Genomic DNA, 57,039 nt, shown 5'->3' on the forward strand with positions numbered 1-57,039 from the left:
AGCCGACCTCGGCGGGCATCGCCTGATCCGTTCCTGGACGGGTTGTTCGCCGGACACGCAAAGTGCCCGGCGAATGATTTATCAGGCTGCGATGCATGCCTCAAAACTTCCGTCATCTGGCAGTTTTGCTCAAGAATTAACCAAATCAACAGCGTGTATTAGCGCGGATGAACCCGGCGAACTAGCCGGCGTTCACCCTGTGTTAATATCGCGCCCCTGTTCATTTTGTATGTGGGTTGCACCATGAAGTTGTCCATGCCGCGATTCGATCAGGCCCCTGTCTTGGTGGTCGGCGATGTCATGCTCGACCGTTACTGGCATGGTGGTACCTCACGGATTTCTCCTGAGGCACCCGTGCCGGTGGTCAAGGTCGATCAAATCGAAGACCGCCCGGGCGGTGCCGCCAACGTTGCCTTGAACATTGCAGCGCTCGGTGCGCCAGCCTCGCTGGTCGGTGTGACTGGTGATGACGAGGCCGCCGACAGCCTGGCCAACAGTCTCAAGGGGGCTGGCGTTCGTGCCCTGTTCCAGCGCATCGCGCACCAGCCGACCATCGTCAAGCTGCGGGTCATGAGTCGTCACCAGCAATTGCTGCGTATCGATTTCGAACAGCCCTTCGCCACCGACGCCCTCGCCCTTGCTGCTGAAGTCGACAGCCTGCTCGAAGGCATCAAGGTGCTGGTGCTGTCCGATTACGGCAAGGGTGCACTGAAGAACCATCAGGCGCTGATCGAGGCCGCCCGTACCAAGGGTATTCCGGTATTGGCGGACCCCAAGGGCAAGGACTTCTCGATCTACCGTGGTGCCAGTCTGATTACCCCGAATCTCAGCGAGTTCGAAGCCATCGTCGGCGGTTGTGTCGATGAGCACGACCTGGTGAGCAAGGGCGCGAAGCTGATGCACGATCTGGAGCTCGGCGCCCTGCTGGTGACCCGTGGCGAGCACGGCATGACCCTGCTGCGCCCGGAGCATCCGCCGCTGCACTTACCGGCACGGGCTCGTGAAGTGTTCGACGTGACCGGTGCCGGCGATACGGTGATTTCGACCCTGGCCGCAGCCATTGCTGCCGGCGAGGAACTGCCGCATGCGGTGGCCCTGGCCAACCTGGCGGCGAGCATTGTGGTGGGCAAGTTGGGTACCGCGTCCATCAGCGCTCCGGAACTGCGTCGTGCGATCCAGCGCGAAGAGGGCTCCGAACGCGGCGTGTTGGGGATTGAGCAGTTGCTGCAGGCGGTCGAGGATGCGCGTGCGCACAACGAATCGATTGTGTTCACCAACGGCTGCTTCGACATCCTCCACGCCGGTCACGTGACCTACCTGGAGCAAGCGCGCGCCCAAGGCGACCGCTTGATCGTCGCGATCAACGATGATGCCTCGGTAAGTCGTTTGAAAGGGCCGGGTCGGCCGATCAATAGCGTCGATCGCCGCATGGCCGTGCTGGCGGGCCTGGGCGCTGTGGATTGGGTGATCAGCTTCCCGGAAGGAACGCCGGAAAACCTGCTGTCCCAGGTCAAGCCGGACGTGTTGGTCAAGGGTGGCGACTACGGGATCGATCAGGTCGTGGGTGCCGACATCGTCAAGGCCTACGGCGGGACGGTGAAGGTGCTGGGACTGGTAGAAAACAGCTCGACCACCGCGATCGTCGAGAAGATCCGCAAGACCGAGTAACGCCATCCATTGCCGCACTGCAGGCTTGCCTGCAGTGCGCTTGAGCCTTCAGCGATTGGCTTTTTTCGGCACCATCTTGCGCAGTATCTGCCGCGCCTTGCCGGTCAATTGGCGCAGTTTCGAATCCTTGCTCGGGGCGACCAGCCCCTGCTGCTTGAGCCAGTCCTTCCAGCGAATCCGTTCATCCCTGACCAGCCAACCCTCCTGTTGGGCGAAGCTTTCCGCCAGATACAGGCCGCGGGTGCTCGCCGGATGCAACTGGTCTTTTTTCAGGGTGTAGAGCTCGGGTAGCGGTTGCCCGTCCTTGAGCGGCATCAGGTACAGGTCCGGGCGCTTGCGGTCGAGACGAGCGACCAGTTGATCACCTTCCAGGCGTTCATCGACGTGGAACAGGCTCAAGGACTTGGCTTCCTTGGGCACGTCGAGGCGCAAATCGTAAATCAACTGCAATGAGGCGGTGGGCAGGTGCACATAGGCCCGTGGCCGCTCGATCAACTGCAGGTTGGCGCAACGCACCGGGCGCGCGGCGCCGGACTCCGGGCTCAGGCGAAACGGCATGGCTTCGCGGTAATGCAGCGCAGAGGCGTAGGGTGCTGGCAGCCAGGTGTCATTGAAGCGCCCGCCGAGCCAGCCCTCCGGGGTTTCCAGCAGGCACTCTTCGGCGATCTCCTGAATGGCGGTGTGCAGCGGCAGGTTCAGTTCGTGGGCCGGAACGTAACCTGAAATCAACTTGAGCACCACGTCACCGCGATCCTGGCGGCGTTGGCGAACCAGTACCCAATAGTCGCGATGTTGCCAGCGCAGGGTCAGGCGCACCGAGACGCCCAGGTTGGCCAGCTCCAGAGCAAAACGCTCGGCATCGGCCACATTCACCGGCCGCCGGCGTTGCAGGGTTTGCGCGAAGTTCAGCGGCATCCCGACGCTTTGATAGCTCAAACCTTCGGGAGTCGCTTCGACGTACAGGGGCAGGGTCTTGAAGTTGCTGGGGTTCTTGCGGATCAGCGTTCGCGGCATGTCGGCTCCTTCTTGCGTCGGGGGCGGCCGCCTCGACGGCGGTTCAACGACTGGCTAGGACTTGAGCAACGGTCGCCACATTGTGGGCGAGGTGCAGCGGATTAATGGTGCCGACAATAGCACTGGCAACCCCGGGTTGGGCGAACAACAACTCGAAACTGGCGCGCACCGGATCGACCCCCGGACTCAGGCATACGTGACCACTGGCCAAGGCCTTTTTCACCAGGATCGCCTTGCCGTGGGCAGCAGCGTAGTCGATCACGGGGCGCTCGGCCTGCTCATTGAGATTGTAAGTGACCATGGCGCAGTCGCCTTGCTCCAGGGCCTTGAGGCCGCCTTCGAGGGTCTTCCCGGAAAAACCGAAGCCGCGAATCTTGCCTTCGGCCTTGAGTGCGGCAAGGGTCTGGTAGACCTCGCTGTCGTTGAGAATCGCCAAGTCGTTGCCGTCCGAGTGCACCAGCACCAGGTCGATAAAATCCGTTTCCAGACGTTGCAGGCTGCGCTCGATGGAGAACCGCGTGTGTGCCGCCGTGAAATCGTGGCGGGACAGGCCATCGGCAAATTCCTCGCCGACCTTGCTGACAATCACCCAGTCCTGACGCTGGCCGCGAAGCAGCGGCCCGAGGCGTTCTTCGCTGCGCCCATAGGCCGGTGCGGTGTCGATCAGGTTGATGCCCAGGTCCCGGGTCAGCTTGAGCAGCATGCGCGCTTCATCATCGTCGGGAATCTGAAAGCCGTTGGGGTACTTGACCCCTTGGTCGCGGCCGAGCTTGACCGTGCCCAGGCCCAGGGGCGAAACCCGCAGGCCGGTGCTGCCCAGCGGGCGATGCAGATCGTGCAGGGTTGCCTGGCTCATGGCAGCAGTTGCTCCCAGGCCGGTACGGCCAACGGCGGTTTTGGCAGGGCCGGCAGGGCGCTCGCAGGGCCGGGCTGGATACCGTCGCGTTGCAGTGCGGCGATCACCCGGTCGGCGAAGTCGGGGGCCAGCGCCAGCTTGGTCGGCCAGCCCACCAGCAGGCGGTCTTGCTCGGCGAGGAAGGCGTTGTCGGGACGGATCAGGCCCGATTGCTGGGGTTCTGCACGGTCAACTCGCAAGGTGGCCCACTGGGCCTGGCTGAGATCAATCCATGGCAGCAGCTGCGCCAGTTCTTTTTGCGCGGTGGCAATCTGCTCGGCTGGCTCGCGAGCCACACCTTCGGCTTCAGCGATGTCGCCGCCGACATACCAAACCCAGTCCCCGTTGGCCGCTGGATGTGTAGTGACAGTTATCCGTGGTTTCGGGCCGCCACCCAGGCAGTGGGCGTACAACGGCTTGAGGCTCGGCCCTTTGACCAGGACCATGTGCAGCGGACGCAACTGCATCGCCGGCTGGCTCAAGCCCAACGCGGCGAGCAGTTCGGCAGTGCCGGCACCGGCACTGAGGACGATGCGTTGTGCGCGGATTTCTCGCTCGTCGACCCGCAGGCCCACCAGGTTACCGTTTTCCATCAAGGGCTGGATCTGCTGCGCGGCCAGCAGGCCGTCTCCGGCCAGTTGCGCCAGACGCTCGATCAGACTGGGTATGTCGACCACCAACTCGGCCAGGCGATAGACCTTGCCCTTGAAGCGTTTGTCTTGCAGGGCGGGTGGCAATTGCTCGCCCTTGACCTGATCGACGCGTCCGCGCACCGCCTTACTGGCAAAGAAGCTGGTGAGGTTGCCGGCCAGGGTGCCGGGTGACCACAAGTAATGGGCGTCGGAGAGCAGGCGCACACCGGACAGGTCCAGTTCGCCATCGCCCGCCAGTGCTTCACGCCAGCGCCGCGGCATGTCGGCAATCGCCTCCGAGGCGCCCGTCAGCGCGCCATGCAATGCGTACTTGGCGCCACCATGGATGATGCCCTGGGATTTGACACTCTGCCCGCCACCGAGGCTGGCACTTTCCACCAGTACCGTCGAAAAACCCTGGCGACGCAGGCGTGCATTGAGCCAGAGCCCGGCAACTCCGGCGCCGACAATCAGGACGTCGGTGGAAATATCGGTGGGCATGGGGCGACCTCAGTGTTCAAGACTAGGGGCGCAGTATACAGGCTCAATGTGCAGTGCAAGCGCTGAGCGCACATCCTCTCGGGCGTTGGATTAATGCCCTGCGGTTTTCGAGAACAACTGAATCACCACCACGCCAAGCACAATCAGCGCCATGCCGAGCATCGCCGGTACGTCGAGTTTCTGCCCATAGATGAACAGCGCCGCGACGCTGACCATGACAATCCCCATGCCGGCCCACACTGCATAGGCCACACCCACCGGCACGCTGCGTACCACCAGGGTCAGCATCCAGAAGGCAATGCCGTAGCCGCAGATCACCAGCAGCAACGGCAGGGGGGTGCTGAAACCCTTGACGGCTTTCATCGAGACAGTGGCGATCACTTCGGCACAGATGGCGATGGCCAGGTAGTAGTAAGCGCTCATTGATCAATCCTCGTATGAAATAGTGGCGGGCTCCCCCTTTCTGAAGGAGCAAGCTTGCTCGCGAAAACTTAAGGACACCGCGTTCATTCAAGATATTCGCGTCATCGTTAACGTTCTTCGCGAGCAACCTCGCTCCTGCATAGGGCGGCATTTTAGAGATTCAACAGATGCGGTAAAGTCATTACCTATCTGAATCAAAGATAGGTTGAGCCATGAGCATCCAATGGAATCTCGAACAGATGCAGCTGTTCGTCAGCGTCGCCGAACAGCGTTCCTTTTCCGCCGTCGCGCGCGACCAGCGCAAGGCGCAATCGGCGATCAGCACCGCGATTGCGCTGTTGGAGGAAGACTTGGGCGTCTGCCTGTTCGAGCGTAGCAGCGGTCGCCAGCCGCGACTGACCGAAGCCGGCAGTGCGTTGCTGGAGGAGGCGCGGGAAGTGTTGCGTCAGTGCGAGCGCCTCAATGGTCGTGCGCAGGCGTTGATGCGAGGGCAAGAGGCGCGTATTCGTCTGGCTCAGGACGAGGCGATGCCCTATCAGCCGGTGATTGAAAGTCTCGAAGCGCTCGCCGAGCAATTCCCCAGCCTGGAGGTGCAGTTGGCCAGCGCTGCGCAGGGCGATGTGGCGCGCAAATTGGTGCAGCGCCAGGCTGACCTTGGCCTGCTGTTCTACCACGAGCAGATCCCCGAGGCGCTTGAGCGCCGAGTGCTGGGCAGTATCGAGATGGTTACCGTGTGCGGGGTGGGACATCCGTTGGCGCTGACGGGCCAGGTCAACTGCCAGCAGATGGCCCAGCATCGGCAGTTGCTGATGGCCACTCATTCCAGCGTGTATCCGGGCAGCGAGCAGGCCAGCCCGCAGGTCTGGCGTGCCGACAGTTTCTACGTGCTGGCGGAATGGCTGATGCGCGGCCTGGGTTGGGGCTGGCTGCCGCGACACGTGGTGCAATATCCGGCCTATCACGGGCAGATCGTCGAGCTGGTCAGTGAATGGACGCCGCCGGCATTGGTAGTGGAGCTGGTCTGGCGCCGTGATGAAACCCTGGGCCCGGCGGCGCGCTGGCTGGCCGAGCGGTTTGCCGTGCAGTTGCGGGCGATCGGCTGAAAAAGCCGATAAACTCCGCCTCCATGAATAGAACCCTGTACACCGCACTGTTTTACCTGGGGCTGCCGCTGGTAGCGATTCGGTTGTGGCTGCGTTCGCGCAAGGCACCGGCCTACGCCAAGCGGATTGGCGAGCGATTCTCCATCGGTTTGCCGGCCATGCAGCCGGGCGGGATCTGGGTGCATGCGGTGTCGGTTGGCGAGAGCATCGCCGCCGCACCGATGATTCGTGCGCTGTTGCTGCGTTATCCACAACTGCCGATCACCATCACCTGCATGACCCCGACCGGCTCCGAGCGGATCCACGCGCTGTTCGCCAACGAGCCGCGGATCCAGCATTGCTACCTGCCATACGACTTGCCCTGCGCGGCGGCAAGGTTTCTCGACCGGGTCCGGCCAAAGCTGGCAGTGATCATGGAAACCGAGTTGTGGCCCAATCACATTCACCAGTGTGCCAAGCGCGGGATTCCGGTGGCGCTGGCGAATGCCCGGTTGTCCGAACGCTCGGCCAGAGGCTACGGACGCTTTCGCAAACTGACCCAGCCGATGCTCGCCGAGATGAGCCTGTTCGCCGTGCAGACCGCAGCCGAAGCCGAGCGTTTTCGCGCTTTGGGTGCCCGTCCGGAGACCGTCGAGGTGACGGGTTCGATCAAGTTTGATCTGAACATCGATCCACAGTTACTGACCCGTGCCACGGCCCTGCGTAAGCAATGGCAAGCCCAACAGCGGCCGGTGTGGATTGCCGCCAGTACTCATGAAGGCGAGGATGAGGTGGTGCTGGCAGCCCATCGACAACTGCTTGCCAGCCACCCGGACGCGCTGCTGATCCTGGTGCCGCGCCATCCGGAGCGCTTCAATTCGGTGTTTTCCCTCTGCCAGCAGCAAGGCTTCGCCACGGTACGCCGCTCAACCGGTGAGGCCGTCGGTGCCGGCACCTCGGTATTGCTCGGCGACACCATGGGCGAGCTGCTGTTTCTCTATGCCCTGGCGGACAGTGCGTTTGTCGGCGGCAGCTTGGTACCGAACGGCGGGCACAACCTGCTGGAGCCGGCGGCGCTGGGCAAACCGGTGCTCAGCGGTCCGCACTTGTTCAACTTCCTCGAGATCGCCGCGTTGATGCGCAATGCCAGCGCCCTGCAGGAAGTGGATGACGCCCATGGCCTGGCTGTGGCCGTGCAGCGATTGTTCGAGTTGCCCCGTGATGCGCAGCAAATGGCCGAGGCCGGATTGCGCGTGATGCGCGCCAATCAGGGCGCGCTGCAGCGTTTGCTGGACGGGTTGGGGCGGTTGATCGACAGAGCGTGAATGTGGCGAGGGAGCCCTCGCCACTGACCGTTTTCAAGGGCGGGCTTTGAGCTGCTCGGCCGCTGCCTTCGCCAGGTCTGGCGGCAGGAAGTCCTTGTCCGGGTTGTAGTTGGGATTGAGCCAGCGTGCCAGGTCCTGCAGATCCCCCGGGTTCAAGGTGCCGGCTTGTTGCTTGAGCTTCAGGTTGTCGATGATGTAGTCGTAGCGGGTGTTGTTGTAGTCGCGTACCGACGTGTACAGCGAGCGCTGGGCATCCAGCACGTCGACGATGTTGCGAGTACCCACCTGGTAACCGATTTCGGTCGCGTCCAGCGCACTCTGGTTGGAAATGATCGACTGCTTGCGCGCCTGGACCTGTTCGACGTCGGTGTTCACCGCGCGGTGCAGGTCGCGGGTGTTTTCGACGATCTGCCGGCGCAGGGATTCGCGTTGCTGCTCGGTCTGGTCCAGTTGGGCGTAGGACTGGCGGACTTGCGAGTTGATCAGGCCGCCGCTGTAGATCGGAATATTCAACTGCAGGCCGATGGTCGTCTGCTGGACGTCGCCGCCATAGGGTTGACCCGTGGCGTTCGGATTGCTGAAGCCCAGCGCATCGTTGTCGCCTTTCTCATAGCGGGCGATGGCGTCAACGGTCGGAGCGTGGCCGGCCTTGCGCTGCTTGAGTGTTTGTTCGGCGGCGCTGACCGCGTAGTTGCTGGCCAGCAGATTGAGGTTCTGCCGAGCCGCAGTTTCAACCCAGGCCTTGGCGTCATTCGGTGCCGGCGGCAGGATCGGCAGGTTGTGGCTGATGCCCTGGACCGAGTTGTAGCGCCGGTTGGTCAGGGTCACCAGGGCTTCGAAGGCATCGTCGACCTGACGCTGAGCGACGATCCGATTGGCCCGCGCCGTGTCATAGCTGGCTTGCGATTGCAGCACGTCGGTCTTGTCCGACAGGCCGACGTCAAAGCGTTCGTTGGACTGGTCGAGCTGGCGCTTGAAGGCCGCTTCTTCGGCTTTGGTCGACGCCAGGTTGTCCTGGGTGCGCAGCACATTGAAGTAGCTGTTGGCGGTTTGCAGGATCAGGTTCTGCTCGGTCGCCGAGAGTTGCAGGGCGGCCTGTTCGTTGACTTCCTTGGCAGCCTGGAACTGGAACCAGCGATCGGCGCGGAACAGTGGTTGTGCCAGAGTCGCCTGGTAAGAGTGGGCATTGCGGTTGAAGGTGGCCGACGGTTGATCGAGCGACGTGCGCACGTTGTTCACATCGGCACCGCCCGAGAGATTGGGCAGCAGGCCGGCGCGGGCCTGGGGCACTACTTCTTTCTGCGCGCCATACTGGGCGACGGCGGCGGCCAGGTCGGCGTTGTTATCCACGGCTTCCTGATACACGCTGACCAGATCCGTCTTGGTCGATGCGGGCGCTTCTGCTGCCCAGGCCATTCCATTGGACGCACAAGACACGGCGAGGGCCAGTGAGAGTTTGCGCAGCATAAGCGTTCCCTAAATTTGATATTACACGGGTAATTTGACGGCCAAGGCTAAGGCGCCGCGAATGCAGCGTCAATGCGTGACGTGGCGTAGCGAGTGTAGTTGTGCAATAGGGCGCCAACAATCCTTCTACTGCGCGCAAATACGCCATTCATCACGCTGTTTGATCCGGTGTTGGCGTTCTCTTGCAGTTGTGTCTAGACTGGCCGGGTTCTTGTCGGGGTGCCTTGCTATGAGGCTGAGATCGAATAATTTCGGATCCCGTTGAACCTGATCAGGTTAGCGCCTGCGTAGGGAACAAGATTTCTCGTCACCCGGCGAGTCCTCTTGTGCTTCGTCCGGGATTTTGTTCGACAATCGAACACCGACGACGCACAGCACCAGTCCTGGTGCGTCCGTGCCTTTCAGGTTCTGCTCCGACAATCCACTGCCTGGATGCTGTCTGGAGAGCCCGTGATGACCATAAAAGCTAAAAACGCGATCAATCTGAGTGAATCGGCCAAGGTCGATGAACAGTCGGTTCAACCCTTTACCCGTTCACAAAAAGTCTATGTGCAGGGCTCTCGCCCGGACATCCGCGTGCCGATGCGGGAAATTACTCTGGACGTGACCCCGACCGATTTCGGCGGCGAGATCAACGCACCAGTGACTGTCTATGACACCTCGGGCCCGTACACCGACCCCAACGTGGTGATCGATGTGCGCAAAGGCCTGGGCGATGTGCGTTCGGCGTGGATCGACGATCGCGGCGACACCGAGCGCCTCAGCGGCCTGAGCTCGAACTTCGGCCAGGAGCGTCTGGCCGACGCCGAGCTGACCAAGCTGCGTTTTGCCCACGTCAACAACCCGCGCCGCGCCAAGGCCGGGGCCAACGTCAGCCAGATGCACTACGCGCGCAAAGGCATCATCACTGCCGAGATGGAATACGTTGCCATCCGCGAAAACATGAAGCTGCAAGAGGCCCGCGCCGCCGGCCTGTTGAAGCAGCAACACGCCGGCCACAGTTTCGGCGCGAGCATCCCGAAGGAAATCACCCCTGAGTTCGTCCGCGAGGAAATCGCCCGTGGTCGCGCGATCATCCCGGCCAACATCAACCACACCGAACTGGAACCGATGATCATCGGCCGTAACTTCCTGGTGAAGATCAACGGCAACATCGGTAACAGCGCCCTGGGTTCGTCCATTGAAGAAGAAGTGGCGAAACTGACCTGGGGCATTCGTTGGGGTTCGGACACGGTGATGGACCTGTCCACCGGCAAGCACATTCACGAAACCCGCGAGTGGATCATCCGTAACTCGCCGGTGCCAATCGGCACCGTGCCGATCTACCAGGCTTTGGAGAAAGTCGGCGGTGTCGCCGAAGACCTGACCTGGGAGCTGTTCCGCGACACGCTGATCGAGCAGGCCGAGCAGGGCGTCGACTACTTCACCATCCACGCCGGCGTGCTGCTGCGCTACGTGCCGATGACCGCCAAGCGCGTGACCGGCATCGTTTCCCGTGGCGGCTCGATCATGGCCAAGTGGTGCCTGGCGCACCACCAGGAGAACTTCCTCTACACCCACTTCGAGGAAATCTGCGAAATCATGAAGGCCTACGACGTCAGCTTCTCGCTGGGCGATGGCCTGCGTCCGGGCTCGATTGCCGACGCCAACGATGAAGCGCAGTTCGGCGAGCTGGAAACCCTCGGCGAGCTGACCAAGATCGCCTGGAAACACGACGTGCAGTGCATGATCGAAGGTCCGGGCCATGTGCCGATGCAGTTGATCAAGGAGAACATGGACAAGCAGCTGGAGTGCTGCGACGAGGCGCCGTTCTACACCCTCGGCCCATTGACCACCGACATCGCCCCCGGCTACGACCACATCACTTCGGGCATCGGTGCTGCGATGATTGGCTGGTTCGGTTGCGCCATGCTCTGCTACGTGACGCCAAAGGAACACTTGGGCCTGCCGAACAAGGATGACGTGAAGACCGGGATCATCACCTACAAGATCGCCGCTCACGCCGCCGACCTGGCCAAGGGGCATCCTGGCGCACAGATCCGCGACAACGCCTTGAGCAAGGCGCGGTTCGAGTTCCGCTGGGAGGACCAGTTCAACCTCGGCCTGGATCCGGACACCGCGCGTTCATATCACGATGAGACGCTGCCGAAGGATTCGGCCAAGGTCGCGCACTTCTGCTCCATGTGCGGCCCGAAATTCTGCTCGATGAAAATCACCCAGGAAGTCCGCGAGTACGCGGCTAACCAGCGGATCGAAGCGGTCGATGTGGACGTCGCCCAAGGCATGGCCGAACAGGCCGAGCGCTTCAAGCAGGAAGGCAGTCAGCTGTACAAGAAGGTTTGATCTGACAAGTCGGCGGTGTTCGCACCGCCCTCTTCGCGAGCAGGCTCGCTCCCACACTGGATCTGTGGCACTTACAAAATCCCTGTAGGAGCTGGCTTGCCAGCGATAGCGATCAAGAAAACTACAAATGTCCCTCTGAGATAACACCCTTGAGCATTCAACCCAGCACCTACTCCCCCGATATCGCGGTCCCGTTGGACAAACGTGTGTTCGGCGGTCGCGACCTGTTTTCCCTGTGGTTCTCCCTCGGTATCGGCCTGATGGTTTTGCAGACCGGGGCCTTGTTGGCGCCTGGTCTGGGCTTGTCGGGTTCGTTGCTGGCGATTTTTCTCGGCACGCTGGTCGGCGTATTGCTGCTGGCCTGCGTCGGCGTGATTGGCAGTGACACCGGCTTGTCGTCGATGGCCGCGCTGAAACTCACCCTCGGCGCACGGGGCGCCAGCTTGCCAGCGTTGCTCAACCTGCTGCAGTTGGTGGGTTGGGGATCATTCGAAATCATCGTTATGCGCGATGCCGCCAGCCTGCTGGGTGCGCGAGCTTTTGACGAGGCCAGCCTGATGGCCAATCCATTGGTCTGGACCCTGTTCTTCGGTGCCCTGGCGACGCTGCTGGCCGTTAGCGGTCCGTTGACCTTCGTCCGGCAGATCCTGCGCAAGTGGGGCATCTGGCTGCTGCTGGCCGCGTGTATCTGGCTGACCTGGAATCTGTTTGCCAAGGCCGATCTGGCCGCATTGTGGGCGCAGGCGGGCGATGGTTCGCTGCCGTTCGCCGTCGGTTTCGACATTGCGATCGCCATGCCGTTGTCCTGGCTGCCGCTGATCGCCGACTACTCGCGTTTCGGCAAGCGTGCGAAAAATGTGTTTGGCGGCACTGCGCTGGGCTTCTTCATCGGTAATTTCTGGCTGATGAGCCTGGGCGTAGCCTACACCCTGGCGTTTGCCCCGAGCGGCGAGGTCAATGCCTTGCTGTTGGCACTGGCCGGTGCAGGCTTGGGCATCCCGTTGCTGCTGATCCTGCTCGACGAGTCGGAAAACGCCTTCGCCGATATCCACTCGGCGGCGGTGTCCAGTGCGACCCTGTCGCGCTTGAAAGTCGAGCATCTGGCGCTGGCCATCGGCGTGATCTGCACCCTGATTGCCTTGCTCGCACCCTTGGCGCAGTACCAGAACTTCCTGCTGCTGATTGGTTCGGTGTTCGCGCCGTTGTTCGGCGTGGTGCTGGTGGATCACTTCATTCTGCGCAAGCGCAGTGCCGTGGCGGGCTCAGCCGCGTTGCGCGGTTCGGCGCTGATCGCCTGGCTGGGTGGGGTGGTGACCTATCATGTGCTGGCCAATCTCTATCCCGAGTTGGGCGCAACCCTGCCGGCGCTGATTCTGGCAGGGCTGCTGCAACTGGTGCTGGGCCGGATCGTTACTTTTGGGCGGGAAACAGCTCAGGCTTGAGGATACCGCCCAGGCGCGAGTAAGGGATCTTCAACTCGACGTGGCCCAGCGCGTACGGCGCAATGGTGGTCACGTCGTACTTGAGCATCACCCCGGCCGTGGTCAGTGCCACGTTAGGGGTCTGCTTGAAGGGCCAGGCCTTGAGGAACTCCGGCTCCTGATCGAGCCGGGTGCTGATCAGCCAACTGTTGTGCGCCACCTGGGCGGCTTTCCAGAACGCCGTTTCTTCACCCGGTTTCAGCATGTCGGCCAGGGTCAGCACTTTGTGCTCCTGGCGCGAATAGTTGATGAAACCGCGGCCCGGCACGCCATGGGCAGTGCCGTTATCGAAGTAGCTCGACAATTCAATGATCACCAGTCCGTCATGCTGCTCGCGTACCTTGGCTTGCAGGTAGCTGCTGGTGCGTGGGCCGGCAGTGCGCAGGAACTCATCGCGATAGGCCGCGAGCGACGCGGGCAGCGGCGCGTCGGGTGAGGTGCGAGTCATTTGCAGCAGGCGTTTTTCGATGATGCCATCGAGTTGCGGCTCACCGGGGAAGCGCACGGTGTCGATGTTCACCAATGGACAATCGGCGGCGGTGCAGCCCGGCTTGATGGTTTCGGCGGTGTCGCGCAGGGTTTCCAGCGGCGCCTTGAAGCTGGGTTGAAACAGGCTTTGGCAGGCGCCCAGCGTCAGGGCGATACAGGCCACGGAGGCGATTTTCAAAAGTGACATGGGCGTCCTTCAAGGATCGAGGGGAGGCAAAAGTTACCGGCTTCGACTACCGGCGGGGCAGTCAGTTCGCCACTAAGCTAATTAGAGTGGTTTACAGCCCTGCCGTCTATCCCACTGGTGGCAAAGGGGCTGCATCCAACACCGCGAGCGCGTTAGGATGGCGCGATGTCGAGGTCGGAGCCTCGTACCGGTTTTGCAGCAGACGAGGATAACCATGACTGATTTCGCCAACGCCATCCCGACTCAAGTAGAGGTTGTGCGCACGGAAAACTGCCACAAGGGTTTCTACCAGCTCGATCGCGTGCACTTGCGCCACGAGCTGTTTGCCGGGGGCATGAGCCGGGAAATCAATCGTGAATTGTTTGTGCGCCATGATGCGGTCTGTGTCCTGCCCTACGATCCGGTGCGCGATACCGTGGTGTTGATCGAGCAGTTCCGGGTCGGCGCCTATGGCAAGGTTGAGAATCCGTGGCTGATCGAATTGGTCGCTGGTCTGATCGACAAGCAGGAACAGCCGGAAGAAGTTGCTCGCCGGGAAGCGCAGGAGGAAGCTGGACTGGAAATCACGGCATTGTGGCCGATGCTCAATTATTTCCCGTCGCCGGGCGGTAGCACCGAATACGTGCACCTGTACCTGGGACGTTGCGATAGCACGGGGGCTGGCGGCCTGCATGGGTTGCTGGAGGAAGCGGAAGATATTCGCGTGACGGTCTGGGATTATGAAGATGCCCTGCAGGCCGTACGTGACGGACGGATTTCCAACGCGGCGAGCATTATTGCCATGCAATGGCTGGCTTTGAACCGCGCTGAAGTGAGGGGGCTATGGTCGTAAACAAACAACGCGACCGCTATCGGGTCGATCTTGCGGGGCTGCAAAGCGCCTGCGAAGCCAACTATGCCCGGCTGCTGCGGCTGCTGCCGGACATGCGCGACACGCCAGCCGCCCGACGCATCGCCATGACCCAGGGCGATCAGATGCTTGGCGTCCTGACCCTGGAAGTGCTGCTGACCTGTCCCTACACCACCACCTTGCGCGTACGCCAGGAGCACAGCTTGCCCTGGCTGCCGGTGCCGCAACTGGAAGTGCAGGTCTACCATGACGCGCGCATGGCCGAAGTCATCAGTGCCGAGCATGCGCGGCGCTTTCGTGGCATCTACCCTTATCCCAATGCGTTCATGCACCAGCCTGACGAAAAGTCCCAGCTCAACGTGTTCCTCGGTGAATGGCTGAGCCATTGCCTGGCCTGCGGGCATGAATATGAAGTGGTGCGTTAAGCGCCAGATGTGAACTGAGTCCGTTTCCACACTTTGCTCTTTTTCCCTGCCCCAGCATAATTGCGCCATTCATCCGCCCGCGTGATCACGCCCTGGGAGAACGCCTTGCCGAGCGTAGCCACTCTTTCCGTCAACGACCCAGTCATGCTGGTGCAACTGTCCGACAGCCATCTGTTCGCCGACACGCACGGGACCTTGTTGGGCATGAATACCCGCGACAGCCTGCAAAAGGTCATCGACCTGGTGCTCGCCCAGCAACCGCAGATCGATCTGCTGGTTGCCAGCGGCGACCTGTCCCAGGACGGCAGCCTTGAGTCCTATCAGCAGTTTCGGCAGTTAAGCGCGCAATTGGCGGCGCCGGCGCGCTGGATCCCGGGCAATCACGATGAGCCGATGGTGATGGAGCAGGCGGCGACCCAGAGTTCGCTGCTCGAACCGGTGGTGGATATCGGCAACTGGCGCATCACCTTGCTCGACTCGGCCGTACCGGGTTCAGTGCCCGGCTTTCTGGCGGATGAGCAACTGCAATTGCTCGCCCGCGCCTTGAGCGAGGCGCCGCAGCGTCATCATCTGGTGTGCTTCCATCACCATCCGGTGTCCATCGGCTGCCCGTGGATGGAGCCGATCGGCTTGCGTAACCCTGAGGCGCTGTTTGCCGTGCTGGATCGTTTTCCACAGGTGCGTGCCGTGTTGTGGGGGCATGTCCACCAGGAAATCGACCGGATGCGTAATGACGTGCGCCTGCTCGCATCGCCTTCGACCTGCATTCAGTTCGCGCCGGGCAGCGAGGACTTCAAGGTCGACACTCTGGCGCCGGGCTATCGCTGGCTGCGTCTGCTACCGGACGGACAACTGGAAACCGGTGTGGAGCGGGTCAGCGGCTTTGTTTTCGAAGTCGATTACGGTTCCAGCGGCTACTGATTTCGAAATGGACCGTTTTGTGTCAGGGCAAGTCAAGCGCCCGGACTCCCTGTAAACTGCCGCTCTTTGTCTCAGGTGCAGGGAGCTTGCATGTCCGGTTCGATCCTCTATATCCACGGTTTCAACAGCGCGCCTTCGTCGAAGAAGGCCTGCCAGCTGGTCGGCGTGATGGAGCGTCTGGGCCTGGGCGAGCAACTGCGGGTGCCGGCCTTGCACCACCACCCACGCGAGGCCATCGGTCAGTTGCAGCAGGCGATTGCCGAGCTGGGACGGCCGCTGCTGGTCGGCAGCTCACTCGGCGGCTACTATGCCACTCACTTGGCCGAACAGCATGGCCTCAAGGCGTTGCTGATCAACCCGGCGGTCGCTCCGCACCGGATGTTCGACGGGTATCTGGGGACGCAGCAGAACCTGTATACCGAAGAGACATGGGAATTGACCCTCGACCACGTTGCGGCCCTCGCCGAACTGGAAGTGCCGGCGCCCCAGGATTCACAGCGTTATCAAGTGTGGCTGCAGACCGGCGACGAAACGCTGGACTATCGCCTCGCCCAACAGTATTACCGAGCCTGTGCCTTGCGCATTCAGGCGGGCGGCGACCATAGTTTCCAAGGGTTCGCCGAGCGCATGCCGGCGTTATTGAGTTTTGCCGGCATTGGCGCAGATGTTTACCAGGCAATCGATTTCACCGCAGTGTGAACACCTGGCTCCTATTTTCATGAATGACTGACGACGAGACCCCATGGCCACTCCCAGCGCTAGCTCTTATAACGCAGACGCCATCGAAGTCCTCTCGGGCCTCGACCCGGTGCGCAAGCGCCCTGGCATGTACACCGACACCAGTCGGCCGAACCACCTCGCCCAGGAAGTCATCGACAACAGTGTCGACGAAGCCCTGGCTGGCCACGCCAAATCGGTTCAGGTCATCCTCCACGCCGATCACTCGCTGGAAGTTTGCGATGACGGTCGCGGCATGCCGGTGGATATCCACCCGGAAGAGGGCGTCAGCGGCGTCGAGCTGATCCTCACCAAGCTTCACGCCGGCGGCAAGTTTTCCAACAAGAACTACCAGTTCTCCGGCGGTTTGCACGGGGTGGGTATTTCGGTGGTCAATGCCCTGTCGACCGAAGTGCGGGTGCGGGTCAAGCGTGACGGCAATGAATACCAGATGACCTTTGCCGACGGTTTCAAGAAAACCGAGCTGGAAGTCGTCGGGACTGTCGGTAAGCGCAACACCGGCACCAGCGTGTTCTTTGCCCCGGACCCGAAATACTTCGATTCGCCGAAATTCTCCATCAGCCGCCTCAAACACGTGCTCAAGGCCAAGGCCGTGCTGTGCCCGGGGCTGCTGGTCAGCTTTGAAGACAAGGCCAGCGGCGAGAAAGTCGAGTGGCATTACGAAGACGGCCTGCGCTCCTATCTGGTAGACGCCGTCAGCGAATTCGAACGCCTGCCCGACGAGCCGTTCTGCGGCAGCCTGGCGGGTAATAAAGAAGCGGTCGACTGGGCGCTGTTGTGGCTGCCCGAAGGTGGCGACAGTGTCCAGGAAAGCTACGTCAACCTGATCCCGACGGCGCAGGGCGGCACCCACGTCAACGGCCTGCGCCAGGGCTTGCTCGATGCCATGCGCGAGTTCTGCGAGTTCCGCAGCCTGTTGCCGCGCGGCGTCAAGCTGGCACCGGAAGACGTCTGGGAGCGAATTGCCTTCGTTCTGTCGATGAAGATGCAGGAGCCGCAGTTCTCCGGCCAGACCAAAGAGCGCCTGTCGTCCCGTGAAGCGGCGGCGTTCGTGTCCGGGGTGGTCAAGGATGCGTTCAGCCTGTGGCTTAATGCGAACCCGGAAACCGGGATGCTGCTGGCCGAGCTGGCGATCAACAACGCCGGGCGTCGCCTCAAGGCGAGCAAGAAGGTCGAGCGCAAGCGCATCACTCAAGGGCCGGCGCTGCCGGGCAAACTCGCTGACTGCGCCGGGCAGGACCCGATGCGTTCCGAGCTGTTCCTGGTCGAAGGTGATTCCGCCGGTGGTTCGGCCAAGCAGGCGCGAGACAAGGAATTCCAGGCGATCCTGCCGTTGCGCGGCAAGATCCTCAACACCTGGGAAGTCGATGGCAGCGAAGTCCTGGCCAGCCAGGAAGTGCACAACATTGCCGTGGCCATCGGCGTCGATCCGGGTGCCACGGACATCAGCCAGCTGCGCTACGGCAAGATCTGCATCCTTGCCGACGCCGACTCCGACGGCCTGCACATCGCTACCTTGCTGTGTGCCTTGTTCGTCCAGCATTTCCGTACCCTGGTGGATGCCGGTCACGTCTACGTGGCCATGCCACCGCTGTATCGCATCGATTTGGGCAAGGAGATTTTCTACGCCCTCGACGAAGCCGAGCGCGATGGCATCCTCGACCGCCTGGTGGCCGAGAAAAAACGCGGCAAGCCACAGGTCACCCGATTCAAGGGCCTGGGTGAAATGAACCCGCCGCAGTTGCGTGAAACCACCATGGATCCGAACACCCGGCGCCTGGTCCAACTGACCCTCGATGATTTCGAGGCGACGGCGGAAATCATGGACATGCTGCTGGCGAAGAAACGCGCGGGTGATCGCAAGTCCTGGCTGGAATCCAAAGGCAATCTGGCCGAGGTTCTGGCCTGATGCGGAGCGGTTTCGCCCTCGCAATGCTGTTGTTTGCCGGAACTGCCATCGCGCAGCCGGCAGAGCCATTGCGCCTGCTGTCCGAACATGCCGTAGAAGGCATGCGCGGAGGCAACCTGTCTGGGTTGGCGCAGTGCGGTGACGACCTGTTGACGATATCCGACCGTGACGATGACCGGCTGTATCGGCTCGATACTCGCGACAGCACTTGGCGGGCCGAGGCGATCCATATCGACGTGCCGCCAGTGCCTGACAGTGGCTTGCCCTGGGGCTTGACGTCGCGGACCTGGGCTGCGTCGGTGGTGCGAGGCGGGGAGCTGGATTACGAAGGCATCAGCTGCGACCAGGCCGGTAACCGTTTTGTCGTCAGTGAGGCGCACGCGGCTGTGCTGCAGGTGTCGCCGACAGGGTCCGCGCAGTGGCTGAAAATCTCGCCGAGCCTGGTTCGCGAAGCGCGCGCCAGTGGCATGTTGCTGCACTTCAATGCGCTGTTCGAAGGCTTGGCGGTCAACCCTGAAGGCAATCGACTGTGGCTCGCGGCCGAGCGCGAGGGGCGTGGCTTGCTGCGCATCAAGCGCCAGCAAAGCGCTTGGGATTGTGACGGTGGTTGCGTGTTGCTCAGCGAGGGCGGCACGCAGATGCAGCCGGCACAGTTCCCCGGCGCTAGAGCGGTTTCCCGGGACTTTGCCGACCTGGCATGGTTTGCCGGCAAACTCTTTACGCTCGAGCGCAGTGCCTACGAGATCTGCCGTCGCGATGCCGAGAGTGCCAAGGTCGAGCGTTGCTGGTCATTCGCCGCTGAGGCCTTGCAGGCGTCGCGGCGTTATCCACAGCCTTACGGTCTCGCCGAAGCCCTGGTGATCGACGCCGAAGGTGCCTGGGTCGGTATCGATAACAACAACGGTGCGCGTGCCGATGGCGAAGTCAGGCCGGTGGTCTGGCGTTTCGCCGCGCCGCTGGCAGGCTGGAGTGACAAATCGTGAGTCAGCCGGTGCCGGGCAAGCGCGCCGGGCGCATCCTATTGGTGCTTGCCTGGTGTGCTGGGCTGTTCCTGGCCACGCGTTTTTTCGGCGAGTGGGAACAGCGTCGAGAAAACCCCAATACCCAAGTCAGCTCGCAGCAGGTCGACGGCTACATCGAGGTCAAACTGGTGGGCAATGGTCAGGGGCATTTTGTGGCCGATGGTCAGATCAATGGCCAGCCAGTGAACTTCATGCTCGATACCGGGGCCACCGATGTGTCGATCCCGGCGGGCCTGGCCGAGCGGCTGAGTCTGGAGAAGGGTGCGCCCGTCACCCTGAGTACCGCGAACGGACGCAGCCAGGGCTATCGCACCCGGCTGGAACAATTGAAACTGGGCGACATTGTCTTGCACGACGTGCGCGCCCTGGTGGCGCCAGGCTTGAGCGGCAACCAAGTGCTGCTGGGCATGAGCGCCCTGAAACAACTCGAATTTACCCAGCGCGGCGGCACCTTGCTGCTGCGCCAGTCAACAAATTGATGAGGCCCGCATGAGCGATATCCTTGCAGACAGCTTAGATGGCGTAGAACGCCGGTCGCTGGCTGACTTCACCGAAAACGCCTACCTCAACTACTCCATGTACGTGATCATGGACCGTGCCTTGCCGCACATCGGCGACGGTCTGAAGCCCGTGCAACGGCGTATCGTCTACGCGATGAGCGAGTTGGGGCTGGACGCCGACTCCAAGCACAAGAAATCCGCGCGTACCGTCGGTGACGTGCTCGGCAAATTCCACCCCCACGGTGACTCGGCCTGCTACGAAGCCATGGTGCTGATGGCGCAGCCGTTCAGCTACCGCTACACGCTGGTGGACGGGCAGGGTAACTGGGGTGCGCCGGATGACCCGAAATCCTTCGCGGCGATGCGTTACACCGAGGCGCGCCTGTCGCGCTATTCCGAAGTGCTGCTCAGCGAGTTGGGCCAGGGCACGGCGGACTGGGGGCCGAACTTCGACGGTACACTCGACGAACCGCTGGTATTGCCCGCGCGTTTGCCGAACATCCTGCTCAACGGCACCACCGGTATCGCCGTCGGCATGGCCACCGATGTGCCGCCGCACAACCTGCGTGAAGTCGCTACCGCCTGCGTGCGTCTGCTCGATGAGCCCAAGGCGACGGTCGAGCAACTCTGTGAGCACATTCAGGGCCCGGACTACCCCACCGAAGCGGAAATCATCACACCGCGCGCTGACCTGCTGAAAATCTACGAAACCGGTCGTGGTTCGGTGCGAATGCGTGCCGTGTACAACGTCGAGGACGGCGACATCATCGTCACCGCGCTGCCCCACCAGGTTTCCGGCGCCAAGGTGCTGGAGCAAATCGCCGCGATGATGCAGGCCAAGCCGTCCAAGGCGCCGCAAATCGCTGACCTGCGTGATGAGTCCGACCATGAGAACCCGTGCCGGATCGTGATTATTCCGGTCAACAGCCGGGTCGACCATGAAGCCCTGATGCAGCACCTGTTCGCCAGCACCGAGCTGGAATCCACCTACCGGGTCAACATCAACATCATCGGCCTCGACGGCAAGCCGCAACTGAAGAACCTGCGGGCGCTGCTGGTGGAATGGCTGGAATTCCGGGTGCGCACGGTGCGTCGCCGCTTGCAGTTCCGCCTGGACAAGGTCGAGCGCCGTCTGCACCTGTTGGACGGCTTGCTGATTGCCTACCTCAACCTCGACGAAGTGATCCATATCATTCGCACCGAGGAGCATCCGAAGGCCAAGCTGATCGAGCGCTTCGCCCTGAGCGAAATCCAGGCGGATTACATCCTCGACACCCGCTTGCGTCAGTTGGCCCGTCTCGAAGAAATGAAGCTGCGCGACGAGCAGGACGAACTACTCAAGGAGCAGGCCAAGCTGCAAGCCCTGCTCAGCAGCGAATCCAAACTCAAGAAGCTGGTGCGCAGCGAATTGATCAAGGACGCTGAAACCTATGGCGACGACCGTCGGTCACCGATTGTCGAACGTGCGGAAGCCAAGGCACTGACCGAGCACGATCTGCTGCCTAACGAGAAAGTCACGGTAGTGCTGTCGGAAAAAGGCTGGGTGCGCTCGGCCAAGGGCCATGACATCGACGCTACCGGTCTTTCCTACAAGGCGGGTGATGGGTTCAAGGCACTGGCGGCGGGGCGTTCCAACCAATTCGCGGTGTTCATCGACTCCACCGGGCGCAGCTATTCGGTTGCGGCGCATACCTTGCCGTCTGCGCGGGGCCAGGGCGAACCCTTGACCGGTCGTCTGACGCCGCCACCGGGTGCGACCTTCGAATGCGTGCTGATGCCTGAAGATGAAGGGCTGTACGTCATCGCTTCCGACGCGGGCTACGGCTTCGTGGTCAAGGGCGAGGACCTGCAGGCCAAGAACAAGGCGGGCAAGGCGTTGTTGAGCCTGCCAAACAACGCCAAGGTGATCCTGCCGCGTCCGGTTGCCGATAGGGATGAGAACTGGTTGGCCTCGGTCACCACCGAAGGGCGCCTGCTGATCTTCAAAATCAGCGACCTGCCGCAGCTGGGCAAGGGCAAGGGCAACAAAATCATCGGCATCCCCGGCGAACGTGTGGCCAACCGCGAGGAATACGTCACCGATATCGCTGTGCTGCCAGACGGTGCGACCTTGGTACTGCAAGCCGGCAAACGCACCCTGTCGCTCAAGGCCGATGACCTGGAGCACTACAAAGGTGAGCGTGGGCGACGGGGCAATAAGCTGCCGCGTGGCTTCCAGCGTGTGGATGCACTATTGGTAGAAACTCTCAATTAAGCCGTCTAGAGCCCTCGATCTACGATTTAACCCGTAGATCGACGCTTTCGCGCTGGAGTCGCAAGGCATATTCACGGATGATATGGCCTTTCAAGCGCCGGCGTGGTCGAGCGTTCTTCATATTTTTTGAGTATTTTCACAGTGATCGGTCTTATGGCCGTCACCTGGATGGGATGATGACTGTTCTGCGCTTTCCCCTAATTTTTTTGCTCGCTGGCGTTCTTGGCCTGGCGGGTTGTAGTACGCACCAGCCGGTGTCGCTGTATCAGCTGGACAGCGGTAGCCCGGCGCAACCTGCGCAAAGCGCGGGCATGGCGGTTTTGCTGGGCCCAGTGTTGATTGCCGATTACCTGCAACGCGAGACCCTGTTGCAACGCCAGCCGGACGGCAGCCTGCAGGCTTCCACCGACGGTCGCTGGGCGGGCAGTCTGTCCTCGGACATCAATCAATTGCTGCTGCGTCAGGTCGCCGGTCAATTGGACAGCCAGCGCGTCGTGCTGGCTCCGGCGACCCTGGGTTTCGCCCCGGACGTTCAGGTGTTGTTGTCGATTACCCGCCTGGACTCCGGCGAGTCGCAACCTGCGGTCCTCGATGCTCAGTGGCGCTTGATCGACCGTCGTGGCCAGGTTCGCGATAACCGCATCATTCACCTGCAGGAGCAGCATGCCGGCGGTACTGCCGCGCAGGTTCAGGCTCAAGGCATCTTGCTGCAGCGTCTAGCCGAACAACTTTCGGTCGCCTTGAAGCCATTGGCCAACCAGCCCGCTATCGTCGAAGCCCCGCGCAAGCCGGCAGCGGTCAAGCCAACGGCTCCAGCGGAGCGGGAGAAACAGCCGAAGATCCCGATGGCCGCACCGGTGCGAACCGATATGGAAGTGTTCCGCTTCTGATTGGGTCTTGTGGGGGTGGGCTCGACTTGCCCGCGATTATGATGGTGGTCGTGACGCCGTCATCGCGAGCAAGTCGAGTCGTCGCACCGCCGCCCCCCACAGGTTCGACCCAGTAACAAAAAGCCCGCGAATGCGGGCTTTTTGTTATCTCTGATTGGCTCAGTCCTTGGCGCTGGTCTCGTGCATGCGGGCCAGTTGGCGTTCCAGCATCGACGGATAAGGCTCCATCAGGCGTTCGACGCAGCAGGCGCCTTCCGGGCTGGCAATCGGGCGGATACGGGCGCGTTGGCGGATCAGCGCATCGTCGTTGATCTTGCGCTCCACCAGCAGCAGATTGCGGCTGTGTTGGGACAGGGCGAGAGCGTCCTGGGCGGTTTCGGTCAGCAGCAGGTCGATCTGGCTCAGGCCGTAGAGTTCGTCGCCCAGGGTCAGGCCGAGTTGCAGTTGCAGGGTAATGCCGCTGTCGGCGACTTCGATCTGCAATTGATGGCCGAGTGCGCGCAGCAGTTCGCCGCAGCAAATGGCATTGGTCAGGTAATCCTCACCGCTGTCCTGGGTGTGGAACAGCATCAGCGTGCTGCCGTCATTGAGCGTGTGCAGTTCGCTTTCATACAGCGAGGCGGCCTGGTCGAGGCAGTCGCGGTAGCGGTCGAGCAGCTCGGTCAGGCGTGCCCGCGGCAGGCGTCGCAATTGTTCCTGGGCGCCCAGTTGCACCGCCAGTACAGCGCTGAACTGAGGCTGGGTGGAGGCAGCGACTTTGGCTTGCGGCTTGACGACCACCGGGTCAGTGGCGCTGTCGCGAAGATCAGCGAACGGGTCTTCGTCATCTTCGTCCGACTCATCCTCAGTCGCCTTGATCACGTGCCGAGGCGCCGCTTTAGGGGTCGCAACCGGTGCGCTTTCATCGAAGCTCGGGTCACGCAGGTTACGCACTTCAAAGGCTGGCTCGTCGTCTTCGGTGTCGTCCAGTTCGTCGATTTCCGGCTCTGCGACCGGCTCGGGGATGACCGGCTCTGGCGCGAAACTGGCGTGCAGTTGGCGAGCCAGGTCGCCAATTTCGTCCTGGCGCTGGGTGCCAGGCGTGTGTTCGTCGATATCACGCAACCACACGCGCAACTGCAGCAACGGTGTGGAGATGTGCCGGCCAAGGCGCAGGCTCAAAGCCAAAGCCAAAGCCAGCAGGATAGCGCTGAGGATGCCCATGCTTTGCAGGCTGATGGTCATCGGCTGTTCGAATTGATCCATATCCAGGCTGATACGCAATTGACCGGCGGTCACGTCCTGGAAGGTGATCTTGCTCTCGTACATGCCCTGGGTTTCACCCAGCAGGCTTTGCTTGGGGCGCTGCCCGGCCTCGGCGAGAATCCGGTTGTCGACGCTATAGATAGCAGCGTGGGCCACCAACGGATTCTTCGTCAGGTTATTCAGCAGGACATTGAGGCTGAGGATGTCATTGGACACCAATAGCTCGGTCGCTGACGTCGCCGTCTGGGTGGTCAGGCTCTGGCCAAGGGCATCGGCCTGCTCGTGCATCGCCTGCTTGAACTGCAGACCCATCACGCAGGCGTAGATCACCAGGGCCAAGGCGACCAGGATCACGTTATGGCTGGCGATGCGCAATGCGATCGGTACACGGCGGTGGCGCAGTGCACGGAAGATCAGCAGGAAGAAGTTATCGGGTTTGACTGGCGTGGGCCGGTTCACTGAGCTCGGCTCTTTGTCCGTGGAGTTGGAGCGCAGTATAGCGATAGCCCCCAGACCGGCAAAGCGCTCGCTGTGCCCGATGGTCACTGAATGTGGGTAGAATGCGGTTTTTTTCCACTTGCGGGGGTGCGCCTTGCGCGAAATCGTCCTGATAAACATCACGGGAGTCGACCGTCCGGGTCTGACTGCGGCCATTACCGGTGTACTGGCCCAGGGTGGTGTGAACATTCTCGACATCGGTCAGGCGGTGATCCACGACACGCTGTCGTTCGGCATCCTGGTTGAAATTCCCGACACCGAGCAAGGCAAGTCGGTGCTCAAGGACATCCTGTTCACCGCTTATAAGCTCGACCAGCAGGTGCGTTTCACGCCGGTGTCCGAAGAGGATTACCAGCAGTGGGTCGGTAACCAGGGTAAAAAGCGTCACATCGTCACCCTGTTGACCCGCAAAGTGACCGCCGAGCAGTTGCAGAGCGTGAGTTCGATCACTGCCAAGTACGGCTTGAACATCGATCACATCGATCGTCTGTCCGGGCGCATGCCGCTGGACACCCCGGCCGATAAGGGTAAGGGCTGCATCGAGTTTTCCGTGCGTGGCGAAGCGGCCGATCCGCAGGCCCTGCGAGCCGAATTCCTCAGTGTTGCCCAGGAATTGAACGTCGACATCGCCTTTCAGGAAGATTCGCTGTTCCGTCGTAACCGTCGCCTGGCGGTGTTCGACATGGACTCGACACTGATCGAGGCAGAAGTCATCGACGAATTGGCCAAGGCCGCCGGTGTCGGTGATCAGGTCTCGGAAATCACTGAGCGGGCGATGGCTGGCGAGCTGGATTTCCGTGCCAGCTTCAAGGAACGCCTGGCCTTGCTCAAGGGGCTGGACGTCAGCGTGCTCGACTCCATCGGCGCCTCGCTGCGCCTGACCGAAGGCGCCGAAACCCTGTTCGCCGAGCTCAAGCGCCTGGGTTACAAGACGGCGATTCTGTCGGGTGGTTTCACCTACTTCGCCAAGCAACTGCAAGCCAAGCTGGGCATCGACTACGTGTTTGCCAACGAGCTTGAAGTGCTCGACGGCAAGGTCACCGGTGTGGCGGTGGAGCCGATTGTCGACGCGCAACGCAAGGCTGATCTGCTGCGAGAGCTGGCACACAAGGAAGGATTGCGACTGGAGCAGACCATTGCGGTCGGTGACGGTGCCAACGATCTGCCGATGCTGGCGATTGCCGGATTGGGCGTGGCGTTTCGTGCCAAACCGCTGGTGAAACAGTCGGCCAAGCAGGCGATCTCCACCCTTGGGCTCGATGGCGTGTTGTACCTGCTGGGCTTCCGCGATCGCGACGGCCAGCTCTAACGCTGATCCCTTGTAGGAGCGGGCGCCCGCTTGCGGCTTGCTCGCGAAAGCGGCATCACATTCAACATCTATGTTGACTGACACCGCGCTTTCGCGAGCAGGCTCGCTCTTACAGGTTTATCTCGGTGCTAATCAGGCCTTCGGCGAACCCAGCCCCTGGCCCATCACCACTGGCGAACCTGCCGCCAGCTCCTGCGCCCACTGCACTTGATCCGGGCCAAACAGCACGACAGCCGTCGAACCCAATTTGAAGCGACCCAACTCCGCGCCTTTTTCCAGGTGGATTGGCGCGCGGGCGGCTTCGTCGTAGCGGAAGGTTTTCAGTTCGCGCTTGGGTGGCGTGACCAGACCAGCCCAGACGGTTTCGATCGAGGCGACGATCATGGCGCCCACCAGTACCACGGCCATCGGCCCGCGCTCGGTGTCGAAAATGCACGCCACGCGTTCGTTGCGGGCAAACAGTTCCGGAACGTTTTCTGCGGTGGTCTGGTTGACCGAAAAGATCCGGCCCGGGATGTAGACCATCTCGCGCAGGGTGCCGGCCAGCGGCATGTGCACGCGGTGGTAGTCCTTCGGCGACAGGTAGATGGTGGCAAAATCACCGCCCATGAACGGCGCCGCATTGGCTGCGTCACCGCCGAGCAGTTCCAGCACGCTGAAGCTGTGGCCCTTGGCCTGGAAGACCCGGCCGTGTTCGATCGGACCCAGTTGGCTGACCGCGCCGTCGGCCGGGCTGAGGATCGCGCCCGGGGTTTGATCCAGCGGGCGAGCGCCGTCTTTCAATGCGCGGGTGAAGAAGGCGTTGAAGTGCTCATAGGCGGTCAGGTCTTCGACCAGGGCCTGGGACATGTCCACCTGATAGCGCTTGGCGAACCAGGCGGTGAAGGCATTCTTGAACCAGCGCACGCGGCATTCGGCAATGCAGCCGGCCAGGCGTGACAACAGGTGGTGGGGCAGCAGGTACTGACTGATGATGAACAAGCGATTTTTCATTGGGTGTCCTTAAAAACCTTAAATCTCAACGGGCGTATCAGGGTGGTTGCCCCATTCGCCCCATGAACCGGCGTAGCCTTTGACCCGCGGATAACCGAGTGCCTTGGCCACCAGATAAGTGAAGCCAGAGCGGTGGTGGGTCTGGCAGTGAGTAATGATTTCCTTGTCGGCGGTGATGCCGAGCTGTTCGAGGATCTGCGGCATGTCGCGGCGGATCCGCAGATTGCGCGCCGGATCCATGCCGGCGGTCCACTCGAAATTGATCGCGCCGGGGATGTGTCCGGCTTTGGCGGCCAGGACTTTTTCACCGGAGTATTCCAGCGGGCCACGGGCGTCCCAGATCGCCAGGTCGGCGGCACCGAGGCGGCTTTGCAGGTACTCGCGAGTGGCCGTGGGCGCCTCGTGCAGGGTCAGCGCGACCGAACCGTCTACGGCCGCCGGCACCTCGGTGGACGTTGGCAGACCCTCGGCCAGCCAGGCCAGCAGCCCGCCGTCGAGGTAGTGGTAGCGCGTGTGGCCGATGACATCCAGCAGCCAGATGAAGCGTCCGGCCCAGCCGCCGCCTTCGTCGTCGTACACCACGTAGACCGCATCCGGGTTGTGCCCCAGTTCGCCGAACAGCGCTTCGAGTGCCGCTTGCGGCGGCATCAGGCCGGGTGCCGGTGGCTGGCCCAATTGGGTGCGCTTGGGATCGACAAACCGTGCGCCAGGGATATGCCCCTCGGCGTAGCGGGCGCTGCTGGTCAGGTCGACCAGGATCAATTCGCGGGCATCGAGACGGGCGCTCAGGTCGCTCGGTTCGATGACCAGCGCCAAGCCAGAGAAGTCAGACATGCGAGGTCTCCAGAGCACAAAGGGGAGGATTGTAGCGCAGCGTCACTGGCCGCGGTGGCTAAAGCTGTGCAGGGCTTTTTCGATGCATTGCGCGGTTTTGCCGAAGGCTTGCACGGTAATGTCGGAAAAGTCCCCGCCGCCCTGATCCGCCACCAGCACCATGAGCACCTTGCCATTGATTGCCAGTGATCGCAGCAGCAGGTGCTGGCCGCTGAACAGGCTGCGCAGGGCGGCCGGCAGGTGGGCGCTGAACTGCCCATGATTGGCGGGTGTCAGGCGCAATTGTGCCGGTTGTGCCAGCAGGCGTTGCAGGATGCTGCTCTGGCTGACCACCAGATTCAGTGCGGCGGCGTCCGGACCGAGGCCGAGAGTCTGGTGGGCGCGCAATTGGCTGTGGCTGCGATCGGCCATCAGCAGTACGGCGCGGCGCAGGCCGCAGGCCGCCAGGGCGTCGCGGGCGCAGGTGGTCAGGTGCAGGGCGTTGCTGAATGGGCTGGGTTCGGTCAGCAGCTGTGCGCAGTGCTTGCGCCACTGTGCCAGGTCTTCGGCTGTCGGGCCGGCAGGCGAGCGGTCGCGTTGTGCGTCGGCGCTGCCCCAAGGCCACAGCAGCGCCTCGGCCGGATGCCAGATGTCTGGCATAGCGTGGTTGCGGGCGCTTTGTGCGGCCTGTTGGTGCTGCTGTTGTTGCACGTCATCCATGGGGATTTGCAGGTACAGACTGGTCAGGTATTGCCAGCGCAGTGTGTGCGGGCTAACCCAGGAGCGTTGCGCCGACAGCGCCAGGCCATTGGCCAGTAGCACTGTGTTGGCGGGCTGGTTGAGCCAGCGGCGCAGGGTCGGGTCGTCATCCAGGCGATTCTGTTGGCGCAACGGATGGTCGGCATCTCGCGCAATCAGCAGGACCTTGGCCAGTTCGCGCTGTTCGCTGATCAGCAGTCGATAACCCTGTGCGACCCAGTAAGGCAGACGCCACAGCTCCACCAGGGTCTGGCAAAGTTCGAGCAGGTGCACGCCGAACAGCTCTTTTTCAACCTTGTGCGCCGCTTCACCGTTGTGAATAACCCGGCGTTCCCAGTCTTCCAGGCGTTGTGGATCGCTGAGCGCCAGCGGCCACAGTGGCGCCAGGAACAGCAGGCTGCCCCAGTGGATGTCCTGCCACAAGCGCGCCAGCCGGCTGGCAAAAAAGCCGTTGGCCTGTTGCGAGGCGTGCTGGCTGATCATCTGCAGCTTGCGCAGCGCTGGCGGGATTTCGTTTTGTGGGACGGCAGGCAGGCGAGCGAGCAGTTGTGCGGTGCGCTTGAGGCCCAGGCGGCTGATTGCCACCTCGAGGTTTTCGCAGGGCTCGGTCAAGCTGCTGCTGACATGCCGATTGGCTTCGCGAATCACGCTCAGGGCCAGCGCCGGACTGCCCTGGATCAAGTCGGCAATCTCGCGCAACGAGCTGCGAGAGTTGTTCAGCGCCCGGCTAACCCGGTCATGACTGGCCAGCGGTACGGGCAAGATCACGCTATCGAGACGCTTGACCCAATCCTGGAGTGTGGCAGGTGTGGAGTTGGTTGCATTAGCCATGGTCGGGCGCGGTCACCGTTGACTTCAAACACGCCCGGATGGGGGCAAATTGGCTTTTCGCCATAACTGGCTATAGTCTGGCGCAGTTTTGCCGATAAGTAGAAGAAGAGATTTTTTAACTTCCGAATATGACCTTGAACCCGACTTAAGTAAGTACCTTCCTACCTATGGCTAAAATTATCGGCATCATCGTCGTATTCGCGAGCGTGCTCGGCGGATACGTGCTTTCCCACGGCAAGATTGCCGCCCTCATTCAGCCCTTTGAGGTGATGATCATCGGTGGTGCGGCGCTGGGTGCATTCCTCCAGGCGAACCCCGGCTACATGACCAAGCACGTGCTCAAGAAGTCCCTGAGCATGTTCGGTACGCGCTTCACCCATGCTTTCTACCTGGAAGTGCTGGGCCTGATCTACGAGATCCTCAACAAAAGCCGCCGCGAAGGCATGATGGCGATCGAGGCGGATATCGAGGACGCGGCCGCGAGTCCGATTTTTGCCAAGTACCCGACTGTTCTCAAGGACGAGCGCATGACCGCTTTCGTCTGCGATTACCTGCGCATCATGTCCTCCGGCAACATGGCGCCCCATGAGCTCGAAGGTCTGTTCGACATGGAGCTCTACAGCCTCAAGGAAGATCTGGAGCACCCGTCTCACGCGGTGAACGGCATCGCCGATGGCATGCCCGGTTTCGGTATCGTTGCCGCGGTACTGGGTATCGTGGTGACCATGGCGTCCCTGGGCGAGGGCGACCAGGCGTCCATTGGCCTGCACGTCGGCGCTGCGCTGGTAGGTACCTTCTTCGGTATTCTTGCGGCCTACGGCTTCTTCGGTCCCCTGGCTCACTCCCTGGCCCACGATGCCAAGGAGGAGCTGAACACCTACGAAGCAATCAAGGCCTCGCTGGTAGCCTCGGCCTCAGGCATGCCGCCATCGCTGGCGGTGGAGTTCGGGCGCAAGGTGTTGTACCCGGCGCACCGTCCGAGCTTCTCCGAGCTGGAGCAAGCGGTTCGCGGTCGCTAAGTCATGGAAAATAATCAGCCGATAATCATCAAGCGCGTCAAGCGCATTGCTGGCGGGCATCACGGGGGCGCATGGAAAATCGCCTTCGCTGACTTCGCCACGGCGATGATGGCGTTCTTCCTGGTGTTGTGGCTGTTATCCACAGCCACGCCGGAACAGAAGATCGCTATCGCCGGTTACTTCAAGGATCCGATCGGCTTTACCGAGAGCGGCACGCCCTACGTCATCGATCTGGGTGGCTCGCCTGAACTGGCGCCGGACCAGACGCTCAACCCGGAAGCCAAGTTCCAGCCGCAGCCGGACAAGGTCACGGTTGATACCGATCAGGTTGAAGGCATGGCCGAGCAGGTCGAGCAGGAGCGCCTCGAGCTGTTACTGCAGGAACTGCAGAACAAGGTTGAAGAGAATCCGCAGCTACAGAAGTTCAAGGACCAGATCCTGTTCGAGATTACTCCGGATGGCCTGCGCATTCAGATCATCGATTCGGAGAACCGGCCGATGTTCGACTCCGGTAGCGCGCGCTTGAAGCCTTACTTCGAAGACATTCTGCTGGCCATGGCTGACACCATCAAGGCGGTGCCGAACAAGATCAGCATCAGCGGCCACACCGATGCCAAGCCGTACACCGGCAGCGGCGATTTCGGTAACTGGGAGCTGTCGTCCAACCGCGCCAACGCTGCCCGTCGAGCGCTGGTTGCGGGTAGTTATCCGGAAGCCCAGGTGGCGCGGGTAGTGGGCTATGCCTCGTCGGCTCTGTTTGACCGGGAGAATCCGTTCAATCCGGTCAATCGGCGCATCGACATTGTGGTATTGACCAAGAAAGCCCAGCGCGCCATCGAAGGTGAGCAAGGTGCCGAGCCTGCCCCTGCGCCGACCCAGGGTCAGGGAGCGCCAGGCGAGGTGCCGGCGGATCCCCATGCCCTGCCGGCCGACCAGCAACCTTTGCCGGCCCATGAGTTGCGCGAGCGTTTGAACCTTTTCGACGATCCGGCGCCCAAGCCGGCCGAACCGCCGAAGCAGTGAGAAAAAGCCGACACCAATGTCGGTTTTTTTTTGCGCGCTTGACCTTAAAAGCCGCGGCGGATGCGTGCCTTGAGTTCGTTGTGAAAGCGTTCGGCATTGGTTTTGTTACTGGTGTGCAGCCACTCGTTGCTGGTATCCGTGTCCAGATTCATCGAGCGTCTGAGTGTTTGCTCGTTGCGGTAGGCATCGATGAAGAAGTCGATGTCGGCGATTTTTGCCAGCCTGGGCCATTTGTCGAGGTAGTCCGGCAATTCGCTGGCGCCGGTCTTAAAGGTGCAAATGCGTCGATTGCAGATCGTCGCCTCGCCGAGCTGGAACGGTACCCACCAGGCCAGCGCCGATTTGTCGCTGACCAGTGCCAGCAAGTGACTGTTCTCGCCGACGTTGCGGGTTATCAGGCCGCTGATGTCGTCGGTGGTCTGGGATTCGGGATCCAGAACCTCCAGGCAGGTCCTGATGTTCGCCTGCATCAGGCGATTGTGAATGAGGATCGCGTGTGGGCGATCCATGTGACGGTAGCTGATGAATACAGGCATTGAGCGTGTCCCTTGTGCACGAAGTGGGACTGACTGTAGGAGAGGGGGTCGGGGCAGCAAGGCGGCCGAGCACAAAGAGACACGTCCTTCGCTAGAAGGAAAAAATTCTTACGGATGTTTTTTACCTGGCACGGACATCTGCGTCCGTGCCAGATCGTCTGATCAGTAGCTGGTTTCAGGCAGGCTGGCGATGATCGAGCGATAGCTGTTCATGCGCTGTTGCTGCACGCGGCCATCTTCCAGGGCCTTGAGCAGGGCGCAACCCGGCTCGCGGTCGTGCTTGCAGTCGCGGAAGCGGCACGTCCCGATCAAGTCATTGAACTCGATGAAGCCGGCCTCGACGTCGTAGCGGCTGACGTGCCCGAGGCCGAATTCGCGGATACCCGGGGAGTCGATCAGCTCACCGCCACCGGGAAAGTGGAACAGGCGAGCGGTGGTCGTGGTATGAGTGCCCTGGCCAGACAGCTCGGACAGCGGGCCGACGCGGGTTTCGACATCCGGCAGCAAGCTGTTAACCAGCGACGATTTGCCGACACCGGACTGGCCGACGAACACGCTGATGCGCCCGTCCAGTTGTTCCTGCAGGGTTTGCATGCCATTGCCGTGATGCGCCGAAACTTCCAGCACCGGGTAGCCGAGGGTGCGGTACACCTCCAGCAGGGCATTCAGTGCGGGCGCGTTGTGCTCGTCGATTAGGTCGAACTTGTTGAGCAGCAGCAACGGGCGAATACCGGCGTGTTCGGCGGCCACCAGGTAGCGGTCGATCAGGTTGGCGTGGGGCTCGGGCAGTGGAGCGAAGACGATGACGATCATGTCGACGTTGGCGGCGACCGGCTTGAGCTGGCCACGGCTGTCCGGGCGGCACAGTTCGGTCTTGCGCGGCAGTTGCGCGACGATCACGCCGATCCCCTGGTTGCCGGCACGCCAGACCACCTGGTCGCCAGTGACCAGCGCTGGCAGGTTGGCGCGCAAGTGGCAGCGGAATACCTGGCCGGCCAATTCGCCGTCACGGGCTTCGACTTCGACCTGCACGCCGAAGTGCGCAATCACCAGGCCCGTCTGTTCGGGGCCCAGGTCCCCACCTTCCAGCGCTTCGACGGCGGAGGATTCGCGTTTGGCGGCGCGGGCTGCGCGCTCGCCCTGAATCTTTTCGATGCGCCAGTTTTGACGACGATTGAGTTGGCGTTTGGCCATGGGTGTTCCGTGTTGATAATGCAGCGATTAGGTAAAACGGTCGCGAGTTTAGCACGCCCGCGCAGTTGCCTAGGCTAAACTGCGCAACTACGCCGAGGAGCCGACACATGCAAAACCCGCAGAATCTGATCTGGATCGACCTGGAAATGACCGGTCTAAACCCGGACACCGACGTCATCATCGAGATGGCGACCATCGTCACCGACAGCAACCTCAACACCCTGGCCGAAGGTCCGGTGATCGCCATCCATCACAGCGACGCGATCCTCGCCGGCATGGACGAGTGGAACACCCGTCAACATGGCGGTTCCGGACTGACCCAGCGCGTGCGCGAGAGCAAAATCAGCATGGCCGAGGCCGAGGCCCAGACCATCGCGTTTCTCGAGCAGTGGGTGCCCAAGGGCAAGTCGCCCATCTGTGGCAACAGCATCTGCCAGGATCGCCGATTCCTTTATACCCACATGAAATCCCTGGAAAGCTATTTCCACTACCGCAACCTTGATGTCTCGACGCTCAAGGAGCTGGCGGCTCGCTGGGCGCCCGACGTTCGCGACAGTTTCAAGAAGGGCAGCACGCACCTGGCGCTGGACGACATCCGTGAGTCGATCGCCGAATTGCAGCACTACCGCAAGCATTTCATCAAGGCTTGATCCGCTTATATAAAGAAGGGCGGCTATTTCACGCGCCGCCCCCTTTTGGTGCTCGGGTGTTCTGAGTAGACTGCGCGCCTTCCTGCAAGGACCGCCGCCATGTTGTTGATGCTTTACCTGATTGCCATTACTGCTGAAGCCATGACCGGCGCGCTGTCTGCCGGGCGTCGCGGGATGGATTGGTTTGGTGTGGTGTTGATCGCCTGCATCACGGCGCTGGGCGGTGGTTCGGTGCGTGACGTGTTGTTGGGGCACTACCCGCTGACCTGGGTCAAGCACCCGGAGTACCTGGTGCTGACATCAGTGGCGGCGATGATCACGGTGTTCACCGCACGCTGGATGCGCCACCTGCGCTCATTGTTCCTGGTGCTGGATGCCGTGGGGCTGGTGGCGTTTACCCTGATCGGCTGCATGACGGCGCTGGAGATGGGCCATGGCATGCTGGTGGCCTCCGTCAGCGGGGTGATCACCGGGGTGTTCGGCGGGATCCTGCGCGACATCTTCTGCAACGACATTCCCTTGATCTTCCGGCGCGAGCTGTACGCCAGCGTCTCGTTTGCCGCTGCCTGGTGCTACATGTTCTGCATTTACCTGCAGTTGCCGGGCGAGCAAGCCATCCTGATCACCCTGTTTGGCGGTTTTCTGCTGCGCTTGCTGGCCATCCGCTTCCACTGGGAAATGCCCAAGTTCGTCTACAACGACCAGGCCTGACGGACGCTCGCGTTACTGGATGCCGTGCTGCTTGAGGGCCCAGGCTACATGCTCGCGGACCAGTTCGGACGGGTAGTCGGCGCGGGCTTTCAAGGCTTCCAGCACCGGAATGCTCGACGGCGCATTGCCCAGGCCCACCGCCAAATTGCGCAGCCAGTTCTCGTACCCTGTGCGGCGCAAGGGCGAGCCTTCGGTACTGCTGAGAAATTTGTCCTCATCCCACATGAACAGCACGGCCAGTTCCGCGTTATCCAGGTTGTGCCGTGGGGTGAAATCGCTTTCGCCCGACGGACGGGCGAAGCGATTCCAGGGGCAGACGATCTGGCAGTCATCGCAACCGAACACCCGGTTGCCGATCAGTGGCCGCAGTTCTTGCGGGATGGCGCCCTTGAGCTCAATGGTCAGGTAGGAAATGCAGCGTCGGGCGTCCAACACGTAGGGGCCGACAAAAGCATTGGTCGGGCAGATGTCGAGACAGGCGCTGCAGCGACCGCAATGTTCAGTGGCGTGGGGCGGGTCGACCGGCAGGGGCAGGTCGACGAACAGTTCGGCGAGGAAGAAGTAACTACCGGCCTTGCGATTCAGGACCAGGGTGTTTTTGCCGATCCAGCCCAGGCCAGCTTGCTCGGCGATGGCTTTTTCAAGGACCGGGGCGCTGTCGACAAAGGCACGGAAACCAAATGGCCCGATGTGCGCTTGAATCTTGTCCGCCAGCTGTTGCACGCGCTTGCGGATCAATTTGTGATAATCGCGGCCCAAGGCATAACGCGACACGTAGGCTTTTTCCGGCTGAGCCAGGACTTGCGCCATTTTGCTGTCGCCGGCCAAGTAGTCCATGCGTAGGGAAACCACGCGCAATGTGCCGGGTACCAGTTCCTCAGGGTGTGAGCGCTTGCTGCCGTGGGCGCCCATGTAGTCCATTTCACCGTGGTAGCCGGCTTCCAGCCAGCGCTCCAGGTGTTGTTCATGCTCGCCGAGGTCCAGGCCACTGATGCCGACTTGTTGAAAGCCCAGCTCGCGTCCCCACTCCTTGATCGATTGGGCGAGAGCGGGGAGGTCTGTAGTAATAGCAGGCATGAGACAAGAGAAACCGGAGCTGAGATGCGTATAATTCTGCCAGACATCGGAGCTCTAAGACGCATGCCGCAGACAAAACATGATTTACCCGACGTTCAGTTACTGGACGCTGCCCATTTGCCGACACTGGCCCCACGGTCTGCGGACGCCCACAAAGGCCAGTTCGGTCATGTCCTGTTGATCGGTGGCGATCGCGGTTTTGGCGGCGCCATCCTGCTCAGCGCGCAATGCGCCTTGCGCAGCGGTGCTGGCCTGGTGTCGTTGGCGACTCGCAGCGAGCATGTGCCAGCGGCCCTGGCGCGCTTGCCGGAAGTGATGGCGCTGGGCACTTCGTCTGCCAACCAATTGATGGGTTTGCTGGAGCAGGCGTCGGTGCTGGTGGTCGGCCCGGGGCTGGGGCAAGGCGCCTGGGGGCGCAGCCTGTTATCGGCAGCGGCGAATGCGCCGTTGCCGCAGGTCTGGGATGCCGATGCGCTGAATTTGCTGGCCAAAGGTGGCGTGAGTTTGCCCAAGGATTGCCTGATTACTCCGCATCCAGGGGAGGCGGCACGCTTATTGGGGATTTCGACAGCTGAGGTTCAGGAAGACCGCATTAGCGTGGCGCGCGCGTTGAGCGAGCGTTTCAGCGCCGTCACTGTTTTGAAAGGCGCCGGCAGTCTGATCGCCAGCCCGGATGGTCGTGTCTCTCGTTGTGATCTTGGGCATTCAGCAATGGCCAGTGCTGGTCTCGGCGATGTGCTCAGCGGTCTGCTGGGGGCCTTGCTGGCCCAGGGCATGGAAGCGTTTGAAGCCGCGACTCTGGCTGTTTGGCTGCACGCCGCTGCGGGCGAGCGAGAGGGCCGACTGGGCCGTGGGCTGGCAGCCAGTGATTTAATTCCCGTAATTCGTCAGTTGCTGGAGGAGCATGCACCGTGTCAGAAGTAACCCTGTACCTGGCTGATGAGCAAGCCATGACCGACTTTGGCGCACGCATTGCCCGTATCACTGCAGGGCATGGTCTGATTTTTCTTGAGGGCAATCTCGGGATGGGTAAGACCACGTTATCACGGGGCATCATCCGTGGTCTGGGCCATAACGGAGCGGTGAAAAGTCCGACCTTTACCTTGGTCGAGCCCTACGAAATTGGTGACGTTCGTGCCTTCCATTTCGACTTGTATCGATTGGTCGACCCGGAAGAGCTGGAGTTCCTCGGTATTCGTGACTACTTCGAAGATGATGCGCTGTGCCTCATCGAGTGGCCCGATAAAGGTGCAGGCTTTTTGCCAAAGCCCGACCTGACCATTACCATTAGCCCGCAAGACAGCGGGCGTTCGCTGACAATTTTATCCCAGGGCTCGCGTGGCGAGGCCTGGTGTGCCGCTTTGGCATCGGAAATCAAATAAATGATGGGGTTAGGTATGCGCTTTCGCGCGTTGGTTGCTGTCGTGGGAATGCTGCTTACGGCGGTGGCCGTTGATGCCATGGCCGCGACCAAGGTCAACAGTGTTCGCCTGTGGCGCGCGCCGGACAACACGCGACTGGTGTTCGACCTGTCAGGCACCGTCCAGCACAGCGTCTTTACCCTGACGGCTCCGGATCGCCTGGTGATCGACATCAACGGCGCCGTGCTGGGCGCGCCGCTGAACGTTGCCACCGCCAATACCCCGATTACCGCCATGCGCTCGGCGCAGCGTACACCGACCGACCTGCGGGTGGTCATCGACCTGAAAAAGGCCGTGACCCCGAAAAGCTTCGTGTTGCCACCCAATGCGCAATACGGCAACCGCCTGGTGGTCGATCTGTTCGACAACCCGGCCGACGCCGCGCCCGCACCCGCGCCGACGCCGAGCGTCGCGACTGTGCCGGCTGTGCCCGTGACCCCGACCGAGCCGGCAATCAAGTTGCCGCCAGCTCCGGCGGGCAAGCGTGACATCATCGTGGTCATCGACGCCGGTCATGGTGGCGAAGACCCGGGGGCTTCCGGCTCCCGCGGCCAGCGTGAGAAAGATGTGGTCCTGGCCATCGCCCGCGAGCTGCAGCGCCAGGTCAACGGCATGAAAGGTTTCCGCGCCGAATTGACCCGTACGGGCGACTATTTCATTCCGTTGCGCGGTCGCACCGAGATTGCCCGCAAGAAGGGCGCCGACCTGTTCGTCTCGATCCACGCCGACGCCGCACCGTCGAAGGCCGCTTTCGGGGCTTCGGTATTCGCCCTGTCCGACCGTGGCGCGACCTCTGAGACAGCGCGCTGGCTGGCCGACAGCGAAAACCGTTCCGACCTGATCGGCGGTGCGGGCAACGTCAGCCTCGACGACAAGGACCGCATGCTCGCCGGCGTTCTGCTTGACTTGTCGATGACCGCCTCGCTGACCTCCAGCTTGAACGTCGGGCAGAAAGTATTGAGCAACATTGGCCGGGTCACGCCGCTGCACAAACAGCGCGTGGAGCAAGCCGGCTTCATGGTGCTGAAGTCCCCGGATATCCCGTCGATCCTGGTGGAAACCGGGTTCATCTCCAACGCCAACGAAGCGTCGAAACTGGCGGCCGCCAGCCACCAGCAAGCGCTGGCGCGTTCGATCAGCAGTGGCGTACGGCAGTTCTTCCAGCAGAATCCGCCGCCAGGTACTTACATCGCCTGGCTGCGCGACTCTGGAAAAATAGCCCAGGGGCCGCGTGATCATACCGTGCGCCCTGGCGAAACCCTGGCGATGATCGCCGTACGCTATCAGGTGTCCGCAGCCACGCTGCGCAGCGCCAATAGCCTGCAAAGCGATGAGCTGAAAATCGGACAGCACCTGAATATTCCAGGCTCCGAGCTGGCGGCCAAGGAATGAACGAGCCCCTGAACAGCGGCGCGCGCATCGAACTGCTCAGCCCGCGCCTGGCGAACCAGATTGCCGCCGGCGAGGTGGTTGAACGTCCAGCCTCGGTGATCAAGGAGTTGCTGGAGAACAGCCTCGATTCCGGCGCCAAGCGCATCGATGTGGATGTTGAACAAGGCGGCGTGAAGTTGCTGCGGGTGCGTGACGATGGGCGTGGGATCCCTGCCGATGACTTGCCGCTGGCCCTGGCCCGGCATGCCACGAGCAAGATTCGCAACCTGGAGGACCTTGAGCAGGTGATGAGCCTGGGCTTTCGCGGTGAGGCGCTGGCATCCATCAGCTCCGTATCGCGCCTGACCCTGACTTCGCGCACCCGGGATGCCGATCAGGCCTGGCAAGTGGAAACCGAAGGGCGTGAAATGGCCAGCCGGGTCCAGCCTGCCGCCCATCCGGTGGGCACCTCGGTGGAGGTGCGCGATCTGTTCTTCAATACGCCAGCGCGGCGCAAGTTTCTCAAGACCGAAAAAACCGAATTCGATCACCTGCAAGAAGTGATCAAACGCCTGGCCCTGGCGCGTTTCGACGTGGCCTTCCACCTGCGCCACAACGGCAAGACTATTCTCAGCCTGCACGAAGCCCACGATGACGCGGCGCGTGCCCGGCGGGTGGCGGCGATTTGCGGTGCGGGCTTCCTCGAGCAGGCGCTGCCGATCGAAATCGAGCGCAATGGCCTGCATTTATGGGGGTGGGTCGGTCTGCCGACGTTCAACCGCAGTCAGGCCGACATGCAGTATTTCTTCGTCAACGGCCGTGCCGTGCGCGACAAGCTGGTGGCCCATGCGGTGCGCCAGGCGTATCGCGACGTGCTGTTCAACGGTCGGCATCCGACTTTTGCGCTGTTTTTCGAAGTGGACCCGTCGGCGGTCGACGTCAACGTGCACCCGACCAAGCACGAAGTGCGCTTCCGTGACGGGCGTATGGTTCACGATTTCCTTTATGGCACGCTGCATCGGGCCCTGGGTGATGTCCGTCCGGAAGATCAGTTGGCGGCGCCAGCGGCGGTCACCGGCATGGTGCGTCCGACCGGGCTGGAGGCTGGCGAGTTCGGCCCGCAAGGCGAAATGCGCCTGGCGGCCAATGCGCTGCTCGAGCAGCCGCAGGCCCAGCCATCCTTTAATACCACCCAAGCCGCTGGTTCTGCTGCCGGTGCCGGCTTCCAATATCAGTACAGTCCGCGTCCGCAATCCGTGGGCGTCCCCGCAGCTGAAGCCCAGGCCGCCTATCGCGAGTTCTTTGCGCCGCTACCGGAGGCCAATGCAACGGCGTTGCCGGCCGGTCAGGATGACATTCCACCGCTGGGCTACGCTCTGGCGCAGCTCAAGGGCATTTATATCCTCGCGGAAAACGCCCAGGGCCTGGTGCTGGTGGACATGCATGCGGCCCATGAGCGGATCATGTACGAGCGCCTGAAAGTGGCGATGGCCAGTGAAGGCTTGAGCGGCCAGCCATTGCTGGTCCCGGAATCGCTCGCCGTCAGCCAGCGCGAAGCCGATTGTGCCGAGGAACACGTCAGTTGGTTCCAGCGCCTGGGCTTCGAACTGCAGCGGCTCGGCCCGGAAACCCTGGCAATCCGCCAGATTCCGGCATTGCTCAAGCAGGCCGAGGCCAATCGCCTGGTGCAGGATGTGCTTGCCGACCTGATGGAGTACGGCACTAGCGACCGGATTCAAGCACACCTCAATGAGCTGCTGGGGACCATGGCCTGCCACGGCGCAGTGCGCGCCAACCGGCGCCTGGCCCTGCCGGAAATGAACGGCCTGCTGCGTGACATGGAAAGCACCGAACGCAGCGGTCAATGCAACCATGGCCGACCGACCTGGACCCAACTGGGCTTGGACGATCTGGACAAACTGTTCCTGCGCGGTCGCTGATGAGCCCACTACCTCCAGCGATTTTCCTGATGGGCCCGACCGCTGCGGGCAAGACTGACCTGGCGATCGAGCTGACCAAGGTCCTGCCGTGCGAGTTGATCAGCGTCGATTCGGCACTGGTTTACCGGGGTATGGACATCGGCACCGCCAAGCCTTCAAAAGAATTGCTGGCCGAGTTTCCCCATCGGCTCATCGATATTCTTGACCCGGCCGAGGCCTATTCGGCGGCCGATTTTCGCCGCGATGCCCTGGAGGCCATGGCCGACATCACCGCGCGCGGCAAGATCCCGCTGTTGGTGGGCGGCACCATGCTCTATTACAAGGCCTTGATTGACGGCCTGGCGGAAATGCCGGCGGCGGATTCGCAGGTTCGCGCGGACATTGAAGAAGAAGCTGCACGCCTTGGCTGGCAAGCCCTGCACGAACAATTGGCGCTCATCGATCCGGTATCCGCCGCGCGAATTCACCCCAACGATCCGCAGCGATTGAGCCGCGCCCTGGAAGTGTATCGGGTCAGCGGCCGGAGCATGACTGAGTTGCGGGCGCGACAATCTGCGCAAAGTACCGAAGCAGGCGCTTCGGGACGCCCACAATTGCCCTATACTGTCGCAAACTTGGCCATTGCTCCGGCAAATCGCCAGGTACTGCATGAGCGAATTAAACAAAGATTCACACAAATGTTGGAACAGGGATTCATTGACGAGGTCGTAGCCCTGCGCAAAAGAAGTGACCTGCATGCAGGTTTGCCGTCTATACGCGCTGTAGGGTACCGCCAAGTCTGGGATCACCTGGATGGCAAGCTGTCGTCAGCCGAGATGCAGGAGCGGGGAATCATCGCCACGCGCCAATTGGCGAAGCGCCAGTTCACTTGGTTGCGCGGTTGGGATGACCTGCACTGGCTGGACAGTCTCGATTGCGACAATCTGCCACGCGCCTTGAAATACTTGGGATCGGTCTCCATATTGAGCTGAGTCCTTGCAATTGCCGTCTATCCTTGGGGGTGTGACGGCTGAAAGCTTTCTGTTTACCTATTTTTTATTATTGAATCCTTAAAGGAGTGCGACACATGTCAAAAGGGCATTCGCTACAAGACCCTTACTTGAATACTTTACGTAAAGAGAAAGTTGGGGTTTCCATCTATCTGGTCAACGGGATCAAGCTGCAAGGTACGATCGAATCCTTCGACCAGTTCGTCATCCTGCTGAAGAACACCGTCAGCCAGATGGTTTACAAACACGCTATCTCGACAGTGGTACCGGTTCGTCCAATTCGTCTGCCAAGCGCATCCGAATCCGAACAGGGTGACGCTGAGCCAGGTAACGCCTGATAGGAGTCTCCTTTGTTCTTTGAGCGCCACGGTGGTGGTGAACGGGTAATCCTCGTTCACTTGGATGGACAGGACCCTGAGGCGCGCGAAGATCCGCAGGAGTTTCAGGAACTGGCAAATTCGGCTGGCGCCGAGACCGTCGCGTTTTTTAGCGTGCCGCGTCATCGGCCAACCGCCAAATTTCTGATTGGCAGCGGCAAGGTCGAGGAACTGCGCGACCTGGTCCGTACCGAAGAAGCCGATCTGGTGATCTTCAATCACATCCTCACGCCCAGTCAGGAACGTAACCTCGAACGTGTGTTCGAGTGTCGCGTGATCGACCGCACCGGTCTGATTCTCGATATTTTCGCCCAACGCGCCCGTACCCATGAAGGCAAGCTGCAGGTCGAACTGGCCCAGCTTGACCACATGAGCACGCGCCTGGTTCGCGGCTGGACCCACCTTGAGCGTCAAGGTGGTGGTATCGGCATGCGCGGCCCGGGTGAGACCCAGCTCGAAACCGACCGTCGCCTGCTGCGGGTTCGCCTGCGTCAGATCAAAGGTCGTCTGGAAAAGGTGCGCAGCCAGCGCGAGCAATCGCGACGTGGCCGTACGCGCGCGGATGTCCCAACCGTGTCCCTGGTGGGCTATACCAACGCCGGTAAATCCACGTTGTTCAACAACGTGACCAAGTCGGACGTGTACGCTGCCGACCAGCTGTTTGCCACCCTTGACCCGACCCTGCGCCGTCTGGAACTGGACGACCTGGGGCCGATTGTGCTGGCAGATACCGTGGGTTTCATTCGTCATCTGCCGCACAAGCTGGTCGAGGCATTTCGGTCTACGCTCGAAGAGTCGAGCAACTCCGACCTACTGCTGCACGTGATCGATGCGGCCGAGCCTGATCGGATGTTGCAGATCGAGCAGGTCATGGTGGTACTGGGCGAGATTGGTGCCCAGGACTTGCCGATCCTCGAGGTCTATAACAAACTCGATTTGCTTGATGGCGTTGAGCCGCAAATCCAGCGCGACGAGAACGGCAAGCCCCAGCGGGTATGGCTTTCGGCGCGGGACGGTAGAGGTCTGGAACTGCTGGAGCAGGCAATAGCCGAGTTGCTGGGTGGCGATTTGTTTGTCGGCACCTTGCGCTTGCCGCAGCGTTTTGCTCGACTGCGTGCACAGTTCTTTGAGCTGGGTGCCGTACAGAAAGAAGAACACGACGAAGAAGGCACTTGTTTGCTGGCCGTTCGTTTGCCACGAGTCGAACTCAATCGACTGGTGAGCCGCGAGGGAATGCAGCCGCTGGAATTCATCGAGCAACACACTTTGCAATAAAAGCCTGAAAAAGCGGTTGTGCCGCTGTGACAGGCATTCTGTAGCATTGGTCGGCGCGCCGTGGGTGCGTCTTTGCTTTATCAGATGGAGAGCGCTATGGCTTGGAATGAGCCGGGTGGCAACTCGAATAATCAGGATCCCTGGGGTGGCAAGCGCCGTAATAACGGCGATCGCAAGGGTCCACCAGATCTCGACGAGGCCTTCCGAAAGCTGCAGGAAAGCCTGAATGGGTTGTTCGGTAGTGGCAACAAACGTGGTGGTGATGACGGCGGCAAGTCAGGCAAGGGCGGCGGTTACGGCCTGCTCGGCTTGGGCCTTGTCGTGTTGGCAGCTGTCTGGCTGTACAGCGCGGTCTACGTCGTCGACGAGCAGGAGCAAGCCGTGGTGCTGCGCTTCGGCAAGTACTACGAGACCGTTGGCCCGGGCCTGAACATCTACCTGCCGCCGATCGACAAGAAGTACATGGAAAACGTCACGCGTGAGCGTGCCTACACCAAGCAGGGTCAAATGCTGACTGAAGACGAGAACATCGTCGAAGTGCCGCTGACCGTGCAGTACAAGATCAGCAACCTGCAGGACTTCGTGCTGAACGTCGACCAGCCGGAAATCAGCCTGCAGCACGCGACCGACAGTGCCTTGCGTCATGTGGTGGGTTCGACCGCCATGGATCAGGTGCTGACCGAAGGTCGTGAGCAAATGGCCGGCGAGATCAAGGAGCGTCTGCAGCGCTTCCTCGATACCTACCGCACCGGTATCACCGTCACCCAGGTCAACGTTCAGAGCGCAGCGGCACCGCGTGAAGTCCAGGAAGCCTTCGATGATGTGATCCGCGCCCGTGAAGACGAGCAGCGTTCGCGCAACCAGGCTGAAACCTACGCCAACGGTGTTGTGCCGGAAGCCCGTGGTCAGGCCCAGCGCATCATCGAAGATGCCAACGGCTACCGCGATGAAACGGTTTCCCGCGCCAAGGGTGAGGCTGACCGCTTTACCAAACTGGTCGCCGAATACCGCAAGGCCCCTGAAGTGACCCGTGAGCGTCTGTACCTGGACACCATGCAGGAAGTCTTCAGCAACACCAGCAAAGTCCTCGTGACCGGCAACAAGAATGGCCAGAGCAATCTGCTCTACTTGCCGCTGGACAAGATGATCGACAGTGGCCGCAGCACCAGCGCTCCGGCGACCAATACCGCAGCCAGCAGCAATGAAGCGAATACGCGTGCCGCAGCCGATCTGCAGCAACAGCAAGCACGTACCAGGGAGAGTCGCTGATGAGCAATAAATCGCTGATCGCCCTTATTGTTGGCGTCGTCGTGGCGATCGCTGCCTGGAACTGCTTCTACATCGTGGCTCAGACCGAGCGCGCGGTGTTGCTGCAGTTCGGTCGAGTGGTCCAGGCTGATGTCCAGCCGGGACTGCATGTGAAAGTGCCCTACGTTAACCAGGTGCGTAAATTTGACGCACGCCTGATGACACTGGACGCACCGACACAGCGCTTCCTGACGCTGGAAAAGAAAGCGGTCATGGTCGATGCCTATGCCAAGTGGCGAGTGAAAGATGCCGAGCGCTTCTACACCGCGACTTCCGGCCTCAAGCAGATTGCTGACGAGCGTTTGTCGCGCCGTCTGGAGTCGGGCCTGCGCGACCAGTTCGGTAAGCGCACCCTGCACGAAGTGGTGTCTGGCGAGCGTGATGCGCTGATGGCGGATATCACCGCTTCGCTGAACAAGATGGCGGAAAAAGAGCTGGGCATCGAAGTCGTCGATGTTCGGGTCAAGGCCATCGATCTGCCGAAAGAAGTGAACCGCAGCGTGTTCGAGCGTATGAGCACCGAGCGTGAGCGTGAGGCTCGCGAGCACCGCGCCAAGGGTAACGAGCTGGCAGAAGGCATTCGTGCTGACGCTGATCGTCAGCGCCGCGTACTGTTGGCTGAAGCCTATCGTGAATCCGAAGAGGTTCGCGGTGATGGTGACGCCCAGGCTGCAGCGATCTACTCCAAGGCCTACGGCCAGGACCAGGAGTTCTACGGCTTCTACCGTAGCCTGCGCGCCTACCGTGAAAGCTTCGCGAACAAATCCGACGTCATGGTCCTCGACCCAAGCAGCGACTTCTTCCGTTACCTGGAAAAGGCCAAGCCTTGATACGACGTTGACCTGAATCACTCCGCCCGGCGGCTAAAGCATCGGGTGGGGTGATCCTTTGGGAAAACGTGTGTATGATGCGGCAGCCGGGAAATTCCCGGCTTTTTTGCGTCTGCACGTTTGATTGTTGTTTTTGCTGCAGAACATCGGGTTGAATGGCCCGACAGTTTTTCGAGGAAAGTGGTTGGCGAGGCCGGAAACCGGCGTGTCGCTGCGTCGTTCTTGCGCGTGTGTTTTGAACGCCCCGACCATTTTCTGCTTCACTCAAGGCTCGCCCTAGGGTTGGCCGCCCGCATCAAAGGGGAATGGCGTAATGGCAACGGTAGACCGCTGGCTGCTGCCAGATGGCATCGAAGAAGTACTGCCACCGGAGGCGGCGCGCATTGAAGTAGCGCGTCGCCAGGTGTTGGATCTGTTCCAGAGCTGGGGTTACGAGTTTGTCGTGACTCCCCATATCGAGTACCTGGAATCCTTGCTCACTGGCGCAGGCCAGGACCTCGATCTGCGCACCTTCAAGGTCATCGACCCGCAATCGGGTCGGCAGATGGGCTTCCGTGCCGACATCACGCCGCAAGTGGCGCGCATCGATGCGCACACCTTGCGTCGTGAAGGCCCGAGCCGCCTGTGCTATGCCGGTAGCGTGCTGCATGCGCAGCCGCGTGCCTTGTCGACCTCGCGCAGCCCGATCCAGCTGGGCGCCGAGTTGTACGGCGATGCCAGTCCTAGCAGCGACGTCGAGGTGATCAGCCTGATGCTGGCCATGCTGCAACTGGCCGATGTGCCGGACGTGCACATGGACCTTGGGCATGTCGGCATCTATCGTGGCCTGGCTCGTGCGGCTGGCTTGTCCGGTGAAGTCGAACAGCAGTTGTTCGATGCCCTGCAACGCAAGGCCATCGACGAGGTCATTACCCTGACCGAAGGCTTGCCGGCTGGTCTGGCAGGCATGCTGCGCTCGCTGGTCGAACTGTGTGGCGGTCGCGAAGTGCTGGTTGCAGCCCGTGAGCGCCTGGCCCATGCGCCGGCGCCGGTCATCGCCGCTCTGGATGATTTGCTGGCGATTGCCGAGCGTCTGTCCGTGCGCTTCCCCGAGCTGCCGCTGTACTTCGATCTGGGCGAGCTGCGCGGCTACCACTACCACACCGGTGTGGTGTTCGCCGTGTTCGTCCCGGGCGTTGGCCAGTCCATTGCCCAGGGCGGTCGTTACGATGACATCGGCGCCGACTTCGGTCGTGCCCGTCCGGCAACCGGCTTCTCCACCGATTTGAAAACCCTGGTGACCCTGGGGCGTGCTGAGATCGAGCTACCGTCTGGCGGTATCTGGATGCCTGACAGTACGGATGCGGCACTCTGGCAGCAGGTTTGCCAGTTGCGCAGTGAGGGTCAGCGTGTTGTCCAGGCCTTGCCTGGGCAGCCTTTGGCCGCCGCCCGTGATGCGGACTGCGACCGGCAATTGATCCAGCAGAACGGGCTTTGGCAAGTATCGCCACTGGCCTCTTGAGTTTTCCTGCCGGCCGTGGCCGGCACCAAGTTTGCGCGAATGAGGACAAGTGTTATGGGTAAGAATGTCGTAGTCCTGGGCACCCAATGGGGTGATGAGGGCAAAGGCAAGATCGTTGATCTGCTGACCGAACATGCTGCCGCCGTAGTGCGCTACCAAGGTGGCCACAACGCTGGCCACACACTGGTGATCGACGGCGAAAAAACCGTCTTGCACCTGATCCCGTCGGGCGTGCTGCGCGAAGGCGTGCAGTGCCTGATCGGCAATGGCGTGGTGGTTGCACCTGACGCCCTGCTGCGCGAGATCACCAAGCTGGAAGAGAAAGGCGTACCGGTGCGTGAGCGCCTGCGTATCAGCCCGTCCTGCCCGCTGATCCTGTCCTTCCACGTTGCGCTGGACCAGGCGCGTGAGAAGGCCCGTGGCGAGCTGAAGATCGGTACTACCGGTCGCGGCATCGGCCCGGCTTACGAAGATAAGGTTGCGCGTCGTGGCCTGCGTGTGGGCGACCTGCTCAACATGCCGCGCTTTGAAGACAAACTGCGTGAGCTGGTGGATTACCACAACTTCATGCTGGTGGGTTACTACAAAGAGCCGGCCATCGAGTTCGACAAGACCTTGGCCGAGTGCAAGCAATACGCTGAGCTGCTCAAGCCGCTGATGCTGGACGTGACCGCCGAGCTGCACGACCTGCGTCGTGCTGGCAAAGACATCATGTTCGAAGGCGCCCAGGGTTCCCTGCTGGACATCGACCACGGCACCTACCCGTACGTGACCAGCTCCAACACCACGGCTGGCGGCGTTGCTACCGGTTCGGGCGTTGGTCCGATGTTCCTGGACTACATCCTGGGTATCACCAAGGCTTACACCACCCGTGTAGGCTCGGGTCCATTCCCGACTGAGCTGTTCGATGACGTCGGTGCGCACCTGGCCAAGCAAGGTCACGAGTTCGGTGCAACCACTGGCCGCGCCCGTCGTTGCGGCTGGTTCGACGCCGTTATCCTGCGTCGCGCTATCGATGTGAACAGCATCTCGGGCATCTGCCTGACCAAGCTGGACGTGCTCGACGGTCTGGAAACCATCAACATCTGCGTCGGCTATAAAGACGCAGAAGGCAATGCCGTTGCCCCGACTGACGCTGACAGCTATGTCGGCCTGCAGCCGGTGTACGAAGAAGTGCCGGGTTGGACCGAATCGACCGTGGGCGCCAAGACCCTGGAAGAGCTGCCAGCCAACGCCCGTGCTTACATTAAGCGTGTCGAAGAGCTGATCGGCGCGCCGATCGACATTATTTCGACAGGTCCTGACCGCATCGAAACCATCGTTCTGCGTCACCCGTTCGCTTGATAAGTTGTTGATGTAAAAAACAAAGGGCCCTTCAAAGGGCCCTTTGTCGTTTCTGCCTGCCGGGCGGCATGACCTTTGCTGTGTTTATCTCTTCGCGAGTGCTGTCAGTTTAATAGCACCGAAGCAGGGGGATTTACCGTGTCTGCCGTTCTCTCACTGTTACAAAGCCGTCTATTGCGGCCCGTGTTCGTTACCCTTGGTATCGCCCTTTTGGTGCAGGTCGTGGTGGCTGTCGCCCTTACCCGGAGCACCGTGACGGCCCTGGAGGCGGATCTGGCATCGCGCCTTGGCGCTGATAGCCAGAAGCTGTCTGGCGAATTGGAGCAGGCCGGGCGTGAAGTCACCTCAAGCCTCGACAGCCTCTCAACCAGCACTCGACAACGCCTGACAACCGGTTTGTCCTCGCGACTGGAAGACGAGCAGGCGCAACTGCGTGCCACGCTGGAAAAGGACCTCAAGGACTCTGCCAATGACATGGCGCAACTCCTGGCATCGGTTGCACCCAGGGCCATGTGGGACAACGACGTTCCGACCCTGTCCGAATTCGCCCGCCGCGCCCAGCGCAATCCCAACGTGCTGTTTGTGGTGTACGACGACGCCACTGGTCAGCATCTGACGCGCTACCTCAATCGCGAAAATCCGATCAATAAGGCCCTTTTGGAAAAGGGCCGGGGCGAGCGGGCGCTGGACAAGGTGCTGGATGCGGCGAAAAACGATCCTTCGGTGTATTACGTCGAGGCATCGATCAATCCCAATGGCGTGGAAATCGGCAAGGTCTTGATGGGAGTGTCCACGGCGTCCGTGGAGGCTGACCTGGTGGCGCTCGACAAGCGCTTCTCGGCGTTAATCGCCAGTAGCGATCAACTGGTCGGCGATAGCCTCAAGGGCGCTGCGGCTGATAGCGCTACCGCCATGCGTTCCCGTCTGCAGTCGGCGCAATCGACGGCAACTGAAATGAAGGCCAATACCGCCAGTACCGTGCAGGAGGCTGCTGCGACCTTGCGCTGGCGGATCGGCCTGGCGCTGGCACTGGTGGGCTGCGGGGTGTTGCTGCTGCTGGCTGTGGTGCTCGGGCGGCGGGTGGTCAATCGTCTGAAGTTGCTGATCGTGGCGATGGATGATCTGGCGGCAGGTGAGGGCGACCTGACCAAGCGCGTGCAAATCAACAGCAAGGACGAGATCGGTGACATGGCGTCGGCGGTCAATCGCTTTGTCGACAAGTTGCAGCCCATCGTGCGGGAGGCGGGTGATGTGGCCCTGCGTACCGGAGTCGAAATCGGTGCGCTGACCCAGCGCAATGCCGGGGCTGACGCAGCGGCGCAAACCCAGCGTGATGAAGTCGCGCAAAGCCTTCAGGCGTTGTCGCGAATGGCTGACGAAGCACAGGCTGAAAGCCAGGCCATGCAGGCGGCCTTGCAGCAAGTGGTGGACATTCGCCAGGCCACTGATGAAAACACCCGCACTTCTGCACAGGTGGGGAGCCTGATCGAAGCTCTGGCCGGGCAGGTAGACACCGGGGCCAAGGTGATCGAGCGCTTGGCGCAGCAGAGCGAGCAGATCGAGGTGGTGCTAGAGGTGATCCATGGGATCGCCGAGCAGACTAACCTGCTGGCGCTCAACGCCGCCATCGAAGCGGCGCGGGCCGGTGAGACCGGACGTGGGTTCGCGGTAGTGGCGGATGAGGTTCGCGCGCTGGCGAGCAAGACGCAAAGTTCCACCGGCGACATTCAGGCGCATATCGGTGCGCTGCAGCAGGGCGCTCGCGAGGCAGTGGCGGCCATTGGTCAGGCCGGGCGCCAGGCTAGCGAAGGCCTGCTGGTGTTGCGCGACAGTGCGCGGCTGCAACAGTCAGTCCAGGCGTCCGTCGAGCAGGTGCATGCGGCCATCGGTTTGGCTACTCAGGCGGCAGAGCACCAGGCCAAAGGCGCGCAAGCAGTGCGTGGGCGGGTGCAGACCATCCATGCCCAGGCCGAGAAGGCTGCCCAGGCGGTGGAGCAGACCACCGCCAGCGGCAAGGTGCTGGACGGTCTGGCAGCGCAGTTGAAAGCGAGCCTGGGCCAGTTCAGGGCTTGATCGGTTGTGAGTGCCGACCCTTTCGCCGCCCGCGAAGGCGATTTCAGCGGCTCAAATACATCCGCGTCGTCAGTAGATACACCGGCAACCCGGATACCAGAATCAACAGCGCTGCATAGGGCGCCGCTGCCGCGAATTCGACATTGGCGGTATGCGCCCAGACTTCGGTCGCCAGAGTGTTGAGACCGGTCGGGCTCAACAGCAGGGTGGCTGTCAGCTCCTTCATCGCATCGAGAAACACCAGAGCAAAGGCTGCGCCGAGCGCTGGAAAGATAATCGGCAATGTTATCCGGACAAACGCGGTAAACGATGAGGCGCCGAGGGTACGGGCGGCTTCTTCCAGTTGCGGCGCGGCCTTGTTCAGGGCGGTGCGGATCGGTGCCTGGGCCAGGGGCAGGAACAGCAGCGCGTAGGCAATCAGCAGCAGGGCCGAGGTCTGGTACAGCGCCGGCACATAGTGCAGGGCGAAGTACACCAGGGTCAGGGCGATCACTAGGCCGGGCAGGGCGTGCAGCAGATAGGGCAAGCGTTCTGCCCAGAGTGCCAGGCGTCCCTTGTAGCGCACCACCAACAGGCCGACCGGCACCGCCAGCACCAGGCACAGCGCGGCGCCGCCCAGGGACAGCGCCAGCGAAGACAGCAGCGCCTCGCCAATGGCTGCCACAGGGAATGCCGCTGAGGAGCCGACCGCCAGCCAGTACACCAGCATGCCCAAGGGGATGCCGCTGCCGATGACCGTCAATAGTAGGCAGTAGAGCTGTCCCAATGGCGCCCAGGCACCCAGTCGAACCTGCTCCGCGTGCCGTGCCGCGCCCTGGCCGATTCGCACATGGCGCCCCTTGCCGCGCACCCGCAACTCCAGCCACAACAGCATCAGGCACAGCGCCAGCAGCACGGCAGAGAGCATCGCGGCGTTGGCGTTGCTGAATTCCAGCTCGAACTGTTGGTAGATCGCTGTGGTGAAGGTTTGCAGGCCGATGATCGACAGGGCGCCGAATTCCACCAGCATGTGCAGGGCAATTAGCAAGGCGCCGGCCAGCAGCGAGGGCCAGAGCAATGGCAGGGTGATTTTGAAAAACACGCCCCAGCGGTTCAGACCGAGGGTGCGCGCCGATTCTTCAAGGGCTGGGTCGAGATTGCGCAGGGTGGCCGCCACCGGCAGGAAAATCAGCGGGTACTTGGACAGGGTCATCACCAGTATCGCCCCGCCCAGGCCTTCGAAGCTGGCACTCAGGGACACCCAGGTAAAGCTGCTGACGAAGGCCGGAACGGCGAACGGCAGGCACAGGATCACGCCCCACAGACGCCGGCCGGGCAGATTGCTGCGCTCCAGCAGCCAGGCCAGTGACAGGCCGATCAATGCGCTGGCGATGGTGACACCGAGCATCAGTAGCAGGGTGTTGCGCAGCAGGCCGAGCACGTACGGCCGCCATAACAGGTGCACCGCCTCCTCCCAGCCCGCCTGCCAGGCCTTGAGGCCAACGTACAGCAGCGGCAAGAGGCTCAGGCAGACCAATAGCAGTACCGGCAATAGCAGCCAGATCGAAGGTCTTTTGCGCCCGGGGACAAAGCCTGGGCGCGAGGCGGAGGCGGGCAGCAATGCGCTCATCAGTTCAAGCCAACTTCACGTTCCAGCTCCAGGGCTTCTTCGGCGTTGCCAAGGTCGGCCGGCGTGACTTTCGGCGCTTCCAGCTCGCTGAATGGCTTGAGTCCGCGATCCGATTCCATGCCTTTGTGCAGCGGGTACTCGGCAGTGGTCTGGGTAATCACCCGCTGGCCTTCTTCGCTGGCCATGTAGGCGAGCAGTTGTTGGGCCTCTTGGGGATGCTTGCTGGACTTGAGCACGGCAGCGCTGGATACGGTGATCAGGCCGCCGACGTCGCCACCGGTGAAATAGTGCAGCTTGGAGTCGAGTTGGCCTTTCTCCCGTTGCAGGGCGAACCAGTAGTAGTTGTTGACCAGCACCGTGGCCACTTCGCCGTTTTCCACGGCCTTCAGCGCCACCATGTTGTTGCTGTAGGTCTTGCCGAATGCGCGCAGGCCAGTCAGCCATTCCTCGGCGGCCTCCCTGCCGTGCAGCTTGATGATTGCTACGGCTTGCTCCTGAAACGCGCCGCTGGTAGGGACAAAACCGACTTTGCCTTGCCATTGTGGATCGGAAAATTCCATCACTGACTTGGGCAGGTCTTTTTCATCGATCAGTTTCGGGTTGAAGGCGACGACACGGACTCGGGCGGTCACACCGATCCAGGTGCCGTTGCTGGCCACGTAGTCCTTGGGCAGCACCGCGAGGGTGGCGTCGTCGGCCTTGGCCAGAAGGCCCTGTTCGCCGAGTTTGTTCAAGGGTGGGGATTCTTCGGTGTAAATCACGTCGGCGGGGGAGCGGTCGCCTTCTTCGACGATCTGGCTGGCGAGCTGGTTGCTGCTGCCCTTGCGAACGTTGACGTGGATTCCGGTCTTGGCTTCGAAGGCTTTGGCGACGGCGTCGCCGACTTCCTTGTGCTGACCGTTGTAGAGCGTCAGGGAAACCGGATCGGCGGCCTGGGTAAGCGGGGAGGCCAGGGTCAGCCCCAGCAGCGTGATGGTCAGGCCGCGGCGCAGGGTATTTCGAAACATCATTCGCAGGGTTCCTCACTGTCGCATTGCAAAAACTTGCAACAATGATAAACGATATTGTTTCTCAAGTGCGCCTTGCGTGGTGGCACTGCTTGTTGTAGGAGCGAGCTTGCTCGCGAAGAACCCGAGAGCGCCACTGGCATTCAGGATGTACGCGTTATCGTTGACGTTCTTCGCGGGCGACCGCTCCTGCAAGGGCGGGTATTTTCAGGAGGGCGGAAACGCAAAAACCCGCTTTCGCGGGTTTTTGTGAGATTCAAGATCGTAACCTTGAATTTGAAATTGGTGCCCAGAAGAAGACTCGAACTTCCACGACCGTAAGGTCACCAGCACCTGAAGCTGGCGTGTCTACCAATTTCACCATCTGGGCAGTATCAGCAACGTTGCCGCTGTTGATGTGGCGAACTATACGGAGCACTGTTTGATCTGTAAACCCCTGATTTGATAAATATTTATCAGAGGCTGAAAATGCAAAAACCCGCTTTCGCGGGTTTTTGTGTGAGCCTTGAAATTGAACTAATCTCAAGCTCGAAATTGGTGCCCAGAAGAAGACTCGAACTTCCACGACCGTAAGGTCACCAGCACCTGAAGCTGGCGTGTCTACCAATTTCACCATCTGGGCAGCATCGGCAACGTTGTCCGTCGTCGATGGCGCGCACTATACGGAGCGACAAACTAACTGTAAACCCCTGTCATCAAAAAAACAGGTAAATTTTGCTAAATGGTGCCAGGCGGTGCATGCGTCTGAGGTGGGAAGGGGCTTTTAACGGCTTCTATAGCCCGAAATTTCCCGTTTCAATACGCGTATGCCAAACTAACCCGCATATAGACAAGGTGAAAACTCTCTAATGGCCGATTGGCAGTCCCTCGATCCCGAGGCCGCTCGTGAAGCGGAAAAATATGAAAACCCTATCCCTAGCCGCGAACTGATCCTTCAGCACCTGGCTGATCGTGGTTCGCCTGCTGCTCGCGAGCAGCTAGTCGAAGAGTTTGGTCTGACCACCGAAGACCAGATCGAAGCCCTGCGCCGCCGATTGCGCGCCATGGAGCGCGACGCTCAACTGATCTACACCCGCCGTGGTACCTACGCACCCGTGGACAAGCTCGACCTGATCCTGGGCCGCATCAGCGGTCACCGTGACGGTTTCGGCTTCCTGGTCCCGGATGACGGCAGTGACGACCTGTTCATGAGCCCGGCGCAAATGCGCCTGGTGTTCGATGGTGACCGTGCCCTGGCGCGGGTTTCCGGCCTGGACCGTCGCGGTCGCCGTGAAGGTGTGATTGTCGAAGTGGTATCGCGTGCCCACGAAACCATCGTCGGTCGTTATTTCGAAGAAGGTGGCATTGGTTTCGTCGTTGCCGACAACCCGAAGATCCAGCAGGAAGTGTTGGTGACCCCGGGTCGAAATGCCAGCGCCCAGATCGGCCAGTTCGTCGAGGTGAAGATCACTCACTGGCCAACACCGCGCTTCCAGCCGCAAGGCGATGTGGTCGAGGTCGTGGGTAACTACATGGCGCCGGGCATGGAAATCGACGTTGCCCTGCGCACCTACGATATTCCCCACGTCTGGCCTGAGGCAGTGCTTAAGGAAGCGGCCAAGCTCAAGCCGGAAGTTGAAGAGAAGGACAAAGAGAAGCGCATCGACCTGCGCCATCTGCCGTTCGTCACCATCGACGGCGAAGATGCCCGCGACTTCGATGACGCGGTGTACTGCGAGTCCAAGCCAGGCAAGCTGCGCCTGTTCTCCGGCGGCTGGAAGTTGTACGTGGCGATTGCCGACGTTTCCAGTTACGTGAAGATCGGTTCAGCGCTGGATGCGGAATCCCAGGTGCGCGGCAACTCGGTGTACTTCCCCGAGCGTGTGATACCGATGCTGCCTGAGCAGTTGTCCAACGGCCTGTGCTCGCTGAACCCACATGTCGATCGCCTGGCCATGGTCTGCGAGATGACCATCTCCAAATCCGGCGAAATGACCGACTACTGCTTCTATGAAGCGGTTATCCACTCTCACGCACGCCTGACCTACAACAAGGTCAGCGCCATGCTCGAGCAGCCGAAAACCACCCAGGCTCGCCAATTGCGTGGCGAGTACACCGACGTAGTGCCGCACCTCAAGCAGCTTTACTCGCTGTACAAGGTGTTGCTGGGCGCCCGTCACGTACGCGGTGCGATCGATTTCGAAACCCAGGAAACCCGGATCATCTTCGGCTCCGAGCGCAAAATTGCCGAAATTCGGCCGACCGTGCGTAACGATGCCCACAAGCTGATCGAGGAGTGCATGCTGGCGGCCAACGTGGCCACTGCCGAATTCCTGAAAAAGCACGAAATCCCTGCGCTGTATCGGGTCCATGATGGTCCGCCGCCGGAGCGTCTGGAAAAACTGCGCGCCTTCCTTGGCGAGCTCGGCCTGTCCCTGCACAAAGGCAAGGACGGCCCATCGCCGAAGGACTACCAGGCTCTGCTGGCCAGCATCAAGGATCGTCCGGACTTCCATCTGATCCAGACCGTGATGCTGCGCTCCCTGAGCCAGGCGGTGTATAGCGCTGATAACCAGGGCCACTTTGGCCTGAACTACGAAGCCTATACCCACTTCACCTCACCGATTCGCCGTTACCCGGACCTGCTCACGCATCGGGCGATTCGCAGTGTCATACACTCGAAAATGGACACCCCGCACGTCAAACGTGCTGGCGCGATGACCATTCCGAAAGCGCGCATCTATCCGTACGACGAGGCGACGCTGGAGCAACTCGGCGAGCAGTGCTCGATGAGTGAACGCCGTGCCGACGAAGCCACTCGTGACGTGGTGAACTGGCTCAAGTGCGAGTTCATGAAGGATCGCGTGGGTGAGTCGTTCCCTGGTGTGATCACCGCGGTGACCGGTTTTGGCCTGTTCGTTGAACTGACCGATATCTACGTCGAAGGTCTGGTTCACGTCACCGCCTTGCCGGGCGACTACTACCACTTCGATCCTGTGCATCACCGTCTGGCGGGTGAGCGTACCGGTCGCAGCTTCCGTCTTGGCGATACCGTTGAAGTGCGGGTCATGCGTGTCGACCTCGACGAGCGCAAGATCGACTTCGAGATGGCAGAAAAAACCATTAGCGCACCGATCGGTCGCAAAAAACGTGGCGCCGAGACCACTGCGCCGGCAGCCAAAACGGCAGCAGAACCTGCGCCAGAGCGAGGCGGTCGTCGCGGCCCAGCCAAGGAAAAGGCCTCGGATGCCTACCGTCCAAGCGATGCTGCGGCGAAAAACGCCGAAGTGCGCAAAAGCCGGGAAATGAAGCAGGCCTTGCTCGCCGAAGCAAAAAGCAGTGGCAAAGCAGCGGCCGGTGGTAAGTCCGGGCGTTCGACCACTGAAAAGTCTGGCGCCAGCAAGCCGACCAAACACCGCAAGGGTCCGCCAAAGGCGGGCTCCGCTCCAGCCAAGAGCGGCGGGGCACGTAAACCTAAGGCCAAGTCATGAGTCAGTTGGAAAAAATCTACGGCGTGCATGCCGTGGAAGCATTGCTGCGTCATCACCCGAAACGTGTGAAGCAGATCTGGTTGGCCGAAGGCCGTAGCGATCCGCGGGTGCAGACCCTGGTCGAGCTGGCCGGCGAAAACCGCGTCGCGGTGGGCCAGGCCGAGCGCCGTGAAATGGACGCCTGGGTCGAAGGCGTGCACCAGGGCGTGGTGGCTGAAGTCAGCCCGAGCCAGGTCTGGGGCGAGGCAATGCTTGATGAATTGCTGGATCGCACCGAAGGCGCGCCGCTGTTGCTGGTGCTCGACGGTGTGACGGATCCGCACAACCTCGGCGCCTGCCTGCGTTCGGCCGATGCGGCCGGTGCGCTAGCGGTCATCGTGCCGAAGGACAAGTCGGCTACCTTGACTCCGGTTGTACGAAAAGTCGCTTGTGGCGCAGCGGAAGTCATTCCGTTGGTGGCTGTGACCAACCTCGCGCGCTCCCTGGAGAAACTGCAGCAGCGCGGCCTGTGGGTTGTCGGCACAGCAGGCGAGGCCGAGGTCAGTATTTATGACCAGGACCTGACCGGCCCGACCATCCTGATCATGGGCGCTGAAGGCAAAGGCATGCGCCGTCTGACGCGCGAGCATTGCGACTATCTGGTCAACCTGCCGATGGCGGGTAGCGTCAGCAGTCTGAACGTATCCGTGGCAACGGGTGTGTGCCTGTTCGAGGCTCAGCGTCAGCGCGGTGCAAAAGCCAAGGCTGCAGCCAAAAAGTCCTGATTTGGTCGCGCGCCCCCTGTAGGAGCAGCCCGGGCGGCGCTCCTGCAAGGGAATTGCATATTGCAGGCTGCTCAAATATTCACCAA

Annotated in this window: 49 protein-coding genes, 2 tRNA genes and 1 riboswitch (1 of these 52 cut by a window edge); of the genes, 34 read left to right on the forward strand and 17 right to left on the reverse strand. The window is 61.4% G+C overall.

All coding sequences use genetic code 11. The annotated features are described in order from the left end of the window. Together msbA and hldE are read left to right on the forward strand one after the other, a co-directional pair. Positions 1-26 carry the final stretch of a lipid A export permease/ATP-binding protein MsbA gene (gene msbA / locus KW062_RS02975; RefSeq protein ID WP_027617493.1) on the forward strand. Its footprint begins 1,783 nt before the window's first position, so the window shows 26 of its 1,809 coding nt (coding positions 1,784-1,809); its start codon lies off the left edge, out of view; its stop codon occupies positions 24-26. Between the two features lie 217 nt (positions 27-243). After that, the gene (hldE, locus tag KW062_RS02980; RefSeq protein WP_105754015.1) at positions 244-1,668 is read left to right on the forward strand and encodes a bifunctional D-glycero-beta-D-manno-heptose-7-phosphate kinase/D-glycero-beta-D-manno-heptose 1-phosphate adenylyltransferase HldE; all 1,425 of its coding nucleotides are present in this window, start codon (positions 244-246) and stop codon (positions 1,666-1,668) included. A 48-nt stretch (positions 1,669-1,716) separates the two neighbouring features. On the opposite strand, the gene KW062_RS02985 is transcribed toward hldE, so the two are convergent. The 4 genes from KW062_RS02985 to KW062_RS03000 all read right to left on the reverse strand — a co-directional run bounded on the left by KW062_RS02985 (position 1,717) and on the right by KW062_RS03000 (position 5,133). Further along, complete coding sequence (locus KW062_RS02985) at positions 1,717-2,682, reverse strand: hypothetical protein (RefSeq protein ID WP_027617495.1); 966 nt, start codon at positions 2,680-2,682, stop codon at positions 1,717-1,719. A gap of 43 nt (positions 2,683-2,725) precedes the next feature. Further along, positions 2,726-3,538 (reverse strand): aldo/keto reductase, encoded by an 813-nt coding sequence (locus KW062_RS02990; RefSeq protein ID WP_105754014.1) that lies wholly within the window; start codon positions 3,536-3,538, stop codon positions 2,726-2,728. Beyond that, positions 3,535-4,710 (reverse strand): NAD(P)/FAD-dependent oxidoreductase, encoded by a 1,176-nt coding sequence (locus KW062_RS02995; RefSeq protein ID WP_027617497.1) that lies wholly within the window; start codon positions 4,708-4,710, stop codon positions 3,535-3,537. Before KW062_RS02995 ends, KW062_RS02990 begins: the two co-directional genes overlap by 4 nt. A gap of 90 nt (positions 4,711-4,800) precedes the next feature. Next, positions 4,801-5,133: a DMT family transporter gene (locus KW062_RS03000; RefSeq protein WP_027617498.1), complete on the reverse strand. Its 333-nt coding sequence runs from the start codon at positions 5,131-5,133 to the stop codon at positions 4,801-4,803. A gap of 212 nt (positions 5,134-5,345) precedes the next feature. Here KW062_RS03000 and KW062_RS03005 point away from each other — a divergent pair, with 212 nt between their 5' ends. Further along, on the forward strand, positions 5,346-6,236 hold the full coding sequence (locus KW062_RS03005) for a LysR family transcriptional regulator (RefSeq protein ID WP_027617499.1): 891 nt from the start codon (positions 5,346-5,348) through the stop codon (positions 6,234-6,236). A 23-nt stretch (positions 6,237-6,259) separates the two neighbouring features. Continuing rightward, positions 6,260-7,540, forward strand: coding sequence for a lipid IV(A) 3-deoxy-D-manno-octulosonic acid transferase (gene waaA / locus KW062_RS03010; protein WP_105754013.1), 1,281 nt, complete (start codon positions 6,260-6,262; stop codon positions 7,538-7,540). Between the two features lie 33 nt (positions 7,541-7,573). Here waaA and KW062_RS03015 read toward each other — a convergent pair whose 3' ends face one another. Further along, positions 7,574-9,007 carry a TolC family outer membrane protein gene (locus KW062_RS03015; RefSeq protein WP_027617501.1) on the reverse strand — a complete coding sequence of 478 codons (1,434 nt, stop codon included), beginning with the start codon at positions 9,005-9,007 and terminating at the stop codon, positions 7,574-7,576. Positions 9,008-9,212: 205 nt separating this feature from the next. Continuing rightward, positions 9,213-9,318: riboswitch (TPP riboswitch) on the forward strand. A 142-nt stretch (positions 9,319-9,460) separates the two neighbouring features. Here KW062_RS03015 and thiC point away from each other — a divergent pair. Then, positions 9,461-11,350, forward strand: a complete 1,890-nt coding sequence (gene thiC, locus KW062_RS03020) for a phosphomethylpyrimidine synthase ThiC (RefSeq protein WP_027617502.1) — start codon at positions 9,461-9,463, stop codon at positions 11,348-11,350. Between the two features lie 149 nt (positions 11,351-11,499). Beyond that, entirely contained in the window at positions 11,500-12,792 is a 1,293-nt protein-coding gene (gene cytX, locus KW062_RS03025) for a putative hydroxymethylpyrimidine transporter CytX (protein WP_027617503.1), read from the forward strand. On the opposite strand, the gene KW062_RS03030 is transcribed toward cytX, so the two are convergent. Beyond that, the gene (locus KW062_RS03030) at positions 12,761-13,507 is read right to left on the reverse strand and encodes an RsiV family protein (RefSeq protein ID WP_027617504.1); all 747 of its coding nucleotides are present in this window, start codon (positions 13,505-13,507) and stop codon (positions 12,761-12,763) included. The two genes, cytX and KW062_RS03030, sit on opposite strands and share 32 nt — an antisense overlap. A 214-nt stretch (positions 13,508-13,721) precedes the next feature. Between KW062_RS03030 and KW062_RS03035 the strand changes: the two genes are divergently transcribed. The 9 genes from KW062_RS03035 (at position 13,722) to KW062_RS03075 (ending at position 23,016) form a co-directional block, all read left to right on the forward strand. Continuing rightward, positions 13,722-14,339 carry an NUDIX domain-containing protein gene (locus KW062_RS03035; RefSeq protein WP_027617505.1) on the forward strand — a complete coding sequence of 206 codons (618 nt, stop codon included), beginning with the start codon at positions 13,722-13,724 and terminating at the stop codon, positions 14,337-14,339. Next, positions 14,330-14,782 carry a DUF1249 domain-containing protein gene (locus KW062_RS03040; RefSeq protein ID WP_027617506.1) on the forward strand — a complete coding sequence of 151 codons (453 nt, stop codon included), beginning with the start codon at positions 14,330-14,332 and terminating at the stop codon, positions 14,780-14,782. Before KW062_RS03035 ends, KW062_RS03040 begins: the two co-directional genes overlap by 10 nt. A gap of 105 nt (positions 14,783-14,887) precedes the next feature. Then, complete coding sequence (gene cpdA, locus KW062_RS03045; RefSeq protein ID WP_027617507.1) at positions 14,888-15,703, forward strand: 3',5'-cyclic-AMP phosphodiesterase; 816 nt, start codon at positions 14,888-14,890, stop codon at positions 15,701-15,703. A 90-nt stretch (positions 15,704-15,793) separates the two neighbouring features. Further along, positions 15,794-16,402, forward strand: coding sequence for a YqiA/YcfP family alpha/beta fold hydrolase (locus KW062_RS03050; protein ID WP_027617508.1), 609 nt, complete (start codon positions 15,794-15,796; stop codon positions 16,400-16,402). Positions 16,403-16,445: 43 nt separating this feature from the next. After that, on the forward strand, positions 16,446-18,350 hold the full coding sequence (gene parE, locus KW062_RS03055; RefSeq protein WP_027617509.1) for a DNA topoisomerase IV subunit B: 1,905 nt from the start codon (positions 16,446-16,448) through the stop codon (positions 18,348-18,350). Continuing rightward, the gene (locus KW062_RS03060; RefSeq protein ID WP_027617510.1) at positions 18,350-19,333 is read left to right on the forward strand and encodes an esterase-like activity of phytase family protein; all 984 of its coding nucleotides are present in this window, start codon (positions 18,350-18,352) and stop codon (positions 19,331-19,333) included. Before parE ends, KW062_RS03060 begins: the two co-directional genes overlap by 1 nt. Further along, positions 19,330-19,851: a retropepsin-like aspartic protease family protein gene (locus tag KW062_RS03065; protein ID WP_027617511.1), complete on the forward strand. Its 522-nt coding sequence runs from the start codon at positions 19,330-19,332 to the stop codon at positions 19,849-19,851. The genes KW062_RS03060 and KW062_RS03065 overlap by 4 nt, the downstream gene beginning before the upstream one ends. A gap of 10 nt (positions 19,852-19,861) precedes the next feature. Further along, positions 19,862-22,126, forward strand: a complete 2,265-nt coding sequence (gene parC / locus KW062_RS03070; protein WP_027617512.1) for a DNA topoisomerase IV subunit A — start codon at positions 19,862-19,864, stop codon at positions 22,124-22,126. Between the two features lie 176 nt (positions 22,127-22,302). Next, entirely contained in the window at positions 22,303-23,016 is a 714-nt protein-coding gene (locus KW062_RS03075) for a PqiC family protein (protein WP_027617513.1), read from the forward strand. 159 nt (positions 23,017-23,175) lie between these two features. Here the strand turns inward: KW062_RS03075 and KW062_RS03080 are convergent, their stop codons facing one another. After that, on the reverse strand, positions 23,176-24,720 hold the full coding sequence (locus KW062_RS03080; RefSeq protein WP_027617514.1) for an AhpA/YtjB family protein: 1,545 nt from the start codon (positions 24,718-24,720) through the stop codon (positions 23,176-23,178). A gap of 133 nt (positions 24,721-24,853) precedes the next feature. Between KW062_RS03080 and serB the strand changes: the two genes are divergently transcribed. After that, on the forward strand, positions 24,854-26,068 hold the full coding sequence (gene serB, locus KW062_RS03085; protein WP_027617515.1) for a phosphoserine phosphatase SerB: 1,215 nt from the start codon (positions 24,854-24,856) through the stop codon (positions 26,066-26,068). A 132-nt stretch (positions 26,069-26,200) separates the two neighbouring features. Here the strand turns inward: serB and asd are convergent, their stop codons facing one another. The 3 genes from asd to KW062_RS03100 are packed head-to-tail and all read right to left on the reverse strand — an operon-like array spanning position 26,201 to position 29,464. Next, entirely contained in the window at positions 26,201-27,061 is an 861-nt protein-coding gene (gene asd, locus KW062_RS03090; RefSeq protein WP_027617516.1) for an archaetidylserine decarboxylase, read from the reverse strand. 18 nt (positions 27,062-27,079) lie between these two features. Continuing rightward, positions 27,080-27,895 (reverse strand): thiosulfate sulfurtransferase, encoded by an 816-nt coding sequence (rhdA, locus tag KW062_RS03095; RefSeq protein WP_105754012.1) that lies wholly within the window; start codon positions 27,893-27,895, stop codon positions 27,080-27,082. Positions 27,896-27,937: 42 nt separating this feature from the next. Then, positions 27,938-29,464, reverse strand: coding sequence for an HDOD domain-containing protein (locus KW062_RS03100; protein ID WP_105754011.1), 1,527 nt, complete (start codon positions 29,462-29,464; stop codon positions 27,938-27,940). 167 nt (positions 29,465-29,631) lie between these two features. Between KW062_RS03100 and motA the strand changes: the two genes are divergently transcribed. Both motA and motB read left to right on the forward strand, forming a co-directional pair. Continuing rightward, the gene (motA, locus tag KW062_RS03105; RefSeq protein WP_027617519.1) at positions 29,632-30,483 is read left to right on the forward strand and encodes a flagellar motor stator protein MotA; all 852 of its coding nucleotides are present in this window, start codon (positions 29,632-29,634) and stop codon (positions 30,481-30,483) included. Between the two features lie 3 nt (positions 30,484-30,486). Beyond that, positions 30,487-31,506, forward strand: coding sequence for a flagellar motor protein MotB (gene motB / locus KW062_RS03110; protein ID WP_027617520.1), 1,020 nt, complete (start codon positions 30,487-30,489; stop codon positions 31,504-31,506). A 44-nt stretch (positions 31,507-31,550) separates the two neighbouring features. Here the strand turns inward: motB and KW062_RS03115 are convergent, their stop codons facing one another. Further along, a complete protein-coding gene (locus tag KW062_RS03115) occupies positions 31,551-32,042 on the reverse strand; it encodes a toll/interleukin-1 receptor domain-containing protein (RefSeq protein WP_027617521.1) in 492 nt (163 codons plus the stop codon). Between the two features lie 162 nt (positions 32,043-32,204). Then, positions 32,205-33,236: a small ribosomal subunit biogenesis GTPase RsgA gene (gene rsgA, locus KW062_RS03120; RefSeq protein WP_027617522.1), complete on the reverse strand. Its 1,032-nt coding sequence runs from the start codon at positions 33,234-33,236 to the stop codon at positions 32,205-32,207. 107 nt (positions 33,237-33,343) lie between these two features. On the opposite strand from rsgA, the gene orn reads away from it, so the two are divergent. Both orn and KW062_RS03130 read left to right on the forward strand, forming a co-directional pair. Then, on the forward strand, positions 33,344-33,886 hold the full coding sequence (orn, locus tag KW062_RS03125) for an oligoribonuclease (RefSeq protein WP_105754010.1): 543 nt from the start codon (positions 33,344-33,346) through the stop codon (positions 33,884-33,886). A gap of 99 nt (positions 33,887-33,985) precedes the next feature. Beyond that, positions 33,986-34,597, forward strand: a complete 612-nt coding sequence (locus KW062_RS03130; RefSeq protein ID WP_027617524.1) for a trimeric intracellular cation channel family protein — start codon at positions 33,986-33,988, stop codon at positions 34,595-34,597. Positions 34,598-34,609: 12 nt separating this feature from the next. On the opposite strand, the gene queG is transcribed toward KW062_RS03130, so the two are convergent. Next, positions 34,610-35,674, reverse strand: a complete 1,065-nt coding sequence (queG, locus tag KW062_RS03135) for a tRNA epoxyqueuosine(34) reductase QueG (protein WP_027617525.1) — start codon at positions 35,672-35,674, stop codon at positions 34,610-34,612. 63 nt (positions 35,675-35,737) lie between these two features. On the opposite strand from queG, the gene KW062_RS03140 reads away from it, so the two are divergent. The 12 genes from KW062_RS03140 to KW062_RS03195 all read left to right on the forward strand — a co-directional run bounded on the left by KW062_RS03140 (position 35,738) and on the right by KW062_RS03195 (position 50,103). Further along, positions 35,738-36,598, forward strand: a complete 861-nt coding sequence (locus KW062_RS03140; RefSeq protein ID WP_027617526.1) for an NAD(P)H-hydrate dehydratase — start codon at positions 35,738-35,740, stop codon at positions 36,596-36,598. Then, a complete protein-coding gene (gene tsaE / locus KW062_RS03145; RefSeq protein WP_027617527.1) occupies positions 36,586-37,056 on the forward strand; it encodes a tRNA (adenosine(37)-N6)-threonylcarbamoyltransferase complex ATPase subunit type 1 TsaE in 471 nt (156 codons plus the stop codon). The genes KW062_RS03140 and tsaE overlap by 13 nt, the downstream gene beginning before the upstream one ends. A 3-nt stretch (positions 37,057-37,059) precedes the next feature. Further along, entirely contained in the window at positions 37,060-38,487 is a 1,428-nt protein-coding gene (locus tag KW062_RS03150) for an N-acetylmuramoyl-L-alanine amidase (RefSeq protein WP_218187460.1), read from the forward strand. Beyond that, a complete protein-coding gene (mutL, locus tag KW062_RS03155) occupies positions 38,484-40,406 on the forward strand; it encodes a DNA mismatch repair endonuclease MutL (protein ID WP_027617529.1) in 1,923 nt (640 codons plus the stop codon). The genes KW062_RS03150 and mutL overlap by 4 nt, the downstream gene beginning before the upstream one ends. After that, positions 40,406-41,377, forward strand: coding sequence for a tRNA (adenosine(37)-N6)-dimethylallyltransferase MiaA (miaA, locus tag KW062_RS03160; protein WP_105754009.1), 972 nt, complete (start codon positions 40,406-40,408; stop codon positions 41,375-41,377). The genes mutL and miaA overlap by 1 nt, the downstream gene beginning before the upstream one ends. Positions 41,378-41,472: 95 nt before the next feature. Then, entirely contained in the window at positions 41,473-41,733 is a 261-nt protein-coding gene (hfq, locus tag KW062_RS03165) for an RNA chaperone Hfq (protein ID WP_007921378.1), read from the forward strand. A gap of 12 nt (positions 41,734-41,745) precedes the next feature. Next, positions 41,746-43,047 carry a ribosome rescue GTPase HflX gene (gene hflX, locus KW062_RS03170; protein WP_105754008.1) on the forward strand — a complete coding sequence of 434 codons (1,302 nt, stop codon included), beginning with the start codon at positions 41,746-41,748 and terminating at the stop codon, positions 43,045-43,047. A gap of 96 nt (positions 43,048-43,143) precedes the next feature. Continuing rightward, positions 43,144-44,316, forward strand: a complete 1,173-nt coding sequence (gene hflK / locus KW062_RS03175) for an FtsH protease activity modulator HflK (protein WP_105754007.1) — start codon at positions 43,144-43,146, stop codon at positions 44,314-44,316. Further along, positions 44,316-45,185: a protease modulator HflC gene (hflC, locus tag KW062_RS03180; RefSeq protein WP_027617533.1), complete on the forward strand. Its 870-nt coding sequence runs from the start codon at positions 44,316-44,318 to the stop codon at positions 45,183-45,185. The genes hflK and hflC overlap by 1 nt, the downstream gene beginning before the upstream one ends. A 313-nt stretch (positions 45,186-45,498) precedes the next feature. Then, complete coding sequence (locus KW062_RS03185) at positions 45,499-46,686, forward strand: ATP phosphoribosyltransferase regulatory subunit (protein WP_027617534.1); 1,188 nt, start codon at positions 45,499-45,501, stop codon at positions 46,684-46,686. A gap of 54 nt (positions 46,687-46,740) precedes the next feature. Then, positions 46,741-48,030, forward strand: a complete 1,290-nt coding sequence (locus tag KW062_RS03190) for an adenylosuccinate synthase (RefSeq protein ID WP_027617535.1) — start codon at positions 46,741-46,743, stop codon at positions 48,028-48,030. Between the two features lie 138 nt (positions 48,031-48,168). Continuing rightward, on the forward strand, positions 48,169-50,103 hold the full coding sequence (locus KW062_RS03195) for a methyl-accepting chemotaxis protein (RefSeq protein WP_105754006.1): 1,935 nt from the start codon (positions 48,169-48,171) through the stop codon (positions 50,101-50,103). A gap of 43 nt (positions 50,104-50,146) precedes the next feature. On the opposite strand, the gene KW062_RS03200 is transcribed toward KW062_RS03195, so the two are convergent. The 4 genes from KW062_RS03200 to KW062_RS03215 form a co-directional block, all read right to left on the reverse strand. Beyond that, complete coding sequence (locus tag KW062_RS03200; RefSeq protein WP_105754005.1) at positions 50,147-51,712, reverse strand: ABC transporter permease; 1,566 nt, start codon at positions 51,710-51,712, stop codon at positions 50,147-50,149. Beyond that, on the reverse strand, positions 51,712-52,722 hold the full coding sequence (locus tag KW062_RS03205; protein ID WP_027617538.1) for an extracellular solute-binding protein: 1,011 nt from the start codon (positions 52,720-52,722) through the stop codon (positions 51,712-51,714). Before KW062_RS03205 ends, KW062_RS03200 begins: the two co-directional genes overlap by 1 nt. A gap of 280 nt (positions 52,723-53,002) precedes the next feature. Further along, positions 53,003-53,089, reverse strand: a tRNA-Leu gene (locus KW062_RS03210). 165 nt (positions 53,090-53,254) lie between these two features. Further along, positions 53,255-53,341 (reverse strand) — tRNA-Leu (locus tag KW062_RS03215). Between the two features lie 226 nt (positions 53,342-53,567). Between KW062_RS03215 and rnr the strand changes: the two genes are divergently transcribed. Together rnr and rlmB are read left to right on the forward strand one after the other, a co-directional pair. Beyond that, positions 53,568-56,189 carry a ribonuclease R gene (gene rnr, locus KW062_RS03220; RefSeq protein ID WP_027617539.1) on the forward strand — a complete coding sequence of 874 codons (2,622 nt, stop codon included), beginning with the start codon at positions 53,568-53,570 and terminating at the stop codon, positions 56,187-56,189. Then, entirely contained in the window at positions 56,186-56,953 is a 768-nt protein-coding gene (gene rlmB / locus KW062_RS03225) for a 23S rRNA (guanosine(2251)-2'-O)-methyltransferase RlmB (RefSeq protein ID WP_027617540.1), read from the forward strand. The genes rnr and rlmB overlap by 4 nt, the downstream gene beginning before the upstream one ends. Positions 56,954-57,039: the final 86 nt, after the last annotated feature.

Origin of the sequence: Pseudomonas fluorescens (assembly GCF_019212185.1) — a bacterium.
GTDB lineage: Bacteria > Pseudomonadota > Gammaproteobacteria > Pseudomonadales > Pseudomonadaceae > Aquipseudomonas.

Excerpts from the sequence above, each read along its gene's own strand:
- hldE (WP_105754015.1), top strand. The coding sequence starts at position 244 with ATGAAGTTGTCCATGCCGCGATTCGATCAGGCCCCTGTCTTGGTGGTC.
- KW062_RS02985 (WP_027617495.1), bottom strand. The coding sequence starts at position 2,682 with ATGCCGCGAACGCTGATCCGCAAGAACCCCAGCAACTTCAAGACCCTG.
- KW062_RS02990 (WP_105754014.1), bottom strand. The coding sequence starts at position 3,538 with ATGAGCCAGGCAACCCTGCACGATCTGCATCGCCCGCTGGGCAGCACC.
- KW062_RS02995 (WP_027617497.1), bottom strand. The coding sequence starts at position 4,710 with ATGCCCACCGATATTTCCACCGACGTCCTGATTGTCGGCGCCGGAGTT.
- KW062_RS03000 (WP_027617498.1), bottom strand. The coding sequence starts at position 5,133 with ATGAGCGCTTACTACTACCTGGCCATCGCCATCTGTGCCGAAGTGATC.
- KW062_RS03005 (WP_027617499.1), top strand. The coding sequence starts at position 5,346 with ATGAGCATCCAATGGAATCTCGAACAGATGCAGCTGTTCGTCAGCGTC.
- waaA (WP_105754013.1), top strand. The coding sequence starts at position 6,260 with ATGAATAGAACCCTGTACACCGCACTGTTTTACCTGGGGCTGCCGCTG.
- KW062_RS03015 (WP_027617501.1), bottom strand. The coding sequence starts at position 9,007 with ATGCTGCGCAAACTCTCACTGGCCCTCGCCGTGTCTTGTGCGTCCAAT.
- thiC (WP_027617502.1), top strand. The coding sequence starts at position 9,461 with ATGACCATAAAAGCTAAAAACGCGATCAATCTGAGTGAATCGGCCAAG.
- KW062_RS03030 (WP_027617504.1), bottom strand. The coding sequence starts at position 13,507 with ATGTCACTTTTGAAAATCGCCTCCGTGGCCTGTATCGCCCTGACGCTG.
- KW062_RS03035 (WP_027617505.1), top strand. The coding sequence starts at position 13,722 with ATGACTGATTTCGCCAACGCCATCCCGACTCAAGTAGAGGTTGTGCGC.
- KW062_RS03040 (WP_027617506.1), top strand. The coding sequence starts at position 14,330 with ATGGTCGTAAACAAACAACGCGACCGCTATCGGGTCGATCTTGCGGGG.
- KW062_RS03050 (WP_027617508.1), top strand. The coding sequence starts at position 15,794 with ATGTCCGGTTCGATCCTCTATATCCACGGTTTCAACAGCGCGCCTTCG.
- parE (WP_027617509.1), top strand. The coding sequence starts at position 16,446 with ATGGCCACTCCCAGCGCTAGCTCTTATAACGCAGACGCCATCGAAGTC.
- KW062_RS03060 (WP_027617510.1), top strand. The coding sequence starts at position 18,350 with ATGCGGAGCGGTTTCGCCCTCGCAATGCTGTTGTTTGCCGGAACTGCC.
- parC (WP_027617512.1), top strand. The coding sequence starts at position 19,862 with ATGAGCGATATCCTTGCAGACAGCTTAGATGGCGTAGAACGCCGGTCG.
- KW062_RS03075 (WP_027617513.1), top strand. The coding sequence starts at position 22,303 with ATGACTGTTCTGCGCTTTCCCCTAATTTTTTTGCTCGCTGGCGTTCTT.
- asd (WP_027617516.1), bottom strand. The coding sequence starts at position 27,061 with ATGAAAAATCGCTTGTTCATCATCAGTCAGTACCTGCTGCCCCACCAC.
- rhdA (WP_105754012.1), bottom strand. The coding sequence starts at position 27,895 with ATGTCTGACTTCTCTGGCTTGGCGCTGGTCATCGAACCGAGCGACCTG.
- KW062_RS03100 (WP_105754011.1), bottom strand. The coding sequence starts at position 29,464 with ATGGCTAATGCAACCAACTCCACACCTGCCACACTCCAGGATTGGGTC.
- motA (WP_027617519.1), top strand. The coding sequence starts at position 29,632 with ATGGCTAAAATTATCGGCATCATCGTCGTATTCGCGAGCGTGCTCGGC.
- motB (WP_027617520.1), top strand. The coding sequence starts at position 30,487 with ATGGAAAATAATCAGCCGATAATCATCAAGCGCGTCAAGCGCATTGCT.
- KW062_RS03115 (WP_027617521.1), bottom strand. The coding sequence starts at position 32,042 with ATGCCTGTATTCATCAGCTACCGTCACATGGATCGCCCACACGCGATC.
- rsgA (WP_027617522.1), bottom strand. The coding sequence starts at position 33,236 with ATGGCCAAACGCCAACTCAATCGTCGTCAAAACTGGCGCATCGAAAAG.
- orn (WP_105754010.1), top strand. The coding sequence starts at position 33,344 with ATGCAAAACCCGCAGAATCTGATCTGGATCGACCTGGAAATGACCGGT.
- KW062_RS03130 (WP_027617524.1), top strand. The coding sequence starts at position 33,986 with ATGTTGTTGATGCTTTACCTGATTGCCATTACTGCTGAAGCCATGACC.
- queG (WP_027617525.1), bottom strand. The coding sequence starts at position 35,674 with ATGCCTGCTATTACTACAGACCTCCCCGCTCTCGCCCAATCGATCAAG.
- KW062_RS03140 (WP_027617526.1), top strand. The coding sequence starts at position 35,738 with ATGCCGCAGACAAAACATGATTTACCCGACGTTCAGTTACTGGACGCT.
- KW062_RS03150 (WP_218187460.1), top strand. The coding sequence starts at position 37,060 with ATGGGGTTAGGTATGCGCTTTCGCGCGTTGGTTGCTGTCGTGGGAATG.
- mutL (WP_027617529.1), top strand. The coding sequence starts at position 38,484 with ATGAACGAGCCCCTGAACAGCGGCGCGCGCATCGAACTGCTCAGCCCG.
- miaA (WP_105754009.1), top strand. The coding sequence starts at position 40,406 with ATGAGCCCACTACCTCCAGCGATTTTCCTGATGGGCCCGACCGCTGCG.
- hfq (WP_007921378.1), top strand. The coding sequence starts at position 41,473 with ATGTCAAAAGGGCATTCGCTACAAGACCCTTACTTGAATACTTTACGT.
- hflK (WP_105754007.1), top strand. The coding sequence starts at position 43,144 with ATGGCTTGGAATGAGCCGGGTGGCAACTCGAATAATCAGGATCCCTGG.
- hflC (WP_027617533.1), top strand. The coding sequence starts at position 44,316 with ATGAGCAATAAATCGCTGATCGCCCTTATTGTTGGCGTCGTCGTGGCG.
- KW062_RS03185 (WP_027617534.1), top strand. The coding sequence starts at position 45,499 with ATGGCAACGGTAGACCGCTGGCTGCTGCCAGATGGCATCGAAGAAGTA.
- KW062_RS03190 (WP_027617535.1), top strand. The coding sequence starts at position 46,741 with ATGGGTAAGAATGTCGTAGTCCTGGGCACCCAATGGGGTGATGAGGGC.
- KW062_RS03200 (WP_105754005.1), bottom strand. The coding sequence starts at position 51,712 with ATGAGCGCATTGCTGCCCGCCTCCGCCTCGCGCCCAGGCTTTGTCCCC.
- KW062_RS03205 (WP_027617538.1), bottom strand. The coding sequence starts at position 52,722 with ATGATGTTTCGAAATACCCTGCGCCGCGGCCTGACCATCACGCTGCTG.
- rnr (WP_027617539.1), top strand. The coding sequence starts at position 53,568 with ATGGCCGATTGGCAGTCCCTCGATCCCGAGGCCGCTCGTGAAGCGGAA.
- rlmB (WP_027617540.1), top strand. The coding sequence starts at position 56,186 with ATGAGTCAGTTGGAAAAAATCTACGGCGTGCATGCCGTGGAAGCATTG.